The following is a 56,978-nucleotide window of genomic DNA, read 5'->3' as shown; positions in this document are numbered from 1 at the left end:
AATAAGGCTAATTGCAATTATTATCCAGCTTAAAAGCTGAAACCCTTTGTCAACTAATCCAACTATAGACCAAAGTTCAGACAAGGCTATTCCTGGTATAACCGCGGATATCGCTTCCTCTGGATATTCTCTGATATTCTTGCTAAAGTTAAATATAGTTAGCTTTGATTTAAGACCCACAAAAGCAGCCGTAACTGTTTTTGGGTTAAGAGCTTCAGGCGGAAGAGAAGACAAGTCAATATCTTCAAGACTAAATACTTTTTTTCCGCTTTTCCAGCCTAAGTGAAGAAGCTCATAGCCCTTTAAATCGAGGAAGACAGCCTGGTCGATTGGGGTGCCTGTTTTATTAAGAACGCCGGTTACCTTAAATGAAAAGTCATCATGCTTGCTCCCTATTGACTCAATTGAGCCATGAGTGATTTGGATCTCTGAACCAATGCTGTAGTTGAGTTTTTCAGCAACATCAGAGCCTAAGGTTGCCTCAGATAGCTCAGCAAAAGGCACGCCTTTTGAGAAGGTTAGGGGCTGATTGTTTCCATACCTGATGTGTTTAAAGTAGTTTGGCTCAGTAGCCACAACTCTAAACCCTCTATGACTATCTCCTAATGCAATTGGAACCAGCCAACTAATATCGCTTCTTTGTTTGACATCATTGATAGTTTCTGTCGTAATGTTATTTGTCGGCCTGCCCAGATGGAAAACTGTATATAAAACTAATTCGAGAGAGCTAGACCTTGGGCCGATAATCGCATCAACACCAGAAATGCTTTGATTAAAACCCTCTTCTGCGCCTTGTTGAATTCTCTCAATACTGAGCAACAGAACCATCGAGGCCATTAAAGATATTGTTACAAGCGAAGTTGGAATCATTCTTGAACGCATTGATTTAAGCAAAAGACTAAGCATAGTGTTTATTAAAGTCTATTACAGAGTCAAAGTAGGGTGCTATTGAGGCATCATGACTGACCATAATAATGGCCTGTTTTGAGGCATCAAAGGTTTCCATCATCTCATTTAGAAACTTTTTAGTTGTGTCAGAATCTAGGGCGGAGGTAGGCTCGTCCGCAAGAATTAAGTCTGGTTTGCCCAGAAGAGCTCTAGCTGCTGCAACCCTTTGCTGTTGTCCAACACTTAAGCGGTTGACTGGCGTGTTTAAAACCTCTTTGTCTAGACCTAAAGAGTCTACCAGCCTATTAATTTCTTGATTTAGATTGCTAACTCTGGATTTTCTAGAATGAGAGAATCGAATACCTAATCCTATGTTTTCAGAAACACTTAAAAAGGGGATGAGGTTTAATGTTTGAAAAATATAGCCGATATGATCAGCTCTATGCCTATCCAAAAGCAGCGAGGACATTGATGAGTAATCTTGGTCATCAAATTTAATGTCACCAACCTGAAGCTGCAAGGCGCCAGCAATTAGGCTCAGTAAGGTTGTTTTACCACAACCTGAAAAACCACTAATTAATAATCTCTGCCCTCTTTCAATCTCTATTTCTGGAAATACAATTTTTTTACCCTGCTGATAATGGTATTCCAGACCTAGCGCTTGTAACATCAGACCCTCATTTAAAATATTACTTTATTAGCACCTGATTTTAGGCTCTTTGTTAGAGCTTTATTGTTTATTACCGCCTCAAAGTTTAAAGTTTCAAGTTCGCTAAATCGATCAAACGCATTGATAGTAAGGCTCTTTAACTGACTTGGATTGCTGCAAGCAAACTCATAAGATAATTCAACGTCTTTGTGATCTCCTTCTGTTGAGACGCTGTGAAGACCAGATTCAAAAGAGGTTAGATTACATCCAGCGCCTTTGGGGAATTCAAATAATTGCGAGTAATTGTTAAATGTAGCTAAAGTTTCATCTGAAACAGTTAGCTCATCATGGTCATCATGTCCTTCGTGCTCATCGTGCTCATCGTGCTCATCGTGCTCGTCATGCTCATCGTGCTCGTCATGCTCATCGTGCTCGTCATGCTCATCGTGCTCGTCATGCTCATCGTGCTCGTCATGCTCATCGTGCTCATCGTGCTCGTCATGCTCATCATGGTCATCAAGTAGCTGTACTATTGGCATTTCGTATGAAACAGCAACTTGATTTTGACTGATTACCATTGACAAATTATTTAGTCCATGGACATGCGCATTGGCGCGCCTTGCTTCTTCAGCGCTTGCAAAAGATGAAACTAATAATAAAGATAGAAAGCTGAGTTTAAACATGGGAGCCTCTTTTAAGATAAAAACAGGATAATATAACGTAAACGCAATATTATTGCAATAGTACGTAATCTATTAATTAGCTTGTGATAGCAGTTATTGTTGCAAAGTTTGAGAAATATCGAGGCAATATAAAGTCCATAAAGTGCGATACAGTCTCAGACTTTTCATTAAAAAACTCAGAAGACAGCGATTTATTATTAAGCGCATTTGATGCTTTTTCAAGACTTAATAGCATTTGCCAAGATGCTATTATGGTGCCTGCCATCATTAGCGTATCAAAAGCCAGTTTCCCAACAAGCTCCTTGTTATCAGAGCGATTCAGAATGATCGAAACTGTTTTTTCAAAATCTTCAATTGCACTGATAAAGCGCTTTAATTGAGAGCCTGAAACCATTTCTGTCAGCGTTGGATTCATTGCAAATTCACGCATATCTTCAATCAGTTCATTGGCGCCAAGCCCACTATCAGTAATGATTTTTCTGCCCACAAGGTCCATTGCTTGAATGCCATTTGTTCCCTCATAGATCGGTAAGATTCTTGCATCTCTAAGGATTTGTGCAATGCCTGTCTCCTCGACATAGCCCATTCCACCATGGCACTGAAGACTAACTGAGGCAACCTCTTGCGCAGTTTCTGTACACCAGCCTTTGACAATTGGAGTTAAAAACCCAAGCCTTCTTTCGTGCATTTCAAGGTTTTCGAGCGGGAGGCTGCTTAAGGAGTAGTCAACCTCTGCACAAGCAGCATAAGTCAGTGCTCGAGAGGCCTGTGTGATTGACTTCATGTTAGCAAGCATTCTTTGAACATCTGGATGCCTAATAATGGGCCCGGGCTCCTTAAAGCCAGGAGCAACGCCCTGAACTCGTTCATTGCAAAAATTTAGTGCCTGCTGATAGGCGCGCTCAGATACCGATACGCCCTGGAGCCCAACAGTAAGTCTTGCATTATTCATCATCGTGAACATGCACTGGATGCCTTTGTTTTCCTCGCCAATTAAATAGCCAATTGCACCACTTTCTTCACCATAACTCATGACACATGTAGGGCAGGCATGAATACCAATTTTATGTTCGATGGACAACGCTTTTAAGTCATTAGTATTGCCAAGTGTGCCATCCTCATTCACTAAAAGCTTTGGCACTAAAAATAATGAAATACCTTTAATTCCTGCTGGGGCACCTGGCAAACGCGCTAATACCAAATGAATAATATTCTCGGACATATCATGCTCACCCCAGGTGATATAAATTTTTTGTCCACGAATTAAGTAATGGTCTCCATTAGGGACAGCCTTAGTTTTAAGTGAGCCCACATCAGTACCAGCATCACCTTCAGTGAGATTCATTGTTCCACTCCACTCTCCTGAAATTAGCTTTGGAAGGTAGCGCTGTTTAAGTTCTTCGCTTGCATTCAATGTGATTGCTTCGACTGCTCCTTGAGTAAGTAGCGGGCATAGCCCCCAAGACATATTTGCAGAATGCCACATCTCTTGAACACTTGCAGCGACCACAAATGGGACGCCCTGTCCCCCATAGGTTGGCGAGAATTGCAGTGAGCCCCAGCCCCCCTCAACAAAGTGCTGATAGGCCTCTCTAAAGCCAGCTGCAGTAGTAACTTTTCCTGAGCCATCAATTTGTAAGCCTTCAGAATCACCAGGTTTATTGATTGGCTCTATCTCTTCTTTTGCAAGCTTTCCCGCAGCCTCCAGGACTGTATCAAGAATTTCAACGGTGGAGCCATCTAAACCAGTTTCATTACAAAGTTTTTCAATCTCAACAACTTCTTTTAATACAAAACCCATGTCTTCGACAGGCGCAGTATAGTTTGACATTATTCTCCTCCCAGGCTCTTTACAGCGGCCCTAAGCTCGTGTTTTTGAATCTTCCCGGTTGCAGTTTTTGGAAGCGGGCCAAAAACAATTTTTTTAGGTCGTTTAAATTTAGCCATACTGTTTTTACAAAAAGCTATAAGTTCAGCCTCAGAGGCTTCTTGATTGGGCTTGAGTTCAACAAAAGCACAGGGTACTTCGCCCCAAGTTTCGTCTGCCATTGCAACAACTGCAGCTTCACCCACTGAGGGGTGTTGGTAAAGAATATTTTCGACTTCAACCGATGAGATATTCTCTCCACCTGAAATGATAATGTCCTTTGATCTGTCTTTAATCTGTATATAGCCATCATCATAAATGACTGCTAGGTCACCACTGTGAAACCAGTCATCAGCAAAAGCTTCTTCCGTGGCCTCGGGATTATTCCAATAGCCCATCATGCAGGTGTTGCAGCGTATCACAATTTCACCAATGGTTTCTCCATCATGAGGCACGCGCTCACCAGTATCTTGATCTATCACGCTAACATCCTCAGTCATGGGAAATCTAACCCCCTGTCTTGAGCTTAGCTTTGCAAGCTCTGCCGGACTTTCATTAAGCCACGATGCTTGAGGGGCTGCTTGCAGAATGTGACCATAGGTCTCTGTAAGACCATACACATGCATTACATTAAATCCAAGCGACATCATGCTTTCTAAGACTTTCGCAGGAGGAGGGGCGCCAGCGGTCATGACTTTGATTTCCCTGTCGAATGATTTTTTTATATCTGTAGGGGCATTGGCAAGCATATTAAGCATAATTGGAGCGCCACCAAAATGAGTCACACGGTATTCATCAAGTAAGGCAAATACTTTTTCTGGGTCGAAAGACCTGAGGCAAACCACAGTTCCAGCAAGTGCAGCCATTGTCCAGGCGTGCCCCCAGCCGTTGCAGTGAAATAGAGGGACTGAGTATAGGTAGATAGGGTGGTTGGGAAGGTTCCAGCCTACCACAGTGCCCATGCTCATTAAATAAGAGCCGCGATGATGATAGACCACACCTTTTGGCTTTCCCGTTGTTCCAGATGTATAGCTTAGTGACAATGGGCTCCATTCATCGCTTGGCATGGTCCAGTTATAAAGTGGGTCGCCGTTGTCAACAAGTGACTCGTAATCTAATATGTCAGCAGAAACATCCGGAGCTGAGCTTGCAAAGGAGTCATTAATTAAAACGATTTTTGGACTCACTGAAGCAATTGAAAGCGCCTCAGAAGCAACGGCATAAAGCTCTCTATCAACGAAGAGAATTTTTGCATTGCTGTCATCAAAAATGTAGGCGATTGTTGGCGCATCAAGTCTAATATTTATCGTATTTAAAATAGCGCCCGCCATTGGAATTGAAAAATGAGACTCAAACATTTCTGGAGTGTTGAATGCTAATACTGAAATAGTGTCTCCTATTTCAATTCCGAGGCCCTTAAGGCTCGAAGCAACTCTAACACACCTTTCTCTGGTCTGACTCCAGGTGTATGACCTGTTCTCATATATGACAGACTTATAGTCGCCATAAATATCAGCGGTTCTATGTAAAAAAGAGATGGGAGTTAGGGGGACAAAATTAGCAGGATTTTTGTTCATAGGCGTAACTGTTAATTTCTTAAAGTAATGCCATTATCTAACATGGCAACAATTCTTGCTTGAGTTTCTTGGGTTTGGGCAAGCCTGATAAATGAAGAGCGCTCAGCGTTGAGAATATCTTGCTCAGAAAAAACTGTTCCAGCTGGGCACTCACCACCCGACATTACTCTACCAATCTCGGTTCCAACAGTTACATCATGCGGGGTAAGCATGCCTTTTTTATGATTTACTTCAAGCCACTCTAACATTTCTTGATAATGTTCGGCTCCTGATAGGGCAAGCGGCTCTCGTTTGGCAGCTTTTTTTGTTGCACCTATTGTTGAAAGTGCAGCATCTAATATTCGATCACGATTCATCTGAAAGGTGTCACCAGGCCTTCTCATGGATAAGGCGTCAGCTTCTTGGGGCGAGTTAGCCTTTCTTCCAAGACCGATATTCATAAATGATTTCCATGCTCCTTTCTGAGTATCGTTTAGCTTTTCTGTCCATCGATAAAGCATTTCTTTGCAGCCACCACCTGCAGGCACAACGCCAACAAAAGACTCAACTAGGCCCATCACAGAGTTAGCGTGACTGACAACATGGTCTGCATGTAATACAACCTCAAAACCACCGCCGATAGACATTCCAACAGGCGCAGCAACAACAGGGAGACTAGAGTTTCTCATTTGAAGCATAGTATTTTGAAAATAAGCAAGAAAGTCATCAAGGCCATCAAAGTCATTTTTTTCAAAACAGTTTCTAACGCTCCATAAGCTAACACCACAAGAAAAATGCTGAAAGTCATTGTGAATAATGACGCCTTTCAGGCCTTTGTTTTCAGCGGCAGTGACCGCATCAGATATCATGTCCAGGCTTTGACTATCGAGAGCGTTTGCTTTTGAGTGGAACTCTACAACAGCCGCATCCTCATATTCAAACCAACTAGCTGACTCATTTGAGTTGATTGGAGCCAAAGTTTGTCGCGCCTCTGAGAATCGAAGAACGCCTTTTGGCCTGACAATAGGTTTTAGTTCGCCAGAACTAGTGAGCGTGCTCAAGATTGAATTCGAGTTAATATAAAACTTTTTATTTGTGCTATTTTCAAGGAAGTCAGGCACATCTCTGGCGCTAGTTTTAAGCCTATTAACAAAGTAATCGATGCCAATTTCATCAATTAACTCGAAAGGCCCTTTCACCCAGTTATAGCCCAGCTTCATTGCGTCATCAATTTGGGTTACATCTTCAGTAACTTCAGGGACTAATGAGGCCGCATAGGACAAAGTTTCAGAAAGTACATCCCAGATAAAGAGGCCGTATTTGCTTTGATCGCTAATGATTGCGGCCACTCCAGTTTTTTCAGCTTCTTCTAAGAGAGAAGTTTTTAGGCGTTTATGTTCAACATAGCTTCCATTGGACAGGTCTATTACCATTTTGTCATCACCAACCTGCTTATAAAAGCCCTGATCATTTTTGTTTCCAGTTTGACCATTGGCGATCATGTTGGACACAAATTCTATGGGCGCGGCATACTTATGAAAGGCATCATTTTCTGGCAAGATGTTTTCGAGGCTTTTTGCCACATCAGCCATTAAATCAATACCAATTAGGTCATAAAGACCAAAAACTCCAGTTTTGGGAAGGCCAAGTGGCCTACCAAAAAAAGCATCAGCCTCTGTTGGAGAGAGGTTGTATTCAAATGCCTTGTGAAGGGCGCACTGAATTGCAAAAACACCCACTCTATTTGCAAGAAAGCCAGGCGTATCTGAACAAGGCACAACACCCTTACCAAGCATACTCTCGCAGAAAACATCAAGCGTGTCCATCACATCTTGTCTGGTTTGCTCACCTCTGACTAGCTCTAGGAGTCTCATGAAGCGAACCGGATTAAAGAAATGAGTAATAGCAAAGCGCTCACAAAAGTCTTGAGGCATGCCCTCAGTCAATAGACTAATTGGAATAGTTGAAGTATTCGAAGTAATGATCGCAGATTCTTTACAGGTTTCATGAAGTTTTTTGTATAGCGCCTGTTTAATATCCAGTCTTTCCACGACAGCTTCAGCAATCCAGTCACATTCATTGAGCTCATTAAAGTTATCTCTTGTGTTTCCGAGATGTATAAGCTCTTCAGCCTCTTTGCTCATAATGCCAGGCATATCAGGATCTCTGAGTCTCTCTAATCCTTTTTGGGCCAAGCTGTTTACATTTTCACCTTCAGTAGGCAGGTCTAGTAGCCAAACCTCTATTCCTGCGTTAGCAACTTGGCCAGCAATACCAGCACCCATCGTACCGGCGCCAATGACGCCAACTTTTATAATTTTATTCATGGATTTATTTTTAAGATAAATGATTTAATGGCATCCAAGGTGCTCTTTGGAGCCTCAATTGGAAGCATATGTCCCGAGCCAGAAACAGTTGTAGTTTCTGCCCCTAAAGCCTCCGCAAGTTCTAACCCAAATTTGTATGGAGTGTTTTTGTCTTCTGTTGCCACAATAACGTTTGAGGGCGCTTTAATATTTTTCGCACAGTTTATTCCGTTCTTATATTTATTACAAGCTAAGAGATCCTCAGCCAAAGGATTTGATGACATAATTTGGCGCCCAATCCCTATTGGTTGCATCCCAGGTACTGCACTACCGCCTGCATGAGATCGAGATCCAAAGCCCCACCTCAAGAGCATGTCGGCAGCTTCTTTTGTATTTTTTTGAGCCGTATCAACGAGCGATTCATTCACAGGGATTGCTGAGGCGCTCGCAACAGCAGTTAAAGATTTTAATTTGTCTTCTAAAAGAATAGCCGCTTCAAGGGCTACAAGAAAGCCTTGTGAATGACCAACCAGGTGGACGTTTTCCGCGCCCGAGTGTTTGATGGCTTTCACTAGCCATTTGCCCATACTTTCAATCGACTTAAGAGGCTCTCCTTCTGACAAGCTGTGTCCAGGCAAATCAGGCGCTAAAACAGAGAAGCCATGAAATGCAAACCATCTTGCCTGGAGCGCCCAAGACCTATGATCGAGACCACTTCCATGGACAAAAACCACTGTCGGTTTTTTTGGGTCAAAAGCGCAGCCTCCCGTAGCCACAAAAATATCTACTCCGTCAACAACAATATTCATTACGCAGTTGCCTTTTCTACTGCCTTAAGGCCAACTTTAAAATCATTGATGATGTCATTAACAGACTCGATTCCAACTGACACTCTGATTAAATCTGGGCTTGTTCCAGAAGCTTTCATTGCATCATCATCCAGTCGAGAGTGAGTCGTGCTTGCAGGGTGAAGAACGAGAGTTCTTGAGTCACCTACATTTGCTAAATTTGATGATAGCTTAAGAGAGTTAATAAATGCTGCCCCTCCTTCTCTTCCTCCTTTTACACCAAAGCATAACATTGATCCAGCGCCATTTGGAAAGAGCTCTTTTGCTATTTCGCAGGTAGGGTTTTCAGGCAGATCAGGATGGTTAACCCACATTACTGCAGATTGTTCCAGCAGCCATTTTGCGAGTTTGATTGCATTTTTAACGTGTTGGCTCATTCGAAGACTAAGAGTTTCAATGCCCTGAAGAAGTAAAAAAGCGCTGTGAGGGCTCATGGCCGGGCCAAAGTCACGCATAGACTCTGCTCTAATTTTCATTGAAAGTGCGGAGGGCCCAAACTCTTCCCAGAAGTTTATTCCATGGAATGGCTCATAAGGCGTAGTAAGCTCTGGATGTTTGTTAGCAGCACCCCAGTCAAAAGCACCACCATCAACAATGACACCTCCTACAGCAACTCCATGTCCTCCCATCCATTTTGTAACAGAATGCACTACAACATCAGCTCCATGCTCAAATGGCTTACAAAGCGCTGGTGTTGCAAATGTTGCGTCAATAACAAGAGGGAGGTTGTTTTGATGAGCAATGTTTGAAATTTTGGGCAGGTTTGATACCTCCAGTCCTGGGTTGCCAATTGATTCACAAAAGACGAGTTTTGTGTTTTCCTGTATGGCCGCTTTAAGAGCTTTTTCATCATTAATGGAGACAAAAGTACAGTCAATATTAAATCTTTTGAGGGTGTGTCTAAGAAGTGTCGCAGTTGATCCATAGATTTGTGAGGCGCTGACAATATGATCACCAGCAGAACAAAGGCTGACAAAAGTAACAAAAAGTGCACTCATGCCCGAGGCTGTACAAATTGCCCCAACACCTCCTTCTAATGCAGCAATTCGCTGCTCTAAAACGGCAACCGTAGGATTCGTCATTCTGCTATAAATATGTCCGCCCTTTTCTATATTGAAAAGTGCAGCGGCATCATCAACAGTCTCGAAAACATATGAGGTGGTTTGATAAACAGGGACAGCCCTGCTTCCAAATGAAGAGTCTGGTTCGTATCCCGAATGAAGTGATATTGTTTCAGGCCCCAAGAAAGACGACTTTCCCATAACTATTTACTTAGAAAATAAAATCAATATTTTCTCATAACTAATTGCAGCGTTGTTTTGAAATTGCCTTGGCATATGGTTTAAAAATTTAGGCCTTTGACTGCTCTTTTGTCACGATGCTTGTGAAAGCTCAGAGCGCATTTTATCTATTGTTTTTTTATAGTCATCTGTATTGAAAATAGCAGACCCAGCTACAAATGTATCAGCCCCAGCTGAGGCTATCTCCTTAATATTCTCAATCTTCACTCCCCCGTCAATTTCAAGCCTGGTTTGAAGATTTCTTGAGTCAATTAAGTTTCTAACAATCCTTAATTTTTCAAGGGTTTTAGGAATAAATGACTGACCGCCAAAGCCTGGATTAACCGACATTAATAAAACCATATCAAGTTGGTCAATAACATGATCTAAGTGGTTAAGAGGGGTTGCAGGATTAAAAACTAAACCAGCCTTACAGCCACTTTCTTTAATAAGACTAATTGTTCGATCAATATGTTCTGAAGCCTCTGGATGAAAGGTTATGTAAGAAGCTCCAGCGCTTGCAAAATCAGGAATAATTCGGTCAACTGGTTTCACCATGAGGTGGACATCAATAGGCGCTGTAACCCCATGATTTCTTAAGGCCTCACAAACTAATGGCCCTATGGTTAGGTTTGGGACATAGTGATTATCCATTACGTCAAAATGAACTATGTCTGCTCCTGCATTCAAGACATTGTCAACTTCCTCACCAAGCTTAGCAAAGTTTGCAGAGAGTATTGAGGGGGCGATAAAGTTGTCTTTTTTCATGTCACTATCCACTAATTAGTTAGAAGGCTTTTTCCTGACATCTCGCTTGGCTGCTCAATGTTCATGAGCGACAAAAGAGTTGGCGCTATGTCTGCCAGTGTACCAATATGTGGACCTAATAGCGAACTTTTCTTTTCACCAATATAAATTAATGGAACCGGATTAGTTGTATGAGCAGTATGGCTTTTCTGAGTTATAGAGTCTGTCATCTGTTCTGCATTTCCATGGTCAGCAGTAATTAAAACCTCTGTTTTTGTTTCTTTAGCTGCACGATGGATTTTTCCAAGACAGCTATCAACAGCTTCTACAGCCTTAATCGCCGCTTCGAGTTTCCCAGTATGTCCAACCATGTCGGTGTTTGCAAAGTTGCATATAATAAGGCTATATTTTTGAGCATTAATCTCAGAAATAAGATCTTCTGTGAGTTCGAATGCACTCATCTCCGGTTGCAGATCATAAGTTTTTACTTTGGGCGACTGAATAAGCTTTCTATCTTCACCAGGAAGACTTTCTTCAACACCACCATTGAAGAAAAAAGTAACATGCGCATATTTTTCAGTTTCAGCTATTCTAAGCTGCTTAAATCCAAGATCTGACACGCAATCCCCTAGAGTGTTTTTGACAGATATCGGCGGGAACGCACAATCAAGACCAAAGTCTTTTTTATATTCTGTAAGACAGACAAAAGTGCACTCAGCAAAATATTCTCGATTGAACGCATCAAATCTGGACATTGCAAGGGCTTGAGTTATTTCTCTTGCTCTATCAGCTCGATAATTCATAAAAATCATTAGGTCGCCATCCTCTAACCTAACAGGGCTGCCTATTGATGTTGGCGATAGAAATTCATCATTTTCGCCTAGGTCATAAGCCTTTTGAATAGCTTCTTGGGCATTGCTTGCTTGTCGCTCGCCAACTCCTTGTGATATAAGTTTATAGGCTTTTGAAACCCTTTCCCAGCGATTATCCCTGTCCATTGCATAAAAGCGTCCAGCAATTGATACAATTTTACCGACTCCTATTTCGGAAATTTGTTTCTCTAGGTCGTTGACATAAGTTGAGGCACTATTAGGCGGCGTATCGCGCCCATCAGTAAAAATATGGATATAGACCTTGTCACATTTTTTCTCTTTGGCAAGCTTAAGAGCCGCAAAGATATGATCTTGGTGTGAGTGAACACCTCCATCGGATAGCAGTCCGAGAACATGCACAGCCTTTCCTTTTTCACTTGCTGAGGCAAGGGCTTTACATAGCACTTCATTGGAAAAAAAATCACCAGACTTTATTGAATTTTCAATTCTTGTAAAATCCTGCTCAATAATTCTTCCCGAGCCAATAGTCAGGTGGCCAACCTCAGAGTTACCCATTTGTCCATCTGGAAGACCTACGCTGTTTCCAGAGGTGCCAATAAGGGTGTTTGGATAATTCTCTATAAAATGATCCCAATTAGGCGTATCTGCTAGGGCAATAGCATTATTAGAGGTATCACTCGAATAACCCCACCCATCTAAGATTAAAAGTAGTTTTGTTTTTTCCATCAGACTCGGTACTTAAACATTAAATAAAAAATGAACTACATCTCCATCTTTGACAACATAATCTTTTCCTTCGGAGCGTAACTTTCCAGCATCTTTTGCCCCCTTTTCTCCAGAGTGCTCAATATAGTCGGTGTATGAAATTGTTTCAGCGCGAATAAAGCCTTTCTCAAAGTCACCATGTATTTTACCCGCGGCTACAGGGGCTGAATCTCCAATGTTAATTGTCCAGGCTTTGACTTCTTTTGGGCCAGCAGTAAAATAAGTGTGCAGTCCAAGAAGCCTGTAGCCTGCTTTTATTAATCGATCAAGTCCAGACTCGGTTTGACCCATTTCATCTAAAAAGCCTTGTTTGTCTTCCTCGTCAAGTTCGGCAATCTCAGCCTCAATATCTGCACAGACAGATACAACCTGGCTATTTTCTGAGCTTGCGTATTCTAATAATTTAGCCAGATGTGGATTGTTATCAAACCCATCTTCGTTAACATTTGCAACATAAAGTACAGGCTTAGAAGTTAAGAGTTGAAGGCTTTTAAGAAGCTTTGCTTCCTCTTCATTAAAGTCTAAAGATCTGATGGCTAAGCCCTCTTCTAGAACTGGAAGGATTTTTTCGAGTAAGTTTTTTAAAGGTAGGCCTTCTTTCTGTCCCGCCTTTGAGTTTTTCAATGCTTTTTGATAGACTTTTTCAGCACTAAATAGATCCGCAAGTGCAAGCTCAGTATTAATTGTTTCAATGTCATCTAAAGGGCTGACTTTTCCTGAAACATGAATAATGTCATCATTTTCAAAACAACGAACCAAATGAAGAATAGCATCTGTTTCTCTGATATTTGAGAGGAATTGATTTCCAAGACCTTCACCCTTGGACGCGCCTTCTACCAGCCCTGCAATATCAACAAACTCCATTGTGGTTGGGAGTATTTTTTCAGGTTTTGCAATTTCAGCGAGGCTTTGAAGTCGAGTGTCGTTTACTGGAACAATACCAATATTTGGCTCTATAGTACAAAAAGGATAGTTTTCTGAGTCGATTCCAGCCTTTGTGAGCGCATTAAAGAGTGTTGACTTGCCAACATTTGGAAGTCCAACAATTCCACACTTAAAGCCCATTATATTTCTCCAATGTTATGTATGAAGAGCCTTCATGGCCTCTTCAAAACTACCTTTAACTAATAATTCAACAATTTTACTAGCCCTTGATATGCTCTCTTTAATGGCGCATAGCTCTGATTTGCTAGGAGCATTTAAAACATAGTCAACAACTTCATTTTTAGATCCAGGGTGCTCAATTCCGATTCGAAGGCGATAGAAATTTTTTGATCCAAGGGCTTTCATGACGTCCCTTAGGCCATTATGGCCACCATGGCCACCACCCAGTTTTAATTTGACAATTCCAACAGGCAAGTCGAGCTCGTCATGAACAACCAAAGTCTCTTCTGGTGAAATGTCATAGTAGTTTAAAAAGCTTTTTATTGAGCCACCAGAATTATTCATAAAGGTTTGGGGCTTCAACAGAAAAACTTTATTTGAGTTTAGGTTAAGATCTGATGATTCACCTAGAAACTTTGACTGACTCGTAAACTTGGAGTCATTTAAAGAAGCTAGTGACTCAACAAACCAAAAGCCTGCATTGTGACGATGTTCCTGATAATTTTTTCCGGGATTACCCAGTCCAACAATTAGTTTAATCATTACAGCGCTTCATTTTACGCTTGTTGAGCCAATAAGACTGACGATACTTTATTCGTTGTCGTCACCATCTTTTGAGTCTGAATCTGCAGAGTCTGCAGAGTCTTCTGCTGAGTCTTCACCACCCTCTTCAGATTCACCATCCTCAATAATTTCTTCTTCTTCCTCAACTACTTTCGGCTCCGACACTGAACATACAGTCTGGTCGTGTGCCTCAACATCCTCATGTTGCAAGGCATTAATAACAACACCCTCTGGCAAGACAAGATCGGTTAATGAAAGATGATCGCCAACCTCAAGACTACTTACATCTACGTCAATACCGTGAGGTAAGTCTTTAGGTAGACATGAAATCTCAATCGAAACAACAAACTGGTTTAGCATATTGCCCAGCCTTAAGGCTTCGTTTTCTTCCACTCCTACAAAGTGAAGTGGCGTAGTAGTGACAAGAGTTTGTTTAGCATCAACACGTAAAAAGTCTACATGAGTGATGGTATTTTTGGCTGGATGGCGTTGAATATCTTTTAAAACAACCGAATCAGTTGATTCGCCTACTACTAAGTCTAAAACTGAAGTGAATGTATTTTCATCTTCTAATAGGTGGGTAATTTCGTGAATGCTTAGTGTTACCATTTGTGGCTCTTTCTTTCCACCATAAATAATACTAGGCACTTTTTCTTCTTTTCTCAGGCGGCGGCTCGCACCTTTCCCCTGGTCTTCACGCTCTGTTGCGTTTACAGTAATACTCATTTTGAGTTCTCCAATATATGAAAAAACACCACTTCAAGCGGTGTATCTATAGTTGCCTATTTTGCGACCAAACAGGCAAGAGGTGATATTTTACCCGAAATTCTTTTTATATAGCTAATTTTATCTATCTAGACTTAAGCCAAAAAATAACGCATAGCGTTGCGCTGGGAATAGCAAAGGACCAGGCTAATTGAGAGGCAAAATACACAGAAATTATAAGAAATGAAATCGCAAACAAGCCCAATCTTTGTTTAGAGGCGTTTTCTCTCAATTGTTTTACTATCGCCTCTGTTTGTTTCTTTGAATTTTCAGTCTTTAAGGCCCCACTTTCGATCTGCTTGAGGGCATTAATTACTAGCATTGGTATTTCAGGTAATTCTGATACGATCTGAGGCAGCTGGTCAGATATTTTATTGAGAGTGCCTTTAAAACTGAATTTTTCTTTAGCTAGTTTTTCAAGGTAAGGTTTTGCAGTAGCCCAGAGATCAAGATCAGGATAAAGAGAGCGTCCTAAGCCTTCTATGTTAAGCAGCGTTTTATATAGCAAAAGCAGTTGAGGCTGAACTTCCATATCAAAGCGTTTGGCTTCTTTTAAAAGGCTTAGTAAAACTTGTCCAAAGGAAATTTCACTTAATGGCTTTTCAAAGATTGGTTCGCAGACGCTTCTGATAGCATTTTCAAATTCCATTACATTAGTTCCCTCGGGTATCCAACCAGACTCAAGGTGAACTTGTGCAACCCGCTTGTAGTCTTGATTAAAAAATGCCATAAAGTTTTGGGCTAAATAATATTGATCAGCCTCAGTTAGGGTGCCCATAATTCCAAAGTCCACCCCAGTATATTGGTTGTTTTCACCAACAAAAATATTTCCTGGGTGCATATCGGCATGAAAAAAATTGTGGTCAAAGACCTGGGTAAAAAATATAATTACTCCATCCTCGGCAAGAGACTTAAAGTCAACATTTTTCTTCTTTAGCGCTTCTATGTCATTGACGGGTGTTCCATAGATTCGCTCCGTCACCAAAATATTTGATCGACAAAGATCCCAATGAACTTTGGGGACATATAGAAGATCGGAATTATTAAAGTTTTTACCAAGAAGCGAGGCATTGGCCGCCTCCACCATCATGTTCAGTTCGTTGTAAATAATTCCTTCAAACTCCTTTACAGCCTCCTTGGGTCTAAGCCTTTTTCCATCGCTGTGTTTTTCAGCAAGAGTAGCTAAAGCATAAAGAAGTCGGACATCTCTTTTGATTTGTTTTTCAATGCCTGGGCGCACAACTTTAATAATTATTTCTTCCCCATTTTGAGTCACCGCAGTATGGACTTGGGCAATAGAGGCTGAGGCAAGAGGGGATTCATCAAATGATGAAAAAAGATTCGAGGTTTTATCACCGAGTGCTTTTTCAATAATTAGTTTGGACTCTGCAGCAGGGAATGGAGGGCATTTGTCTTGGAGTTTGGCTAGCTCAACACCAATATCATCTGGAAGAAGGTCTCTTCGGGTAGACAATGTCTGTCCAAATTTAATAAAAATTGGTCCGAGCTCCTCAAGTGCAAGTCGAATCCTTTCGCCCTGGCCAGTTTTTTGCTAGGAAAATAGTGCCAAGGTGTTAGGTATATTAAAGGCCTAAGGCTTTTAAGAAAAGATGTAGACAGTATTAAATGATCTAACCTATATCTGATAAGTGTTCTCAATATTCCTGCAAAACGAAACAAGCTTTTCATTGTTAGGCCCTACCTTTGAAAATTTTAGAGCGACTAGGAGCAATTAACACCGTATTTATTTCGTCCTTTATAGTATTAATTATTGAATCGTCATTACCAACAGAGGCCTTTTTTATTTGCCTAAAGGCTCGGCCTATTTGGTGAGCTAGTATGTCCCCAGCATATTGTGAAATAAGCTCCTCAATATCAATTGAAGAAGACGATAATAAGTTTGCTAGTTGTTGAGCGGTATTAACACTACCATTGATTTCAATTTCATCATTTTCAACAAGCTCTTCTAGTGAGGCTCCATTGAATATAGCCACAAATGAGGATTTAGTCAGAGTCACCGAAATATCAACCTTTTTGTTTTGTTGATTGTCAATTACAAAAATACGTGAGTTTAGACAAAGAAAAAATAAGGTTAAGTCTATCTCATCTACTCTAAAACTGACTATTTTGTTATCGATATGATTTAAATCAATATTGTTAGCATTAATTAAATGATTCAGAGATTTTTCAATAGTCAGGCGAAACATTTTGGTTAGGCTTTAATTGCTTTATGAAGTGCAACTATGCCTCCAGTGAGGTTATGGTATTCACAAAATTCAAAACCTGCATCAAGGACCATATTTTTCAATGTCTCTTGGTTAGGGTGTTTTCGAATTGATTCAGCAAGATATTGATAACTATCCTCATCATTGGCAAAAAATTCACCAAATTTTGGAATTAGATTGAACGAGTAGAGGTCATAAATTTTTTCTAGAGTCTTGTTTTCAACCTTAGAGAACTCTAGGATTAACAGAGTACCACCTTTCTTGAGAACTCTATGCATTTGTTTTAATGCCGCATCTTTATGTGTGACGTTTCTCAAGCCAAATGCTATGCTAACACAATCAAAGGAATTGTCCTCAAAGGGAAGTGATTCAGCATTTGCCTGAACAAAGTCAACATCAATGACGCCATGATTTAAAAGGTTTTTTCTTCCCTCCAATAGCATTGAGTCATTGATATCTGAGAGAATAACTTTGCCTTCAGGTCCAACTTTTTTTCTAAACTTGATTGCAAGGTCTCCTGTGCCACCAGCAATATCAAGAACATGGTCGCCCTCTTTTACATTGCTACTTGCAATCGTATAGTTTTTCCAAAGCCTATGAGTCCCCATCGACATGACATCATTCATGAGATCATATTTCCCTGCTACTGAGTCAAATACTCCTTTTACCAGACCTTGTTTTTTTTCAACATCGACCTCTTTATAGCCAAAGTGAGTTGTCTTTGCCATTATTACTTAGAGGGGTAGTCCCTGAAATCAGCGCCAGTGTATATTTGAGTGGGTCTAAATATTCTGTTGTCACTTACTTGTTCATGCCAGTGAGCAACCCAGCCTGCTGATCGCGCCATGGCAAAGATAGACGTGAAGTGTTCTTTGGTAAAGTTGAAGATTTCTGAGTAAAGTATGCCTGAATAAAAGTCTACATTAGGATAAACCCCCTTTTGAGATAAAAGCTCATTACAGATACTTTCAACCTCAAGGGCTGTTTCGAAACGGTTAGATAAAGCAAGCCCATTTTTCTTGATGTAAGTTTTAATCATTTTCTCAAGGATAGTCGCCCTAGGGTCCTTAGTTTTATACTCACGATGACCCATGCCCCAAATAACTTGCTTGTTTTTGAGCCTGCCTTCGATCCATTTACGCGCGTTTTTTGGAGAGCCAATTTCATCAAGCATTATGAGCACATTTTCGTTTGCATTTCCATGTAAGGGCCCTGCAAGAGTTCCAACACCAGCAGCAATTGAAGCAAAAGGATTTGCAAGCGAAGATGCTGTTACCATTGTTGAGAAGGTGGACGCATTGATTGTGTGCTCAGCATGTAAGATTAATGAAGCATCTAGAAGCGCAACAATCTCAGGGTCAGACTCCTCTCCAAAGCACATATACATAAAGTTTTCTGCATAAGACATTGTTTTGCTTGGAGGTATTGGATCATACCCTCTACTTATACGAGTCCACATTGCAACCAAGGTGCTCATATTAGAGATAATTTTTATAAGTGCGTTTTGTGTATAAGAAGAATCTGGTTCCGCAGCTCCAGCATCTGGATAGAAAGTAGCCATAGACGCTATTGCAGTTTGAAGGACATCCATGGAGTGTCCAGTTGAAGGAAGTGACCAGAGTAAATGGCGAATTTTACGCTTGACTTCGTTACGTTTTTTTAAGATGTTTTTAAAGTTTGTGAGCTCTTTTGGAGTAGGGAGTTCCCCATTCATTAGCAAAAGGGCTGTTTCTTCAAAAGAAGAATGCTCAACGAGATCTTGAATGGAATAGCCTCTATAAGCTAGTATTCCTTTTTCACCGTCAATTGAAGAGATTGCAGATTTGGTTGCGGGGACGCCTGCTAGTCCTGGTATGTATTCTGTCATAATGTTTGCTCGCTAAATTGAAAAAGAAGAGCCGCAACCACATGTGGTTTTGGCGTTCGGATTGCTTACAACAAATCTAGCCCCCTGTAGGTCTTCAAGATAGTCAACTGTAGAGCCCATCAGATACTGATAGCTCATAGGATCAATTACTAATTGAACTCCTTTTTTGTTAACACCACTGTCACCCTCTTTAAGATTTTCATCAAAAGTGAAACCATAGGAAAAACCAGAGCATCCACCCCCAGTAATATATACTCGCAGCCTTAATTCTGGATTTTTTTCCTCTTTAATGAGTTGAGCGACTCTACTGGCCGCACTATCACTAAAAACTATGTCAGCTTCGTCTAATATTTCTGTTGCTTCCATTGGTTACCTCTAATTGATCTTTACTACTTGAATTAATGTTATGGCAAAAGTCCAATTTCTAACAGACCCTCTTTTTCGTCAAGTCCAAACATTAAGTTCATATTTTGTATTGCCTGTCCTGCTGCACCCTTGCCCAGGTTATCAATCACAGACATAATTACAAGCTTGTTGCTGTGCTCAACGTACTGAATTGAAATCTGACAATAGTTCGAAGATTTGACTGAGCGGGTTTCAGGATAGACACCTTCAGGTAATATTTTAACAAATTCTTCGTTTTCGTAGGCATTTTCGTAGCAAGTTAAGATATCAGTATCAGAGCCAATCAGGTCAGCATAAATTGTAGCTTCAATGCCGCGACTCATTGGAACTAAATGCGGGGTAAATGTGAGTCCAATAGTGCCCCCAGAAATAGATTCAAGCTCTTGTTTAATTTCAGGAAAATGCCTGTGTCCGCTAATACCATAAGGTTTAAAGCTTTCAGTAATTTCACAAAGAAGAGTGGCTTGATTTGCATTTCGACCAGCACCACTTGCACCTGATTTACAATCTGCAATGATATTGGAAGGATCAATGAGGTTGTTCTCAAGAAGAGGTTTTAAAGCAAGAATTACAGCTGTAGGGTAGCAGCCAGGATTTGCAATTAGTCGAGCGTCTTTAATTGCACTTCTTTTTATTTCAGGTTGTCCGTAGACTGCTTCATTCAATAGAGACTCTTGAGTATGCTCCATGTTGTACCATTCGGACCAAATAGCTGAATCAGTAATTCTGAAGTCAGCACCCAGGTCTATAACTTTAATATTTCTCTCCAAAAATAAACCAGCACTATTCATTGCAACACCGTGAGGTGTAGCAAAAAAAACGACATCGCATTCAAATAATTTTTCATCATCAGGCAAAAGATAAGATAAGTCCGACATTCCATGCATATTTGGAAAAACTTCATAGAGCTTCTTGCCTTGAAGAGCTCTGGAGGTAATTGCGTGGACCTCGGCGCCTGGGTGTTGGTGCAGCAGACGTAAAAGTTCTATGCCGGTATAACCAGAACCACCAATTATTCCAACCTTAAGTTTCATTCTTCTTCTCCAAGCATCTTTTCAAGATAATGTATGTTCATTCCTCCTTTTTTAAAGACTTTATCATCCATAATTAATCTTTGCAGCGGGATATTTGTTTTGATTCCATCAATAACCATTTCATCAAGAGCGTTTTGCATTTTAACAATAGCGTTCTCTCGAGTTTCTCCATAAGTTATGACCTTTCCAATCATTGAGTCATAATGGGGAGGAACATTATAGCCATTATAGATATGAGAGTCTATCCTAACTCCCAGACCTCCAGCCGCATGGTACTGAGTAATCTTTCCTGGAGAAGGCATAAATGTTTCAGGATCCTCGGCATTAATTCTGCACTCAATGGCATGGCCCTTAATTTCGATGTCATCCTGAGTAAGAGACAATTTGTCGCCGCCTGCAATTAATATTTGTTCGCGAACAATATCAACTCCAGTAATCATTTCAGTTACTGGATGTTCAACTTGAACTCTTGTATTCATTTCAATAAAGTAGAACTGATCATTGTCAAAAAGAAACTCGAACGTACCGGCGCCTCGATAATTAATTTTTTTACAAGCTTCGGCGCAGATGTTTCCAATTTTATTCCTAAGCTCTGGGGATATGCCTGGAGCAGGAGCTTCTTCAACGACTTTTTGATGGCGTCTTTGCATAGAGCAGTCTCTTTCACCGAGATGAATAGCGTTTCCATGCTGATCTGCGAGGACTTGAATTTCAACATGACGAGGAGTTGTAAGAAATTTTTCCATATAAACTTCGCCATTTCCAAAAAAACTTAGAGCTTCTGACTGTGTGAGCTTGATTGAATCAATAAGGTCTTTTTCAGACTCAACCACGCGCATGCCTCGACCCCCACCGCCGCCAGAGGCTTTGATGATTATTGGAAGTCCGATTTCTTTTGCAAGTTTAATACTTCTTTTTTCATTTTCATCTAGTGCGCCATCAGAGCCTGGAACGCAAGGCACGCCAGAACTCTTCATTGCCTCAATGGCAGCTACTTTATCACCCATGACCCTTATATTTTCTGCTTTTGGGCCAATAAAAATAAAACCACTTTGCTCTACTTGTTCTGCAAAGTCTGCATTCTCGGATAAAAACCCGTAGCCTGGATGAATTGCGTCAGAATGAGTTACTTCAGCAGCACTAATGATTGCTGGAATATTAAGATAGCTTTTTATTGAAGGGTGGGGTCCAATACATACGGCCTCATCGGCTAATCTGACATGCTTTAAGTCTTTATCTGCAGTTGAATATACTGCAACCGTTTGAATTCCAAGCTCCTTACAGGCTCTGAGGATTCTCAGCGCAATTTCCCCCCGATTCGCTATTAAGACTTTTTTTATGGAGCTCATTCGATGACTATTAATGGTTGCCCAAATTCAACAGCTTCACCATCTTTGATAAGTATTTCAGTTACCGTGCCTGATTGATCAGCCTCTATTTGGTTCATTATTTTCATAGCCTCTATTATTCCTACTGTATCACCCTGATTTATTTTTTGACCAATAGTGACAAATGGTTTTGCTGTAGGTGACGGGGCTGAATAAAATGTGCCAACCATAGGCGAGACAATAGACTGGTCGCTTGTTTGATTTTCAGCAGTCACTACAGGACTAGTTGCAACAGGCGCAGGAGTTGAAACAGGCTGTTGAGGAACGAAAGACTGTACTGGCGTTAGTGAGGGCGCAGGTGAAGCGCCATACCTTGAGATTTTGACTGATTCTTCACCTTCTTTAATCTCAATTTCAGCCATTCCAGACTCTTCCAGAAGCTCCATTAGTTTTTTAACTTTTCGAATATCCATCGATGCTCCTATTTTAAATTTAAATGTTTATATTTAGCACAAGCTAAAATATTTGTAAGTTCATGTTTTGGCTTAAAAATGTTTAGCCTAAGCCTAAGAAAATATTATTATTTGTAACGTCAAAGTTATGAATTTTACCATCAAATAGCTTAATATAGCCTCAAAATAGAAACATTTAGAGGAATTTGTTATTTGTTTAGAGCAGATTATTTAATCGATTTTTCAGATCTTTCGCGCTCACTTCTCCAATAATTCTTTGAGATCTTATTTCTTTTCCATCCTTAAAAAACAAAATTGCAGGAGGGCCTACAAGTGAGAATCTTGACAATATAGATTGATTAGTTTCTGTATTTTTTGTTACGTCAAGAGTATAAGTCATTGCGTCTTCGAGGGACTCACTGACCACTGCATCTTTAAAGACAACTCGTTCCATTTTTTTGCAGGATATGCACCACTCAGCATAAAACTTAAGCACTAGTAGGCTCTCATTTGATCTGTTTTTTGAAATAATAGAATTTAGTTGGGCTTCATTATCGACTAATTGGAATTCAACACTACTGTCCTCATCAATCTTGTCTCCATAGATTATTGTGTCTAGAGGTTGCTGTATTTCGCCTCCTCCTTTAAATACTAATAGCCATAACATCAGGCCATAAATTAGAATTAAAATGGAAAAGAGTTTAAAGACCAAACTTAGCAAACTCACTGGTTTGCTTAAGCTTTTAAATGCTCCAAGCATTATAGGAGCAATAGTAAATAAGAGGGCCCATAAAATTAATGACAGTATTGGGTACAGGATTCTATCTAAAAGATAAAGTGCTACAGCAATCATTGCAAAGCCAAAAATTCTCTTAACATTTTCCATCCATGGGCCAGCTTTTGGCAGCGCATTGACCCCCCAGCCGCAAATTATTATTAGTGGAACCCCCATACCTAGGCCCATTGCAAACAAACCTGCTCCGCCTTTTGCTGCACTTCCGCCAGCAACCACATAGCTTAATGCAGTTGCTAGAAAAGGAGTAACACAGGGTCCAACAATTAATGCAGACAAGAATCCCATTATGCTGACGCCTACAAAGCTTCCCCCCGATTGAGAATTACTAATGCTTGTCAGTTTAGTTTGAACCCCTGATGGCAGTTGAATATCGTACAGGCCAAACATTGATAAGGCGAGCAAAATAAAAAGACAACTTGAGGCAAAAAGCACCCATGGAGTTTGCATAATTGCTTGTAGATTTATGCCTGCTCCAAAGTAGCCTGCAGATGCACCAATTAAACCATATGCCAATGACATCGAGAGGACAAAAGTGATCGACATTAAGAGAGCATTAAAATTAGTAGGCTTTTCTTTTTGCCCGATAATAATTCCAGATAATATTGGTACCATTGGATAGACACAGGGCGTCCAGGATAGTGCAAGTCCAGCTAAAAATGCGGCAATAAGTAGAGCTATGCCACCCTGTTGAAATGTTTCAGATACTTTGCTTTCAAGATCTGTGACCATCTCAGTAGCTGGTACAGGAGCTTTTTTTGATCCTTCGTAACTTACTTCCAGCCTGTCAAACTGAGGGGGATAACAAACTCCCCCTTCCCAGCATCCTTGGTGCTCAATGGCAACAAACACAGGGGTTCTAGTAACATTATTTAACTCAATTTGGATTTCTAGTGGTGTGTTATATACCCTTACCTCGCCGAAAAACTCATCATTCTTAATTGTTGCATTTGGGAATGTAATTTGTTCAACAGAAGCCTCATCAAAAGAAAAAGAAATTTTATCTTTGTAGATATAATAGTCAGGTTGAACAAGCCACCGAACAATCAATATATTGTTGTCCAAAAGAACAGCACTCAAATCAAAAGCTTGATCTACTGGCAAAGGGTGGTTGATTTTTTGTCCTTCTTTGCTTAGGGCTAGGGACGAAATATCTTGGGAGCTTTGTGAGCTTAGCTGGTTGTTAATTGAATCTGTTTCTGCTGAAGATTGCGAAAAAACATTCAGTATTATCAAAAAGCTAATTAGCCAAACACGCATCATTAATTTCACAAATTAATAAAAGATTTAATTATAGTCTAATCAAACCATCTGCTATATTGGGTTTCTTTATAGTGGGCGAGTTTTATCTATAAAATCAACTTGAAAACTGCTATCTAAAATTGCATATTTAATGAATGAAAAGCTGCCACAAAGCCTTTTAGGGCAAACATAAATGAACTCAAAATTAATTCCCTGGATTTTTGTATGGATTTGGAGTACAGGGTTTATTGCTGCCAAGTACGGCCTGGCCTATGCGGAGCCTTTCACCTTGCTAACGTATCGCACAATATTTACGCTTTTAATTTTGTTTTTCATCATTCGTTTCAAAAAAAGCCCTTGGCCAACTTCTAAGCCGGGGTATTTCCACCTTATGATAGTAGGTGCTCTAATCCATGGAGTCTATCTGGGTGGTGTTTTTCAGGCAATCCAGTGGGGAATGCCAGCAGGACTTAGTTCTATGATTATTGGGTTGCAGCCATTGGGTATGGCCCTTATGGCTGGCGTTATATTAAAAGAGCAAGTATCAAAGATGCAATGGACAGGGCTCATAATTGGACTCATAGGTTTATACCTGGTTTTATTTGATAGGATAGATTTGACCAATGAGCTTGCTTTTGATGGTTTTTCGATTTGGGCAGTCATTGCTGTAGTTGCATCTTTGTTTGGGATCTCAGCTGGAGCTGTTTATCAGAAAAGATTTTGTAATGATATGGATTTAATTAGCGGGACATGGGTTCAGTATTTTAGCGCCTTGCTTTTGTGTGCCTTCATTGCTGTTTTTTTTGAAACTGGGGAGGTTTACTGGACAAGTTCTTTTATATTTACTTTAGCTTGGCAAGTGCTCGCGCTTTCAGTCGGAGCAATTTTCTTGCTCATGACAATGATTAAACAAGGCGCCGCTGCTAAAGTTGGAAGTTATTTTTATTTAGTTGCCCCACTAGTTACGATTCAGGCTTGGTTTTTATTTGATGAAACTATTGGATTTAGTGCTTTGGTTGGGGTTATCCTTATTTCCCTGGGTGTCGCAATAACATCCTCAAAAAAATCTTTGAGGAGTATCCAAAGCTAAAGTTCGCCTTCCTCTTCCAACACCATTCTGGCAATTTTAAAACACTCAACTCCTTGAGGAACTCCACAATAAATTGCAATCACATGAAGTATTGACTTTATTTCATTAATGCTCACACCATTTGTTAGAGCGCCTTTTAAATGAACTTCAAACTCATCCATTTTACCAAGTGCTGCAAGCATGGTAAGATTCATCATTGATCTGGTTTTGGCTTCAATTGTCTCATCTCCCCAGCCAAAACCCCAGCACCACTCAGTCATTTGTTTTTGAAAATCTTCATTGAATTCATCGGCGGCATCAAGATTTTTTTCGACATACTCTTTTCCAAGTGTGGCTTTTCTTTTTGATAGCCCCAGTTCAAATAGTTTTTTATCCATAATCTACTCCATTCTTGCCTTTGTTAAGAAATTACTACCTCATTATAAATGGATTGCTCATAGGCTCAGAAGAGGTATTAATCCATGTGGTCTTAGTCCGGGTATATTCATGGATTGCATCAATTCCTGCCTCACGACTTCCGCCACTTTGTTTTACTCCACCAAAAGGAGAAATCGGAGATATAGCCCTGTAAGTATTGATCCAAACAATTCCTGAGTGAATTTTTGCACTAACCCGATGAGCCCTTGCCAAGTTTTCAGTAAATACACCAGATCCAAGACCATAGTCGGAATCATTAGCCATAGCTATTGCCTCCTCTTCTGTGTCGAATGCAATCACGCTGATAACAGGTGCAAAGAGTTCAGTTTTTACACAGTCAAACTCTTGATTAGCGCAGTCCAACAGGGTGGGCTCAAAATACCAGCCTTCTTTTAGCTGGCTTGGTTGCTTGCCTCCAAAAACTAAATTGGCACCTTGCTTCACAGAGTCATTGATTACTTTAGAGGCTCTTTCAACTTGATGAATTGTTGCTAAAGGCCCTACCTGAGTTTTACTATCAAGTGGATTACCAACAACAATCTTCTCTGCACGCTGCTTAATAAGTTCAACTACTTTAGAGTGAATCGAACGCTGTATAAAGACTCTTGAGCCAGCAACACAGCTTTGTCCAGAGGCTCCAAAGTTGCCAGCAATGATTCCGTTAACCGCGCCATCAATGTTGCAATCTTCAAAAATAATCATAGGTGATTTTCCACCTAACTCTAAGCTGACATGAGCAAAGTTTTCCGCACTATTTCTTACAATATGTCTTGCAACTTCTGTGCCACCGGTAAAAGCAATTCTCGCAACTTTAGGATGCGTAGTTAGAGTCTTGCCACATGGATCTGCAAACCCTGTAATGATGTTGATAACACCTGGCGGAAAGCCACATTCATGAACCAATTCAGCGAATTTGAATAATGCAGCAGGAGCCTGCTCAGAAGCCTTAACAACTATAGTGTTACCCGCAGCTAAGGCTGGGGCAATTTTAGTAGCTGATAGAAATAATTGAGCATTCCAAGGCACAATGGCAACTACTACACCAATAGGTTCACGGGTAGTAAAAACCTGCATATTTGGCTTGTCAATTGGGAGAACCTCGCCTTGAATTTTGTCAGCTAATCCAGCATAGTAATAGTAGTAGTCAGCTACATAGCTTGATTGAGCTTTTGTCTCAACTGCAAGCTTTCCGCTATCCCGTGTTTCAAGTTCTCCTAGTTCTGAGGCATTTTTAGCGATTAAATCACCGAGCCTATGAATCAACTTACCTCTTTGAGTTGCGTTTAGTTTTGACCACTGCCCCTCATAAAGAGCATTATGAGCTGACTCTATAGCAAAGATTGATTCTTCTTCTGAAGCTGCAGGAAAGGTTGCCCATGGCTTACCATTGGCAGGATTTAGGGTCTCAAACTTTTCTGAGCCTTCTGAAAATTTCCCATTAATGAAGTGTTTAAAGTGTTTCATCATTGACCTATTTAATTAAATGCGGGCATAACTTTGTCTATAAAAAGCTCCAGTGATTTCTTTTTTGTTTCAAAATCCATGCTACTATCAATCCAATAACTATATTCATCATAGCCGAGATCTTCACAAAACTTGATTCTTTTAATAACTTCATCAGGTGAACCAATAATGCTATTTTTACGCATATTTTCAGGAGAATACATTTCTAGTTTTGCCATTTCTGCTTCTGAAAGCTTTTTCATTAGGCCTTGCTCAACAGGGCGTTCATTTTTGAACCAGGCTCCAAAATAACAATAGAAACGAGAAATATCCTTAGCGCCTTGTTGAACCTCCTCTTCGGTTTCTGCTACAAAAGTATGGCGTAAGACCATGATTTTAGGTCGCTTTATATCTTTATGTTTTTCACACGCAATATTAAATTTTTCCATTAGAGATGAAACCTCTTCATCACCTAGCCATAGAGGCGTAACCTGAACATTACAACCTTCTTTCACTGCAAAGTCATGAGAATTTTGGTCTCTGGCTGCGATCCATATTGGAGGGTTTGGAGATTGCTGAGGCTTAGGCGAGCTGGTTGTTTTTGGAAAGGACCAATGCTCTCCTTCGCCAGTATAGTCACCCCTCCATAGGGCTTTAATTGCCGGCACAATTTCTCTTAATGCGTTGCCGGCTGAAAAAGGATCCATCCCATCCGCTAGTCGATCATATTCAAAAGAGTAGGCGCCTCTTGCAATTCCAAGCTCAAGTCTTCCACCTGAAATAATATCTGTCATCGCTGCTTCCTCTGCAAGTTTTATTGGATGCCAAAAGGGAGCAATAATTGTTCCAGTTCCAAGCCTAACATTATCAGTTTTATTGGCTAAATCAGTGAGATTAACAAATGGATTTGGTGCAATAGTAAAGTTCATGCCATGGTGTTCACCGTTCCATATAGTTTTAAAGCCTGACCTGTCAGCTATTTGACAAAGTTCAACAAATTCATCATACAACCTTTTTTGTGACTGCTCTTCGTCTATTCTTTCCATGTGAGCAAATAAAGAAAATTCCATTTCAACAGTTCCTATTTATTTTGATTATTTTTTGCTTATAGCCTCTACTTTACCTTCGCTTTCTTTACCAACAAAAATTCCAAATGCATTCAACTCTCTTTCTTTAATGTACCTTTTAAGCATTATTCTACTCGCTTCATCACTAAGTTTATCAAATGGAATGGCATCAAATGGATAAAAAGAATCACCCAAGGTGTCTGCACCTGCTTTGACCTGAGCTCGGTAGTAAATCAGACTAGTTTTATCCTCTGCTTTCTCAAACACTGAAAAAAGATAATGTTCATTAATAGATATATTAAGATTGTTTAGAAGGCCCAGAAGGCTCTCATCATCATTAGTGTTTCCAAGCCTTGACGCTGAAGGAAAGTAAAGAAAGCCATTTTGTTTATCTTCCAGTAATAGAATTTTTTTGTTCGATTCTATTATTGCTCCAACTATTATTTCAGTGTTTTCATTTTCCATTGCAAGCAGCATTTTTTGCTCTAGCCCAAGATTGACATAGTTTCCCCTGAGGTACATCAGAGGGGTTTTTGGAGTACTATCGAAGGCAATAATATTACCTATAAGAATAAGGTGATCCCCTGCATCAACTACTTTTTGAGTATTGCAGTCAAACCATGCAACTGCATTGGCAATAATTGGGCTGCCAGTTTCCTCAGTACTCCAATCTATATTTTTGAAACGATCCTCGTTAGGGGTTGCAAAAATGGTTGAAATCGATTGCTGATTTTCTGAGAGAACACTTATAGCAAAATGCTTAGTGATTGAGAAAGAATCAATATTAAAAGACTCTTTGTCAATACAAATTGAAACGAGCTTTGGGTCTAGCGAAACAGATGTAAATGAATTTGCTGTGAAGCCTAGGGGGTTTTTGTTTTTATCAAGACAAGAAACTACTGTAACTCCAGTTGGAAAAGAGCCTAGAGCCTGCCTTAAATTCCTTGTTCTATCTTTATTCATTATCTTGTAAAAAGTCCTTAATTATTGTGTTTACCTTTGTAGGTGCAATGTATGCCATCATGTGCGCTTCGTTATCTATAATTTTCGAAAGGCCTTTAGGAGATTCACTCGCCATTTCATGAGACATTCTGGAATTAGAGTTTGGGTCGTCACCTCCCGTCAAGTATAGTACAGGCACGCTTAAATTACCAAGCAAATTTTCAAAGATAGAGTCTGATATTGCAAACAGTTTATAAGCATGACCATAGCCCTTGGGAGAGGCGTTTAGTAAAAGTTGACGAACCTTATTTATTTTCACGATTTGATCAGGATTCTTTTTGTTTTCAAACCACCTACTCATCGTTTGTTCGATACTGCCTATTTCTCCTGTCTGTATAATTTTGTTAGCACGATCTAAGACCTGATTTCTGGCACCATTCGACCTTTTATAGACAATATTTAGAGGAATTAAGGAGTTAATTTTATCTCCATACTTAAGACTATAAGCGACACTAATAATTGCCCCCATAGAGTGCCCAATCAGAGAGAAGGATGAAATACCTAGCGAAATTACTAATTCATTTAGCTGCTCAACATAGTCCTCTATTGTTGGGCTTTTGCTAGCAATTGGAGTTAATCCATGACCCAGAAAGTCGTATGTGACAACTACATAACTCTTAGAAAAGTATTCAACTTGAGGCTCCCATATTTCTCTACACAAACCAACGCCATGAATAAAAATAAGGCAAGGACCTTCCGATCCTGAAATAGAATAATGAGTATTTTTCTTAGTAAAAGAAAGACCGGGTGATTGATTTGAATTATTGATTCTCAAGTCGCTCATAGGATAGCCAAGTATTAATGTTAGTAGATTAACCTAATTGGCACACACCTTTTTTTCTCACTGCCTGCCGACTTGAGCAATGTGGAATATAGAGTATTAATTCTATGCTGTCAAGCAAGGCAAATAACTAATTTACTGCTAAAAACTAGAAAAAAGTGTAAATTTCAATATTTATTCGTTAAAAGTATGGTTTTTTGATTAAATTAAACATTTTTATTCAATTAATTCGATGAAAATACCAGAAATAACTATATTTTTTGAAAAAAAGCTTCTTTTTATAGAATATTAATATAAAAAGCATTCTTTTATGTCAAAAACAACAACAATTAATCTAGAAACTGACCACTATCAGCAAATTCTATAACTTGTATTACTAGTTCGGCTTTGCAATTTTTATCAAACGATCAACAACTGAATTGGCAACGTAAGATAATTCAACTTTATTTACATCTTCTAAGTTGTGAAAATCATTGTCAACGACAATTAAACCCAACATGCCCATATATAAATGAGGCGAGCAACCATACAAATAAACCCCTGGAGTATTAAAAAGAATTGAGTGAAATTCGTTTATCTTAGAATTATTTGGAAGAGAATCCATATCAGGACCCGCTAGAAACTCTACATTATGCCCTTTGTTTTTTGGGAGCCACTCAATAGTGTCACCAACATCAATGTAAGCTACTTCGATACTATAAGAGTCATTTTCGGTAAACTCGATTTGGACGGTTTTAGCTAGAGTGCCTTTTGAAATTATTAGCAAAGCCAATAAAATATATAGCCTCATTAATTTATTGTTTTTACTGAACAACGATTACTAGCGCTGGCCTTACAAGCCTTCCATTCAGAGTAAAGCCAGTCTGAATAACCTCTAGTACAGTATTTGATTTTTTATCGGGCATTGGCACCATAGTGACAGCCTCATGAAGCTCAGGATCAAATTTCTCATCAATTGGGTTAATGGACTCAACACCAAATTTTTCTAAAGTGCTATTGAAAACCTTCATAGTAAGCTCTAGGCCCTCTGTTGTGGTTTCTATTGTAGCCTTTTCATCTTTAGCAGATTTAATACCCATTGTTAGAGAGTCACTAACCTCAAGAAGCGCTTTTACAAAGCCGTCGAGTGCGAACTTGTGCGCATTTTCTAAATCTTTTGTCGTCCTTCTTTTTAAATTCTCCATTTCGGCTTGCGAGCGCAATAATTTATCCCAATTGTCCTTGGCAGATTGTTGTGCCTCTTGAAGTTGAGATTCTAAATCTTCAATTTTTGAGTTATCTTCTAACTCTTCTTTAGCTTTATTGGAGGCGCTTTTTTGAGTTTTTTGTTCCTTCTTTTTTGTCATTGTGTTACCAAACTAATGTATATTTAATGTGATATTTAGTTACTCTTTAGTATATTTCAAGGCCTATGTTTAATTCAGTTGGCATTATCTGTAAACCAGATGATTTTACCAGTCAAAAAACTGCTTTGGAGCTTGGTGTGCTTCTCAAGGATCTTGGTGTTGGCGTTCTTGAGGGTGCTAAAGAAATAAATCAAGAAGCAGACCTCATAATTGTTGTTGGAGGTGATGGAACCATTCTCAATACTGCCAGAACTTATGTTGATTCTAATATTCCCATTTTAGGAATTAACCTTGGCAGGCTTGGTTTTTTGGCCGATGTTTCAGTTGATTCAATGGCTTCCGCGGTAACTGAGATTCTTGATGGCGAGTTTATTAAAGAACAGAGATCCTTGTTAAATTGTCAAATCGAGAAAAATGGTAAAGTAGTCTCTGAACACTTGGCTTTTAATGAAGTAGTGATTCATCGAAATGAAACTCCCAGAATGATAGAGTTTGAACTTCATGTCGATGATGACTTTGTTAATAATCAAAGGGCTGATGGAATTATTGTTACAACGCCAACAGGATCGACCGCTTATGCGTTGTCTAGTGGTGGACCAATAATGCATCCAAGCACGAATGCAATTTGCCTGGTCTCAATTAGCCCTCATACAATGAGCCATAGGCCATTTATCCTTCATGGCGAAAGTGAAGTGTTTATTTCTCTTTTAGATTGTGATGAAAGAGCTACTATAAGTTTTGATGCTCAATCCTCAGTTTCCGCATCTGAGGGCGTTTCGCTCAGAGTCAAAAAACATGATAATTTTGTTCACCTAATCCATCCAAAAGGTTATGACTATTTTGAAATTATTAGGTCAAAACTTCACTGGGGACAAAAGGTTTAAAGGGTTATAGTATGCTCGATAGCCTGAATATTAAAAATCTAGTTGTTGTTGAGGATCTAGATATTGACTTTAAGTTAGGGATGACAGTTATTACGGGTGAAACTGGGGCAGGAAAATCAATTATTGTTCAGGCGTTGGCGATGATTGCTGGTAGACGTTCAGATGCCTCGCTTGTTAGAAAAGGGGCTCAGAAAGCAGAAATTACCGCCTCCTTCAGTATCGAATCAAATCCAAGTGTACTTGCTTACCTTGAAGGCCAAGATTTAGAAAATGACTTCGAGTGTATTATAAGAAGAGTAATTCTTTCGGATGGAAAGTCTCACTCATATATAAATGGTAGCAAAGTTCCACTATCAGTCCTGAGTGAAGTCGGAGGTTTTTTGATTGACATGCATGGACAAAATGAACATCAGCTCTTATTAAGACCTAGCCACCATAGAATTCTTTTGGATGACTATGCTGGGTCTCAAAAACTGTGCAATGAAGTTAATGATATTGTTAATAGTTATCAAAAAATCAAAGGCAAGATTGATCACTTGCGAAACAACAACTCACTTCTTTCTGCTCAAAAAGATTTGGTAATACACCAGTTGAATGAACTTCATGAGGCTGAACTATCCGTAGATGAGCTGAGCAGCATTGAAGACGATTATAAAGCCTCGAAAAATTCTAGCCAGCTAACTGAGAAAATATCAAAGATATTAAGCGCATTGAATGATGATCATGGAGTAAACAATATTCTTATTGATGGAGAGACTGTTCTTGAGCAGTCAAAAGAGATTGATTCACGATTAGATTCCATTAGAGCTTTGATTGCTGGAGCTCAGTTACAGGTTCAAGAGGGCATATATGATCTTACCGACTACCTTACTAAAATAAGCAGTCAGGAAGATAATTCTATGCAGCTAGAGCAAAGAATTACATTCCTTCATGATTTAGGTAGAAAGCATAATTGTCAGATTAAAGAGCTCATCAACATACAACAATCTTTAGAGAAGAGCCTGAGGGAACTAGATAGTTCGAATGAAACACTAGATAAATTAAATGAAGAGCTAAATCAATTAGAAACTGAATACTATATTCAATCTACTGAGCTATCTGCTAAGAGAAAGAAAGCCAGCAATGCTCTCTCAGAAGAAGTTACAAGCCTTATGCAAAAGCTTGGAATGCCCGGTAGTGAAATTATATTTAGGATGGTCGATTTGGATAAAGAGGTTAGATTAAATGGCGCTGAAGATATCAACATCCATGTTAAAACAAATGCTGGACAAGACTTTAAACCACTGAATAAAATTGCTTCTGGTGGGGAGCTTTCAAGGGTTTCTCTGGCACTTTCAGTTTCAGGAAGCAATACTGAGCTCACACCTTCCGTAGTTTTTGATGAAGTTGATGTTGGAATCAGCGGCTCAGTTGCAGAAATTGTTGGTCAAATGCTTAAACAGCTGGCAAAACATTATCAAGTTATTTGTGTAACCCATCTGGCTCAAGTTGCGGCTCAAGGCAATCATCACCTAAAAGTTGAGAAAATACAAAAAAATGATATGACATTCACTGAAGTAGTCTCATTGAATAGGGAGCAGAGGGCAGATGAGATTGCAAGGATACTCGGTGGAATCAAGATTAGTGAAAAGACCCGAATTGCTGCAGAAGAAATGATTAGTTCTGGCTCCTAGTGCCTAGACAAATTGCCATTGAATTAAACTCCTTCATTAGTTGAATTTTTTTTAACTTTAGACAATATATATTCAGCTTTCAACGCTTGACTATTAAACATTAAATTGTATAATGTTGCGTTTGTGCACAATCAGGGTGGTTAAGTAGCAAGTGAAATCAGTTGGCTCACTTATTCAATACTTCTTCCTTGCTTTAATTGTTATTTACTATGCCACTAATGGTTTTGTTCTTGCCGCGTTATACGGGGCCTTAGTTAGTCTGAGCAATACCTTGATTTTTAATTGGTATACAAATAGGCAAAAAACATTAGTTGATATTGATGCGCAGAAAAGCTTTAGGATGGCGATAAATAGTAGTGTTACTAGAACATTTTCTCTTATCCTTTTAGCTTTAATTGGGCTTGGTTTGTTAGAGCTTGATCCTGCAGCTCTGTGTTTGAGTTTGGTAGTTGGTCAAGTAGGTTTTATATTAGATAGGTTAAGGCAAAAATAATGGCAAGTGGTGAACTAACATCTAGTGCTTATATTAAGCACCATCTACAAAATTTAACGTTTGGGAAGTTTCCTGATGGTCATTGGGGTTTTGCACATACTTCTCAAGAGGCTGCTGACATGGGCTTTATGGCTGTGCACGTCGATACTCTTGGTTTTTCCTTTGTATTGGGAGCTTTATTTTTATTTTTCTTTGCTAGGGCGGCAAAGAAAGCCTCAATAGAAGCGCCGAGTGGATTCCAAAATTTTGTTGAAAGTATCGTTGATTTTATTGATGAAAATGTCCGGGGTTCGTTTAATGGTAAAAACCCCCTTGTTGCTCCTCTAGCACTTACCACATTTATTTGGATTGTGTTAATGAATACTATGGACCTTGTTCCAGTAGATTGGCTCCCAACTCTTTTTGCAGCAATGGGTGTTGAATATTTGAAAGTGGTTCCAACAACAGATCCAAATGCAACATTTGGAATGTCAATTGGTATATTTATTTTAATCCTTTATTACAGTATCAAAGAAAAGGGGTTAGGTGGATTTGCAGGTGAATTAACACTACATCCTTTTGGGAAGTGGATGTTGCCTGCTAACTTATTTTTAGAAGGGGTGAACTTGCTGGCTAAGCCAGTTTCGCTAGCACTGCGTTTATTTGGAAACATGTATGCAGGCGAAATGATCTTTATTCTAATTGCACTGTTGCCATTCTGGATTCAGTGGAGCCTGTCTTTGCCGTGGGCTATTTTTCATATCTTAATCGTATTGCTTCAGGCGTTTATCTTTATGACCCTAGTAATTGTATATATGGATATGGCACACCAAAAAGAGCATTAATTTTTTTTAAATAGTTTTAATAAGTAGGAGCAAAAAATGGAACAAAGTATATTATTTTTAGCAGGATCTATTTTAATGGGTCTTGGTGCACTTGGCGCCGCTGTTGGTATTGGTATTCTTGGTGCTAGATTTATCGAAGGTGCCGCTCGTCAGCCGGAACTAATTCCAATGCTAAGAACACAAATGTTTATCGTTATGGGACTAGTTGATGCGGTACCTATGATTGCAGTTGGTATCTCAATGTATATCTTGTTTGCGGTTGCAGGGTAAATCGTAATCTTTTTCAATAAACAAGGGTATTAGTTATGAACATTAACCTTACGCTAATTGGACAAACAATTATGTTTGCCATGTTTGTCTGGTTTTGCATGAAGTTTGTCTGGCCTCCCCTAGTTGAGGCGATGGCGGCTCGTAAAAAAGCTATTGAAGACGGACTAAAGGCTGCAGAGCTTGGAAAAGAAGAGCATGCGTTAGCCCAAAAAAATGCAGAAGATTTAATTGAATCTTCAAAAACTCAGGCGGCTGAAATTATTGCAAATGCTGATAAACAGGCAAGCGTAATGATAGACAACGCCAAGGGTGCTGCATCTGAAGAAGCAGATAAAATTAAAGCTCAAGCAAAATCTGAGCTTGATCAAGAAGTTGTTAAAGCGCGTAATGAGCTTAGAGATCAGGTTTCCACTTTGGTTATGCAGGGAGTAAATTCTGTATTGGATAAAGAAGTTGATTCTAAAACTCATAAAGATATGCTTTCTAAGCTTTCACAGTCACTATAGGGCGATAAAATGGAATTATCATCAATTGCAAAGCCTTACGCTCAAGCGATTTTTGAAGTTGCAGAGCAAAGCAATTCTATATCGGCATGGAGCTCTTTTCTTTCAACAGCAAGCGCTGTATTGAGTGATGAAAGCACTAAAGCTTTTATTGCCTCTCCAGGTAAAAGTAAAAATCAAAAATATGATTTGATTTCTGCGTTAATTGCAAAAGCCTCATCAAAGGAGCTAAGCAAGCAGGAATCAGCATTTATTGGGCTTATTTTAAAGAACGATCGTTCTTCTGCGATTGAGAGTATTGTAAGTTCATTTGAAATGGCAGTTTCTGATTCTAATCAAAGTAAGAACTTTAAAGTTATAAGTGCTTTTGAATTGAGTGAAAGTGAGAAAAAAGCAATTATTGATGATTTAACAAGTAAACATAAAACAACAGTATCAGTAGAAACTGAAGTTGATGAGGCTCTCAAGGGCGGCATCATCATAAAAGAGGGTGACAAGGTTATTGATACATCAATTAAGGCAAAAGTTGACGCTTTGAGCGTCTCATTGTCTGTAAATTAATTATATATAGAGAGGTTTGTTATGCAATTAAACGCTTCTGAAATCAGTGATTTAATTAAGAAAGAAATAGAGGGCTTTGACTTTTCTGCAGAAGCTCGAACTGAAGGCACAGTTATAAGTGTGAGTGATGGCATTGTTCGTATTCACGGTCTAGCAGATGCTCAATTTGGTGAAATGCTAGAGTTTCCTGGAAATACATTTGGCCTAGCGCTTAACTTAGAGCAAGACTCGGTGGGTGCGGTTGTTTTGGGAGACTATCTTCATATTTCAGAAGGCGACACAGTAAAGTGTACAAACCGAATCATGGAAGTGCCAGTAGGAAATGAGTTGCTTGGTAGGGTTGTCAATCCATTAGGAGAAGACCTAGAGGGTAAAGGCGATATTAAAGCTTCAGCATCAAGACCAATTGAAGTTGTTGCACCAGGCGTAATTGAGAGACAATCTGTTGACCAGCCAATTCAAACTGGAATTAAGGCGATTGATTCAATGGTGCCAATTGGCCGAGGCCAGCGTGAGCTTATTATTGGTGACCGTCAAACTGGAAAAACTGCTGTTGCTATTGATGCAATTATTAATCAAAAAGATACAGGAGTTAAATGTATTTATGTTGCTATTGGACAAAAAGCTTCATCTATTGCTGCTGTAGTTCGCAAATTAGAAGAGCATGGTGCTTTGGCGCATACAATCATTGTCTCTGCATCTGCTTCTGATTCTGCAGCGCTTCAATATATTGCACCATATGCTGGCTGCGCTATGGGCGAGTACTTTATGGAGAGGGGTGAAGATGCACTTATTGTTTATGATGACCTCACCAAGCAGGCTTGGGCTTACCGTCAAGTTTCGCTTCTTTTAAAGCGACCGCCAGGACGTGAGGCTTATCCAGGTGACGTTTTCTACCTTCACTCTCGTCTTTTGGAGAGAGCCTCTAGGGTAAACGCTGAATACGTCGAGCAGGTTACTAATGGAGAGGTGAAGGGCAAGACTGGGTCACTAACAGCATTACCAATTATTGAAACTCAAGCTGGAGATGTATCGGCTTTTGTTCCAACAAACGTAATCTCCATTACTGATGGTCAAATCTTCCTTGAGACAGATCTATTTAATTCAGGAATCAGACCTGCGATTAATGCCGGTTTGTCTGTATCTCGAGTTGGAGGTGCCGCACAAACTAAGGTTATTAAAAAACTTGGTGGAGGTATTCGTCTCGACTTAGCACAATATCGTGAGCTTGCAGCGTTCGCTCAGTTTGCTTCTGATCTTGATGCTGAAACAAAAGCACAGATTGACAGAGGTCAGCGTGTAACGGAGCTTATGAAACAAGGACAATATTCACCATTAAACGTGGCTGAAACTGCTACTTCATTGTTTGCTGCAAATAGTGGTGCTCTAGATGACATCGAAGCAAATAAAGTAGTTGCATTTGAGGCAGCACTTTTGGCGTATATGAATACAAGCCAAACAGCTTTGATGGATGAAATTAACGAGTCTGGTGACTATAACGATGATATAGCTGCCAAGCTTCAGGCTGCAATTGATGACTTTAAAGCTAATAATACTTGGTAAATAATTATGGCAGTTGGTAAGGAAATTAGAACACAGATTGCGAGTATTCAAAATACTCAGAAGATTACTTCGGCCATGGAAATGGTGGCAGCTTCTAAAATGAAAAAAGCACAAGATAGAATGCAGGCATCTCGACCATATTCAGAAAAGATTCTTAATGTGATTGGTCACCTTACGCATGCTAACTCTGAGTTTAAGCACCCTTACATGACTGCTTCAAAGGACGTTAAAAAAGTAGGCATTATCATCATTTCTAGTGACAGAGGCCTTTGTGGAGGTTTAAACACTAATTTATTTAGAAGTTTGTTGAAAGATATTGCAAATTGGCAATCTGATAAGGTAGATGTTGAGCTTTGCACAATCGGGAAAAAGGCAACATCCTTTTTCAAAAATACAGGCCTTCAAATTAATTCAGTTTTAACTGACCTTGGCGATAATCCTAATTTTGATGAGTTGTTGGGCACAATTAAAGTCATGTTAGATAAATATGATTCGGGTGAGATTGATCAGATTATGATTGCCTACAATCGTTTTGCAAATACAATGACTCAAGTGCCAACAGTAAAACAAATTGTTCCAATGGAGCTTACTGAAGAAGAGAGCATGGATCATCATTGGGACTATATTTATGAGCCAGATGCTGAAAAGGCACTTGGGGCATTATTGGTTAGATATATTGAGGCGTTAGTTTATCAAGGCATAGTTGAAAATAACGCATGCGAGCAATCTTCAAGAATGATTGCAATGCATAGTGCGACAGATAATGCTGGAGACATGATTAAAGAGTTAGGATTGATTTATAACAAGGCTAGACAGGCCGCAATTACTCAGGAAATATCTGAGATAGTTGCTGGTGCTGCAGCTGTTTAAAGTTTACAAAATAGGAAAAGCAAATGAGTACAGGTAAAATTACACAAATTATTGGCGCGGTAATCGATGTCGAATTTCCATCAGACGCAATACCAAAAGTTTATAACGCTCTAAATGTTACTAAAACAAACCTTACACTAGAGGTTCAGCAGCAGCTTGGAGACAATGTTGTTAGAGCCATCGCTATGGGGGGATCTGAAGGCCTTCAACGAGGACTTGAGGTGACAGATACGGGTAAGGCAATTGTTGTTCCAGTTGGAACCAAAACTCTTGGAAGAATCATGAATGTTCTTGGAGAGCCAATCGATAATGCTGGCGAAATTGGTCAAGAGGCAGATTGGGAAATCCACAGAGCTGCACCATCTTATGATGAGCTGGCACCAGCTGCTGAATTACTAGAAACTGGCATTAAGGTGATTGATTTAGTTTGCCCATTTGCTAAAGGTGGAAAAGTTGGTTTATTTGGAGGAGCTGGTGTTGGAAAGACAGTCAACATGATGGAGCTTATTCGAAACATCGCGATCGAGCACTCAGGTTACTCGGTATTTGCTGGAGTGGGTGAGAGAACACGTGAAGGAAATGATTTCTATCATGAAATGAAGGAGTCTAATGTACTGGATAAGGTGTCATTGGTTTATGGACAGATGAATGAGCCTCCAGGAAATAGGCTTCGTGTAGCATTAACTGGTCTTACAATGGCTGAATACTTCCGTGATGAAGGAAGAGATGTACTTTTATTTATTGATAATATCTATAGATATACACTTGCTGGTACAGAGGTTTCTGCGCTCTTAGGTCGTATGCCTTCTGCGGTTGGATATCAGCCAACCCTTGCTTCAGAGATGGGAGCTCTTCAGGAGAGAATCACCTCTACTAAGACAGGTTCTATTACATCAATTCAAGCTGTATATGTTCCTGCTGATGACTTAACAGACCCATCACCAGCAACAACTTTTGCTCACTTGGATGCAACAGTTGTGCTTTCACGACAGGTTGCAGAGCTTGGAATTTATCCTGCGGTTGATCCACTAGACTCAACATCTAGACAACTTGATCCATTAATTGTCGGACAAGAGCACTATGATGTAGCCCGCGGAGTACAGGGTGTTCTTCAGCGCTATAAAGAGCTGAAAGATATTATTGCGATTCTTGGTATGGACGAATTGTCTGAAGAAGATAAACAGACGGTATCGCGAGCTCGTAAAATTCAAAAATTCTTATCACAGCCTTTCTTTGTGGCAGAAGTTTTCACAGGATCTCCAGGAAAGTATGTTTCATTGAAAGAGACTATCTCTGGATTTAAAGCTATTTTGGATGGTGAGCATGATGCAATCCCAGAGCAAGCCTTCTATATGACTGGATCAATTGATGAAGTTAAAGAAAAGGCATCGGAGAACGCATAAATGTCAGTAATCCACGTTGATGTAGTTAGTGCAACTGAGGAAATATACTCAGGAGAGGCAAAATGTGTTTTTGCACCCGCTACTATGGGTGAGATTGGTGTTTATCCAATGCATGTTCCTTTGATTAGCACGCTTAAACCAGGTGAGGTTAGAGTTGAAACTGACAGTGGAATGGAGTCAATTTTTGTATCTGGCGGTATTATTGAGGTGCAACCTGATGTTGTGACAATTTTCTCTGATACTGCAATTCGAGCCAATGATCTTGATGAGTCAAAGGCTCTAGAAGCTAAACAAAGAGCTGAAGAGGCAATGTCAAATGCTCAAGGAGATCAAGACCTTTCAACTACTCAGGCTGCATTAGCTGAGTCATTAGCACAGCTACAAATGATTACAAAGATGAGGGGCAAAAAGCGTTAGTTAGGCTTCAAAAAGAGTCGATTGAAAATCGACTATCTTATTATCTGATACCACTACGCCTTCTTTTTGAAGGCGTTTTATTTTGACCTTTATATCTGTTGCAAAGCCTCCTAAGTCACCATTAGATTTTACTACTCGATGACACGGAACTTGAGGTGCATAAGGGTTTTTGTTCATTGCACTTCCAACTGCCCTGTGAGCTTTGGGCCTTCCTACCATTCTAGCTAGGCCAGCATAGGTAATAACTTTTCCTTTGGGAACTTTTTTGAGAGCCTCATAGCACTCAGATTGGAATTTAGTCATTTTAAAAATGACTGCATTAGGTCATCATACTTGTCTTGAGATTTTAATAAAAAGTCACAAACTTCTCGAACTGCACCAGAGCCGCCAGCATTATTTGTAACCATCAGAGCATTTTCTTTTACAAATGAATGCGCATTCGCTACAGCTATTGGTAGTGCAACTTTTGACATAGCAGGGAGATCAATGACGTCATCACCTACAAAAGCTGATTCACTTAAATCGATAGAAAGTTTTTCAGAGAGCTCTTTGAGTGCAACACCTTTGTCCTTTATCCCATGGTAGTAATTTTTGATACTGAGTGTTTCAAGCCTATGGGCAACTGAGCGAGTGCTTCTTGCAGTAATGATTGCAACTTCAACACCCGATAATTCTAGTAATTTAATCCCACAACCATCCTGGGAATCAAATTTTTTATGCTCTGTGCCGTTATCGTCAAAATAAATACCACCATCTGTTAGAACTCCATCCACATCCAAGATTAGAAGTTTGATATCTTTTGCTATTGATTCCGCTTTAGAGCTATTACCCATAATAAACTAGTTATCCATTAATTTTTTTATTGATGTACATTTGTTGGGCAATTGAAAGAATATTATTAGTAACCCAATATAATACAAGTCCTGATGGGAACCAAAGGAAGAATACTGTAAATACAATTGGAAGCATTTGCATAATCCTTGCTTGGATTGGATCTGCAGGCGGCGGATTAAGTCTTTGCTGAAACCACATCGACGCACCCATTATTAGGGGCAGGATGAAATAAGGATCTTTTGCAGCCAAATCTGGCAGATATAAGAAAGGAGTTTGGCGCAATTCTACCATCTCTATAAGAACCCAGTAAATTGAAATAAACACAGGAATTTGAACTAGAATCGGCAGACAACCAGCGGCAGGATTGATTTTTTCAGTTCTATAGAGCTCCATAGTTTTTTTACCAATTTTCTGTTTGTCGCCCTCATAAGTTTCTTTAATCTTTTGAAGTCTTGGCGCTAATTTTTTCATCCCAGCCATTGAGCGAAAGGATTTTTCAGAGAGTTTATAAAAGGCAAGCTTTATTGCTAAAGTTACCAAGATAATTGATATAGCCCAGTTCTGAACAAAACTATAAATCCAGTGAAGGAATACAGATAAAGGCTTGGCTACAATAAACAGGAAACCATAGTCAACTGTTTTATCCAGTCCAGGTGCTAAATTTTCGAGGCGAACATGTTCTTTTGGTCCAATGAAGAGCTGATTTTTTTCAATATTCACAGAGGAGCCCGCAGTAATTCTTGAGCTAGGATTCACCGTGGTTAAAAGGAAATTGTCCCTACTAGATTTGGTTGAGTATGTATGTTTATCTTTTTCATTTGGAATCCATGCTGAAAAGAAATAATGTTGAATCATTGCTGCCCATCCACCAATTGATGTTGTTTTTGGGCTAGAGTCAAAGTCTTCAAAATCAATCTTCTCAAAGATTTCCTCATCGTTGTAGATAGCGCCTCCATTAAAGTTTTGCATTCCCATCATAAAGCCGCCAGATTTTTGAGAGGCGCCATGAGCAAGCTGTGTGTAACTACTAACAACGCGGTCAGAGGAACTGTTATTGTCAATTTGATAGTCCACATCGATAACGTAACTATCGGGCTTAAAATGAAAGTTTTTAGTTACAGTGACGCCATTATTATCAGTCCATTTCAATGGAACAGTCAATTCACTCTCCCCTCCTAAGAAATATTCTTCTCTTTCTGAAGTGTATTGATCTTGATGGGTTGGCATTTGGTCTGCAGGAATTAATCCACTTTGTGCATGGAAAATTCTATCTGGTGAGTTGCTTAACAGCTCAAATCTTTCTTCAGAGTTCAAAGTTTCAGGGTATTTGTTGAGTAAAGCACTGATTATTGTTCCACCCTTATGTGAAATTTGAAGTGTTAGAAGATCTGTAACAACTGTAGTGTATCCACCAGAATTAATTGGCTCATTTATTGATGGGGTTGAATCTTCTGAGACTTGCAATTCTGCTGATGGAACATCACTTGGAAGAGGAACGTCATTTGTTTCTGTTGAAGAGTCATTACTTACTAGTTGTGTTTGGGTTATAACATTTCCATTTTCATCTACAGACTGAGTAAGCTCCCATTTATCCCAAAGAAGAAAAACAGTTAAAAAAATTGCAATAAAAAGAAAGAGTTTTTGAGTATTCATAAGTTTTTAAATTGTTTTAATTTTTTTTGGGACAGGGTCATAGCTTGCTTCTGACCAAGGATGACATTTGCTTATTCTTTTTACGCCAAGAGCAGCCCCTTTAATGGCGCCATGATATTTAATTGCATCGTATGTATATTCAGAGCAAGTAGGAATATGACGACAATTACTACCTAAAACAGGGCTAATGACCCATTGGTAAAATTTGATGAAAGGTAGAAGCAAAAATTTCATCAGGAGGCCGCCCTATTTGTTGCTTTTGTCATAAGTACAAGCAGATCATTTTTCATTTCAGTATTGTTTATGCTCTGGGTCTTTTTGGCCATGACAACATAGTCTAATTTCCCTAAGTAATCTTGATTTATTCTGAAAGTCTCACGAACTAGTCTTTTTAAATGGTTTCTATTGACAGCCTTTTTGTATTCTTTTTTGGATATCGCAAGCCCAAGTCTTGAGAATGAGTAGTCAGAATTACTGGCTACTATTTTCCAAAATTTACTTTGAGAATGGCGCCCCTTTTTGAAAACATGTGCGAATTCTTTGGCATTGGTGATACGCACACTTCGAGCAAGCGAGCTAGCCATTGTATTAGGCTGCTAAGCGCTTACGCCCTTTTTTTCTACGTGCACTTAGAATAGCACGTCCAGAACGAGTTTTCATTCTAGCTCTAAAGCCGTGGTTGCGCTTACGTTTTAGTACGCTTGGTTGGAAAGTTCTTTTCATAATCTGTATATGCCAACAAAAAATTTTGCAATTTTACCATACTTGGATTGAATCGGTATGCCTGATAAACAAGAGATTCTAAGCTATTAAGGCTTTATTAGAGCCCAATTTAGATAAAGATGTGGATAATGAAGGTAACAAATAATGAGTTGCTTTAATATAGAAATCACTTTATAACTTAAGTGGAGGTTGAAAAAGTGATTGTTGCCCACAAATAAAAGCAAACAAATAGGCTCTTTTTAATTCATTCTAAGAGTCTAGTTATTTATAAATTAGTAATATAGGTTAATTTTTAAGAGGCTCTATGACTAACAACATTCTTGATGTACTCACCTTTATGTTTGACTTTCTTTTTGAATCTGCTGAGCAGGATTCTACCCAAGAGTTGGACGATGATTTGCTTAAGACTCATCTATCTGAGGCTGGATTTGATTCAGAGAGAATTGAAAAAGCTTTGATTTGGCTTGAGAATATTGCAGCACTTCAAGATGGAAAAATTGCAAGTTTTAATACAGTTCATAATTCCATGCGAATTTATAGCGAACTTGAAAAAACTAAGTTAGATTCTAGAGCAAGAGGCTTCATAATGTTTATGGAAAATATGGGCCAACTAAACCCGAGTCAAAGAGAGATAGTTATTGATCAAGTAATGTCTCTAGAGGATTCAAAGCTCAGCATTGATGATTTGAAATGGGTTGTAATGATGGTTATTGGAAATAGTGCTGAATCGGCTGTTCCATCGCAATGGATTGAGTCTATTGTGTTTCACGACGATAACCCTACTCTTCAGTAGGACTTTTTATGTCAAAAAATCTTGTTATTGTCGAATCGCCGGCGAAAGCAAAAACCATTGAAAAGTTTTTGGGGCCAGACTACGTTGTTAAGTCTAGCATTGGCCATATCAGGGATATGCCTAAGAAAGATATGGGTGTCAATATTGAGAATGACTTTCTACCCACTTATGCAATAAGCTCGGACAAGAAAAAAGTTGTTGCCGACTTAAAAAAATCCGCCAAATCTGCTGAGAAAATCTTTTTAGCTACTGATGAGGACCGTGAAGGAGAGGCGATTGCATGGCATCTTCAGCAGGCGCTATCTTTAGATTCAAATACTCCTAGGATTGTATTTCATGAGATTACAAAGGGGGCGATAACAGAGGCAATAAAGAATCCAAGAACAATAAATACTGATCTTGTAGATGCGCAACAAGCTCGAAGAATCATTGATAGGTTGGTTGGTTTTGAGATTTCACCAGTTCTATGGAGAAAAATTTCTGGAGCGCGTTCAGCAGGTAGAGTGCAATCTCCAGTTGTACGACTGGTGGTTGAAAGAGAGCGGGAAATTTCAGCTCATAACCCAATAAGTACATTTAAGGTTAAGGCAAACCTAACTAACAAGAACAATCAAAATCTTGAGGTAAAACTCAGTAAAGAGTTTAGCTCTAAAGAAGACGCTCTCTTTTTTGCTAAGGCTTTGCTAGAAGCAAAATTAATAGTTGATCTAGTTGAGACAAAGCCATCTAAAAGATCACCAAAGGCGCCATTTATCACCTCTACTTTGCAGCAAGAGGCTTCACAAAAGCTTGGTTTTTCAGTTAAACAAACTATGTCAATTGCTCAGAACTTATATCGTGAGGGAGCAATTACGTATATGAGAACTGACTCATTAAACTTATCTGAAGTAGCAATTTCTGCAGCTCAAGAAGAAATTATTTCAAAATATGGAAAGGAATTTCATCAAGCCAGAAGATATAAAACAAGCTCAAGTGGTGCTCAAGAAGCACATGAGGCTATCAGGCCAACCGATTTGACTAAGCCAACCATTCTTGGTCTAGATGAACAATCTTCAAAGCTTTATTCTTTAATCTATAAAAGAACGCTGGCCTCACAGATGAGTGATGCACAGTTACAAAAAACAAAAGTCACTATTAGTATATCTGGACGAGACGAACACTTTATCGCGGATGGTGAGGTACTCTCTTTTGCCGGATTTCTAGAGGTATATGACTATATGTCTTCTGATGACAAGCTATTGCCAGAAATAAGTAAGAGTGATATATTGACATTGGTTGATATGAGTTCAAGAGAGTCTTTTTCAAGGGCAAAGCCAAGATATACAGAGGCATCTCTAGTCAAAGAGATTGAGCAAATGGGAATTGGAAGACCTTCAACTTTTGCAACAATGATCACAACAGTTCAAGACAGAAATTATGTTGTGAAAGATACTAGAGAGGGAGTTCAGCGCGAGTATCAATGCATTGAGATTTCAAATGGTAATATCTCAGAGTTAACTCAAACTGAAACAACTGGTGCTGAAAAGAATAAGCTTTTTCCAACTAATGTTGCCTACCTATTGGTAGATTTTTTACTTAAAAACTTTAGAAATATTATTGGTTATGAGTTTACAGCTAATCTAGAAAGTGATTTTGATCTTATTGCTGAAGAATCTAAATCATGGACTGGAGTTGTTCGTAATTTCTATGAGCCTTTTCATGAACAAATTGAATTAGCCAAAGATATTTCAAGAGATGAGACGCATGGCAAAAGAGAGCTAGGCGAAGATCCTGTTTCTGGTAAGCCAGTGAGCGTGCGTTTTGGCCGTTATGGTGCATTTGCTCAAATCGGAAGACAAGATGATGAGGAAAAACCAACTTTTGCGTCTTTAAGAACAGGACAGGATATCGAAAATATTACTCTTTTAGAGGCTTTAGAACTTTTCAAAATGCCAAGGACTATTGGTGAGACTGAATCGGGTGAAACTATAAAAGCTAACTATGGAAGATTTGGACCGTATATTCAATACGGGAAAAAATATGTTTCTCTTAAGGAAGAAACACCAGAGGAAGTGACTTTAGAAACTGCATTGGAGTTAATCGCTGCAAAAGAAAAATTTGATGCAGAGAGAATCATAAAGGTTTTTGATGATTCAGATATTCAAGTATTAAACGGCCGTTTTGGGCCCTATATTTGGAATGGAAAAAAGAGGGGAAAAGGCCAGAAAAATGTCACCGTGACAAAAGTTTTTGGAGACAAAGAGCCTGCTGATTTAACCTTAGAGGAATGTAAAAAGGCTATAGAAGGTAAAATCAAAGCAAAAGCTAAGCCAAAAAAAAGAAAAAAGAAGCCTACTCAAAAGAAAAAATAAATAAGCTTGATTAGAAGATGTTTATTTATTTCATCCAATACAATGGATGCCTATGAGAAAATCTTAATATCAAAAAAAATAAACAATAATGACAAAAGTTAAGATTTGTGGATTTACTGACCCTGTCAATGCGAGAGAGGCTTCAATTGCTGGCGTAGATGCAATTGGCCTTGTGTTCTATGACAAGTCACCAAGAAATGTTGATGTTAATAGAGCAAAAGCGATCATTGATGCTTTGCCACCCTTTGTGAATAGGGTTGGATTATTTGTGAATGCAAATCCTAGCTTTGTTGATGAGGTTCTTTGCGAAGTACCCCTAGACACGCTCCAATTCCATGGCGATGAAAGTCTTCTTGACTGCTCTCAGTATCAAATGCCATTTATTAAATCATTGCGAGTGAAACCTGAGACTGATGTTAACCAAGTTGCTGAACACTTTTCAAGCGCAAGTGCAATTCTTCTTGATTCATACAACCCTTCTGTTTATGGTGGGACGGGTGAGGCGTTTGATTGGTCATTAGCTTGCGTTGATATATCTCTACCCATCATACTTGCGGGAGGGTTAAATCAAGACAATGTGTCATCTGCAATTAGTCAAGTTAGTCCATATGCTGTAGATGCTTCCAGTGGTGTTGAAAGTGCTCCAGGTGTTAAGGATATTGATAAAATAGTATCTTTTATCAGAAATACTAATTCATGAGTTATAACCTTCCAGATGAGCACGGTCATTTTGATCAATATGGTGGCATTTTTGTTGCAGAAACTCTTATGTCGGCAGTAACTGAGTTAAATGAAGCCTATGAAAAATACAAAGATGATCCAGATTTTCTAAAGGAGTTTGAGTATGATCTTAAGCATTATGTAGGCAGAGAGACGCCACTTTACTATGCTGAAAACCTAACAAAGAAGATTGGTGGAGCAAAAATATATTTAAAACGTGAAGACCTGAATCATACTGGCGCGCACAAAGTCAATAACACAATTGGCCAAGCTTTGCTCGCTAAGAGAATGGGTAAAACTCGTATCATCGCAGAAACAGGCGCTGGCCAACATGGTGTTGCGTCGGCCACTATTGCTGCCAGATTAGGGCTTGAGTGCGTGGTCTATATGGGAGAGGTTGACGTAGTCAGACAGGTACAGAATGTTTATCGAATGAAGCTTCTCGGCGCAACTGTAGTCCCAGTATCATCTGGCTCAAAAACACTTAAAGATGCTTTAAATGAGGCAATGCGAGACTGGGTGACTAACATCGATGACACCTATTATATTATTGGCACTGTAGCAGGCCCTCATCCCTATCCAATGCTCGTAAGGGACTTCCAAAGCGTCATCGGTAAAGAGGCCAAAGAGCAATTTGATAAACAAGTCGGAGGTCTTCCTGATGCCATAATTGCTTGTGTTGGAGGAGGCTCAAATGCAATTGGGCTTTTCCACCCTTTCATTGAGGATACTTCGGTCAGAATTATTGGTGTTGAAGCTGGAGGACGAGGTATCGATCTCGGGCCTGATGCACATGCTGCGCCGCTAACAGCTGGAAGTGTTGGTGTTCTGCATGGAAATAGAACTTACCTCATGGAAAATGAAAGTGGCCAAATAATTGAGGGCCATTCTATTTCAGCAGGTCTTGACTACCCTGGAGTTGGACCTGAGCATGCTTATCTAAAAGATATTGGCAGAGCGGAGTATGTTGCTATTACTGATAAGGAGGCTCTTGAGGCATTTCATCTTTTAACTGAGGTAGAGGGAATTATTCCAGCACTAGAGCCATCGCATGCTATTGCTTATGCAGTGAAATTAGCAAAAGAATGGTCTAGTGATAAATCAATTATCATTAATCTCTCTGGCAGAGGCGACAAGGATATGCAAACGATTGCTGAGGTTGAAGGGATTGAATTTTAGCCAACTTTATTTTTATACCTGACTCCTAATAATTCTCTTATACTGTCTAGTTAGAGACATTAGCCTGGAGAGTTATGGAAGAAAGTCAACCAATTAGCAGAGAGCGTTCCTTAGTATTTTCAATCTACTTAGTTGCTGTATTTCTTAATGCATTTGTGGATTTAGGTCACAAAATCATTATTCAAAATACTATCTTTATGATTTATGGTGAGCAGCAGCAAATAATTTTGACAGCTGTTGTAAATGCCATGATTCTGGTGCCCTTTATCCTACTTTTCACGATGTCTGGATACCTTTCTGACAGATTTGCAAAGACTAGCGTGATGCGTTTTAGTGCCTTTTCGGCAGTGCTAATTACCTTGGCAATTACCTTCTGTTACTATAACGGTTTATATAAAACTGCGTTTGGATTCACGCTTCTGCTTGCAACCCAAAGTGCAATTTACTCACCTGCCAAAATGGGGTACATTAAAGAGTGCCTTAGCAAGGCTGGCTTAAGTAAAGGGAATGCGTATCACTCATCAGTAGTATTAATCGCAATTCTATTGGGTACAGTTTTCTTCTCTTTTTTATTTGAAGCCTATCTTGGAACAATGCAAGTTGTCACCCCCGAGGCGATTTTAATGAAAATAGCTCCTGTAGGCTGGGTTTTAGTTGGATTATCAACGATTGAATTCTTGGCAACTCTTGGAACTCGCTTCTATCCTGCCAAGTTGAGTGAAGTAAAACTTTCAATTGGAAAGTTAATCTCCTTTCATTATTTATCCACAAACTTTAGGGCCATGAGGGCGAATGCAATTGTCTGGTACTCTATTTTGGGCACAGCAATTTTTTGGGGTATGTCGCAAAACTTAGTGGCCGTGATACCTGCTCATGCGAAAGTTAATTTTGGAGTAGAGAGTCCACTCGTTGTCAATGCAATGCTTGCATCATCAGTTATCGGAATTATGATTGGAGCATTTTTGTCTGGCAGAAAAAGTTTCAATAATATTCGCATTAATAATATTTATAGTGGGTCAATTATGATTACAGTATGCGCGATACTGGTGCCAGTAATCTCTAGCCTAAGTTTTATTCCAGACTCTACAGCACTCATTTTGGTTACCACTGTTATTTTGTTATTTGGGGTTGGCGCAGGCATGATGATTGTCCCACTTAATGCCTTAATGCAAGCCAACTCACCAGAAGATGGGCTGGGAAGTATGCTTGCAGGAAAGAACTGGCTTCAAAATATTGCAATGATAAGTCTTTTAATCTTTACAGTTTTTCTAGCAAACCTAAGTTTTGGAAGTGAGTTTATACTTTACTTCAATGCATTCATTGCGGTTGTTGGATTCAGTATTGTATTGAGAAAACTTAAAGCCATTCTTTAATATATGCGCCAACTTGCAGGTCTCCTTTTATTCGGATGGCGTTATCGACTAAAAGTTCATGGAATTGAAAATATTCCAAAGAGCGGCCCTGTTTTACTTCTAGGAAATCATATTAGCTATATAGACTTTGCCTTTATTCAGTGGGCAACTCCAAGAACAATAAGATTTGTTGTCCACGATGATTATTACAGAAAGCCTATTTTCAATACGATTTTAAGAGCTGTTGGTGCAGTCTCTATAAGGCCTGAGAATAGTAGAAATGCGATGCAAAATATTGTTAACCTATTAGAAGATGATTGTGTTGTTGGCTTGTTTCCAGAAGGCCATGTCTCAACTTCAGGAGAGTTGAGTGATTTAAAAAGAGGCTTTGAAAAAGTTTTATCCCAGTCCAAGGAGGGAGTCAAAGTTGTTCCTTTCGCGATTAACAATATGTGGGGTAGTTTTTTCTCCAAAGCACCAAGATTAGTCAAAAGAAGCATGAAGTTTAGTTTCCGTCGAGATGTCAATGTCAGGATTGGAAAGGCGTTAGATTCTAGTGCAACAAAAGAAGAAGTAAAAAGAGGTATTGGTAGCCTGCTTCTAAAGTGATATCATTAAAATAAGAAAGTTAATTAAGGAGTTTTATGAAAAAAATTATTGTCGTTGGTGCAACAGGAAGACTTGGAAGTGTTGTAGTTGGTGGACTTAAAGACTATGAGGTTATTCGAGCTGGCCGCTCTGGACCTGATTTAAAAATTGATGCCTTAGACTTTGAGAGCGTATCAGCTGCATTTGCAACAATTGGTCCTTTTGATGCTTTAATTTCATGTGCTGGTGTTCGAGCTCCTTTCAAACCATTTGAGGAGTTGACAATGGAGGACTTTGCTGTAGGAATATCTAATAAGTGCTTAAGCCAACTAAATTTAGCAAAAGCAGCAATTCCCTATCTCACTGAAAATGGTTCGATCACTTTGACAAGTGGAATCATTGGAGACGAGCCAATTTTGTCAGGTTCAGCCGCAGCCGCAGCAAACGGCGCATTAAACATGTGCGTTTCAACATTGGCTGCAGAGTACGCTGGTAGGCTCAGAATAAATATAGTTTCACCCTCTATTATTGAGAACTCTGTTGAGCATTATGGAATGGTCTTCGATGGATTCGAGCCCACTTCAGAAAAACGAATTGTTGAGGCCTACAGAAGAACGATTTCTGCACCAATAAGCGGAAGAGTGCTTTGTCAAACCAGGTCTCTCTAAGCTTCGTCTTGACCTCTTTGGCCTACAAAATAACCCAGACCAAAATCATCAGTTCGGAAGGTGATAACGCTCCCTTTAGGAAAATAAATTAAATCCCCTTTGCTTGCTGTAATCTTTTCACCTGAGCCATCACTGATATGAAACTCTCCGTCAATGATTAACTTCATTTCTTCATAGGTATAGTCGTAAGTAATTGACTCACCCTTCTCTAGCCGAAACAGGCCAGCAGTAATCGGCGCAGCTTCATCATTTGAGGTGGCAAAATCTTTTAAGTAAGCATTGTCACCCTCAAAAAGAGGGAGTGTCTCAGATGTAATATTGCCTTTCAGCTCCATTTTTTTCATTTATTGACCCCTTATTTTTTATATTGACATTTGATTATATTGTTTATTTTTTAAACTTATATAAAAAAAATCAATAAAAACTATTAAATTTATTAACTTGAGATAATTTTTTATTTGAATTAACATTGACTTAGATCAAATCTAACATTTTTCGAATTAGTTTTTTTTGGAGTGCTTATGTCAAATCGTCGAAGAGGAGAAGGAGGTCGTTCGGCAAAAATTGCAGAACGAAAAAAATCAGAGCAGATTGACCCACCAAGATATTTGACTCGAAATATCAAGTGCTATGATATGCTTAGTGAAGAAGAGCTTTCAAAAATCGATGATCACGTTGATTGGATCCTGAAAGAGGTTGGTCTCGAATTTTGGGATGACGAAGAGTCTTTAAACTTATTTAAGGATGCTGGAGCAACTGTTAAAGGAACTCTTGTAAAGTTTGATAAGGGCCTTGTTCAAAATCTCTGTAAGACTGCTCCAAGTGAGTTCGAAATGCTTGGAAGGAATCCTAAAAGATCAACCATATTTGGAGGCAATAAGTTAGTGCTAGGTCCAGCATATGGATCTCCTTTTGTATATGATCTTAAGGGCGGAAGGCGGCAAGGCAACATGCAAGATTTTAATAATTTGATAAAGCTCTCCCATATGACTCCATGGCTTCATCATACAAGTGGCACCAACTGTGAGCCGGTTGATATTCCTGTCAATAAACGCCATTTAGATATGGTTTATTCCCATATTAAGTATTCTGATAAGCCTTTTATGGGCTCAGTAACGGCACTTGATAGAGTTGAAGATTCAATCAATATGGCGCGCATTGTATTTGGCGAAGATGTATTGGATAAGAACTGTGTTATTCAGGGTAATATCAATGTTAATTCCCCGTTGGTCTATGACAAAACTATGACTGATGCCCTCAAAGGTTATGCAAGAGCGAATCAGGGCGTCGTTATAACGCCATTTATTTTGGGCGGCGCAATGTCCCCGGTCACGATGCCAGCAGCTATTGCGCAAGCTCATGCAGAAACATTAGTCGGGGTCGCACTCACACAACTTATAAGGCCTGGCTCAAGTGCGGTATATGGAAACTTCTTGACAACAATGGATTTGAAGTCAGGAGCACCTACTTTTGGAACTGCCGAGTCAAGCCTAGCAACTTATGCCGTTGGACAGATGGCCAGAAGAGTTAAGTTGCCTTTTAGGGCGGGCGGCCACTATACTGCTTCAAAGGTTGCCGATGCTCAGGCCATGCAAGAGTCTGTAGACTCCATGTATCCAGCAATTCTAGCTGGTGCCAACTTTATGCATCAGGCTGCGGGTTGGCTTGAAGGAGGGTTGGTTGTTGGTTACGAAAAGTTTATACTTGACTGTGATCGACTTGGAATGCTGCATCGCATGTTTGAGGGATTGACTATTGATGAGAATTCCCTAGCCAGCAGTGCATTTATGGAAAATTCTCCAGGCGAGAATTTCTTGGGAACTCAGCACACAGCTGAAAACTTTGAGACTGCGAACTATCGAGCAGAGCTTCCTGATAACAATTCTTATGAGCAGTGGGTGGAAGATGGCTCCAAAGATTCTGAGCAAAGAGCTTATGAGCGTTGGAATCAGATGTTAGAAGAGTATATGGAGCCACCTCTAGATGAGTCTATAGACGAAGCCTTAATAGACTATATGGCGAAGAAAAAAGAAAGTATGGCAGATGAGTGGTATTAGACTTTATCCCCGACTGCCCGGCTTATTCCTTCTGGTTTAGGTAAATTTTTATGCGCGTTATAAATGCGCTCCATTCTATCCATTACTAGATCGCTAGGCATACTAGCACCGCGCGTTTTTAGGTCAACATGAATCAACATATGTTCCGCTGTTGCAAGGAGCCTTCCATCATTATGATGGAGCCAATGAAAGAGGTGAAGTTTTTTGTTCTGACCATAAATCACTTGCGTTTTGGAGTAGATTCGTTCGCCTATTAATACTTCATCTAAGTGCCTGATGTGTGTTTCAACTGTAAAGTAGGAGCCAACTTTAGCAATATATTCTTCATCAGCGCCAATAATCGACATTAACTCCGTTGTTGCCTCTGAAAAGCAATCAAGGTATCTCGCTTCAGTCATGTGGCCATTATAATCGGCCCACTCTTTGGGTATGTGAGTCGAATAAGTATCAATAGGTTGAGATAGATCAAGCTCTGAAAACTCTAGTTTATTCGCTGCGTTTGATAGAGCCTCATCGTATTCTTTTAATAGATTTCCAGCACCCCATCGATTCTCTTTTAGAGCTTTCAAAAAATCAACCAAGTTGTCATCACGCTTCTGCATTAGTTCATCAATGCTGTATTGCCCAGATTGAGCATCAGATTGGCTGGAGACCTTGTCAACGAGTTCATCAGTGAACTCTGGGACATCCATTAGATGGGTCCAGGGCCATTCAAGACAAGGACCAAATTGAGAAATGAAGTGTCGCATTCCAGCCTCACCACCAGCCAGTCTGTAAGTTTCAAAAAGACCCATTTGAGCCCATCTTAAGCCAAAACCATAGCGAATTGCATCATCAATTTCTTCTGTTGTAGCAACATTATCATTAACCAGCCATAAAGCTTCTCTCCAAACTGATTCAAGAAGTCTGTCAGCAATAAAGGCAGGTATCTCTTTTTTAATTTGAAGAGGAAACATGCCAATATGAGTAAAAATAGTTGAAGCTTTGTCAATCACTTCGTGAGCTGTTTGCTTTCCACCCACTAGCTCTACTAGTGGCAATAGATAGACTGGATTAAATGGATGTGCAACTATCAGCCTCTCTGGATGTTTCATTTCTGACTGCAGATCTGAGGGCAGTATTCCTGAAGTGGATGAAGTTATAATTAAATCTTTAGAGCCATTAGACTCAATTTCATCATAAACAGATTGTTTTGCAGAAAGTCTTTCCGGAACTGCTTCAATTATTAATTCTGAAGACTTAGAAACATCAGTAATAGTTTTTGCAAATGTAAGATTTCCTTTCTCAGGGAGCTTTGACTTGAGTAAGTTTTTGTATGCTCTTTCAGCATTTTGAATAACTTTGTCAACGTTTTTAGGGGCTTCTTTTGAAGGGTCAAAGACACAAACATTAACACCATTTAGAAGAAGACGAGCTATCCATCCGCTTCCAATAACGCCCGCTCCAATAACACCTGCAGACTTTATCTGAGCCATACTTAACCCCAGCGCTTTTCTAATTTTAAGTTTTTACGAACTTGCTCAGGACCGAGTATAGTGCACCCCATTCCTTCAGCAGTTTGAACTGCCTTTTTAACAAGATCACCGTTCGTAGCGAGAACTCCTTTCTTTAGATATATATTATCTTCCAAGCCAACACGTATATTGCCACCTGCAAGAACTGCCATTGCGACAAAAGGTAACTGGTTTCTACTAATTGAAAAGGCTGAAAAAGTCCAATCTTTGGGGATACTTGAAGTCATCGCTAAGAAGGTATGCATATCATCTGGAGCGCCCCAGGGGATTCCCATGCAGAGCTGAATCATGACTGGATCATCAATTAGTCCTTGGTTCTTAAGCCATATTGCCAGTTGTAAGTGACCCGTATCAAAACACTCAATCTCTGGTCTGACACCAAGTGCTTGAACCTGACGAGCCATTTCTTGAAGAACAGACGAAGTGTTGGTCATTACATAATCACCATGACCAAAATTCATAGTGCCACAATCAATGGTGCATATTTCTGGAAGAAGATTCCGAACATGTTCCAGTCTTTCTGTAGCTCCAACCATGTCTGTGCCAGCTTCATTGAGCGGAAAAGGCTTTTCAGCTGATCCAAACACAATATCACCACCCATTCCAGCAGTAAAGTTGATGACCATGTCAACGTTTGATTTCTTGATTATTTCGATCACCTGACTATAGAGATCAGGATCACGAGCTGGGACACCTGTTTTAGGGTCTCGAACATGAATGTGAACAATTGCTGCACCAGCTTCAGATGCTTCGATGCAAGAATCTGCTATTTGCTGCGGCGTAATAGGAACCTTATCAGATCTTCCAGTTGTGTCACCTGAGCCGGTAACAGCACAAGTAATAAAGACTTCTCTCGATGGTTGCAGGTTTGTCATATTCTTCTCCCCTTAAATAGAAATTTGAATTTTATTTCAAAATTCAAATCAAAAATCAGTTAAATTAGTAAATTTTTTTGCATAGGATTGCAACATTACCTTTAAAAGAAAAAACCTTGTGCTATAATATTTTGCAATCGTATGCATTTTGCTTACATTCCTTAATTTATAAGAATTAGTTTACACAAGAATATTATGGCAGAAATTGAATTAAAAAATCTTACAAAACGATGGGGTAATTTTGTCGGTGTAGATAACTTTAACCTTACTATACCTGACGAAGAGTTTTTAGTTTTGTTAGGGCCTTCAGGTTGTGGCAAGACAACGACAATGAGAATGATTGCTGGCCTTGAGAATGTTACAAGTGGTGAGGTTTTAATTGATGGAAAAGTGGTTAACTCTCTTGAACCAAAAGACCGAGATGTTGCCATGGTATTTCAATCTTATGCGTTATACCCCAACATGACAGTTTATGAAAATATTCGTTTTCCTTTAAAGGTTAGAAAAATTGATAAATCTCTCCATGATGAGAAAGTGATGAGGGCCTCTGAAATGGTTGAACTGAATGATTTTCTTCACAGAAAACCAGCAGAACTCTCTGGAGGGCAAAGGCAAAGAGTTGCACTAGCAAGAGCAATTGTAAGAGAGCCAACAGTTTTTTTGATGGATGAGCCATTATCAAATCTCGATGCTAAATTACGTGTTTCTACTCGTGCACAAATAAAAAATTTACAGCACAGTTTAAAAGTTACCACTATTTATGTGACACATGATCAGGTAGAGGCAATGACTTTGGCAGACAGAGTTGTTGTAATGAATGCTGGAATCGTTCAGCAAGTTGGAACACCTCAAGAAATATACAA

59 protein-coding genes (2 of these 59 cut by a window edge) are annotated in these 56,978 nt (G+C 39.4%); 21 read left to right on the top strand and 38 right to left on the bottom strand.

Annotation, left to right across the window (positions count from 1 at the left end; all coding sequences use genetic code 11):
* The 22 genes from ACMAZA_RS09055 to dsbD all read right to left on the bottom strand — a co-directional run.
* On the bottom strand, positions 1 to 906 hold the 5' portion of the coding sequence (locus tag ACMAZA_RS09055; protein ID WP_435188890.1) for an ABC transporter permease. Its footprint begins 342 nt before the window's first position; the window shows 906 of its 1,248 coding nt (coding positions 1–906); the start codon lies at positions 904 to 906; its stop codon lies off the left edge, out of view.
* Complete coding sequence (locus ACMAZA_RS09050; RefSeq protein WP_435188888.1) at positions 899 to 1,558, bottom strand: ABC transporter ATP-binding protein; 660 nt, start codon at positions 1,556 to 1,558, stop codon at positions 899 to 901. Before ACMAZA_RS09050 ends, ACMAZA_RS09055 begins: the two co-directional genes overlap by 8 nt.
* An 11-nt stretch (positions 1,559 to 1,569) precedes the next feature.
* A complete protein-coding gene (locus tag ACMAZA_RS09045) occupies positions 1,570 to 2,220 on the bottom strand; it encodes a ZrgA family zinc uptake protein (protein WP_435188886.1) in 651 nt (216 codons plus the stop codon).
* A 76-nt stretch (positions 2,221 to 2,296) separates the two neighbouring features.
* Entirely contained in the window at positions 2,297 to 4,051 is a 1,755-nt protein-coding gene (locus tag ACMAZA_RS09040; RefSeq protein ID WP_435188884.1) for an acyl-CoA dehydrogenase family protein, read from the bottom strand.
* Complete coding sequence (locus ACMAZA_RS09035) at positions 4,051 to 5,664, bottom strand: AMP-binding protein (RefSeq protein ID WP_435188882.1); 1,614 nt, start codon at positions 5,662 to 5,664, stop codon at positions 4,051 to 4,053. Before ACMAZA_RS09035 ends, ACMAZA_RS09040 begins: the two co-directional genes overlap by 1 nt.
* Before the next feature lie 11 nt (positions 5,665 to 5,675).
* On the bottom strand, positions 5,676 to 7,970 hold the full coding sequence (locus ACMAZA_RS09030) for a 3-hydroxyacyl-CoA dehydrogenase NAD-binding domain-containing protein (RefSeq protein ID WP_435188881.1): 2,295 nt from the start codon (positions 7,968 to 7,970) through the stop codon (positions 5,676 to 5,678).
* On the bottom strand, positions 7,967 to 8,758 hold the full coding sequence (locus ACMAZA_RS09025; protein ID WP_435188879.1) for an alpha/beta fold hydrolase: 792 nt from the start codon (positions 8,756 to 8,758) through the stop codon (positions 7,967 to 7,969). Before ACMAZA_RS09025 ends, ACMAZA_RS09030 begins: the two co-directional genes overlap by 4 nt.
* Positions 8,758 to 10,059 (bottom strand): O-acetylhomoserine aminocarboxypropyltransferase/cysteine synthase family protein, encoded by a 1,302-nt coding sequence (locus ACMAZA_RS09020; RefSeq protein WP_435188878.1) that lies wholly within the window; start codon positions 10,057 to 10,059, stop codon positions 8,758 to 8,760. Before ACMAZA_RS09020 ends, ACMAZA_RS09025 begins: the two co-directional genes overlap by 1 nt.
* Before the next feature lie 111 nt (positions 10,060 to 10,170).
* Positions 10,171 to 10,845, bottom strand: coding sequence for a ribulose-phosphate 3-epimerase (gene rpe / locus ACMAZA_RS09015; RefSeq protein ID WP_435188876.1), 675 nt, complete (start codon positions 10,843 to 10,845; stop codon positions 10,171 to 10,173).
* 11 nt (positions 10,846 to 10,856) lie between these two features.
* Complete coding sequence (gene gpmI / locus ACMAZA_RS09010; protein WP_435188874.1) at positions 10,857 to 12,383, bottom strand: 2,3-bisphosphoglycerate-independent phosphoglycerate mutase; 1,527 nt, start codon at positions 12,381 to 12,383, stop codon at positions 10,857 to 10,859.
* Between the two features lie 12 nt (positions 12,384 to 12,395).
* Positions 12,396 to 13,487: a redox-regulated ATPase YchF gene (gene ychF / locus ACMAZA_RS09005; protein ID WP_435188872.1), complete on the bottom strand. Its 1,092-nt coding sequence runs from the start codon at positions 13,485 to 13,487 to the stop codon at positions 12,396 to 12,398.
* A 15-nt stretch (positions 13,488 to 13,502) separates the two neighbouring features.
* On the bottom strand, positions 13,503 to 14,069 hold the full coding sequence (pth, locus tag ACMAZA_RS09000; RefSeq protein ID WP_435188870.1) for an aminoacyl-tRNA hydrolase: 567 nt from the start codon (positions 14,067 to 14,069) through the stop codon (positions 13,503 to 13,505).
* A 48-nt stretch (positions 14,070 to 14,117) separates the two neighbouring features.
* Positions 14,118 to 14,816 (bottom strand): 50S ribosomal protein L25/general stress protein Ctc, encoded by a 699-nt coding sequence (locus ACMAZA_RS08995; RefSeq protein WP_435188868.1) that lies wholly within the window; start codon positions 14,814 to 14,816, stop codon positions 14,118 to 14,120.
* A gap of 124 nt (positions 14,817 to 14,940) precedes the next feature.
* Complete coding sequence (gene ubiB, locus ACMAZA_RS08990) at positions 14,941 to 16,383, bottom strand: 2-polyprenylphenol 6-hydroxylase (protein ID WP_435190504.1); 1,443 nt, start codon at positions 16,381 to 16,383, stop codon at positions 14,941 to 14,943.
* Positions 16,384 to 16,546: 163 nt separating this feature from the next.
* On the bottom strand, positions 16,547 to 17,062 hold the full coding sequence (locus ACMAZA_RS08985) for an SCP2 sterol-binding domain-containing protein (RefSeq protein WP_435188867.1): 516 nt from the start codon (positions 17,060 to 17,062) through the stop codon (positions 16,547 to 16,549).
* A gap of 5 nt (positions 17,063 to 17,067) precedes the next feature.
* Positions 17,068 to 17,808 carry a bifunctional demethylmenaquinone methyltransferase/2-methoxy-6-polyprenyl-1,4-benzoquinol methylase UbiE gene (ubiE, locus tag ACMAZA_RS08980; protein WP_435188865.1) on the bottom strand — a complete coding sequence of 247 codons (741 nt, stop codon included), beginning with the start codon at positions 17,806 to 17,808 and terminating at the stop codon, positions 17,068 to 17,070.
* Between the two features lie 2 nt (positions 17,809 to 17,810).
* Entirely contained in the window at positions 17,811 to 18,947 is a 1,137-nt protein-coding gene (locus ACMAZA_RS08975) for a citrate synthase (protein ID WP_435188863.1), read from the bottom strand.
* A gap of 12 nt (positions 18,948 to 18,959) precedes the next feature.
* The gene (gene erpA / locus ACMAZA_RS08970) at positions 18,960 to 19,313 is read right to left on the bottom strand and encodes an iron-sulfur cluster insertion protein ErpA (protein WP_435188861.1); all 354 of its coding nucleotides are present in this window, start codon (positions 19,311 to 19,313) and stop codon (positions 18,960 to 18,962) included.
* Between the two features lie 38 nt (positions 19,314 to 19,351).
* Positions 19,352 to 20,386, bottom strand: a complete 1,035-nt coding sequence (argC, locus tag ACMAZA_RS08965) for an N-acetyl-gamma-glutamyl-phosphate reductase (protein WP_435188860.1) — start codon at positions 20,384 to 20,386, stop codon at positions 19,352 to 19,354.
* Positions 20,383 to 21,735 (bottom strand): acetyl-CoA carboxylase biotin carboxylase subunit, encoded by a 1,353-nt coding sequence (accC, locus tag ACMAZA_RS08960; RefSeq protein WP_435188858.1) that lies wholly within the window; start codon positions 21,733 to 21,735, stop codon positions 20,383 to 20,385. The genes argC and accC overlap by 4 nt, the downstream gene beginning before the upstream one ends.
* Positions 21,732 to 22,187, bottom strand: a complete 456-nt coding sequence (gene accB, locus ACMAZA_RS08955) for an acetyl-CoA carboxylase biotin carboxyl carrier protein (RefSeq protein ID WP_435188857.1) — start codon at positions 22,185 to 22,187, stop codon at positions 21,732 to 21,734. The genes accC and accB overlap by 4 nt, the downstream gene beginning before the upstream one ends.
* Before the next feature lie 196 nt (positions 22,188 to 22,383).
* The gene (gene dsbD / locus ACMAZA_RS08950) at positions 22,384 to 24,222 is read right to left on the bottom strand and encodes a protein-disulfide reductase DsbD (RefSeq protein WP_435188856.1); all 1,839 of its coding nucleotides are present in this window, start codon (positions 24,220 to 24,222) and stop codon (positions 22,384 to 22,386) included.
* Positions 24,223 to 24,394: 172 nt separating this feature from the next.
* Between dsbD and ACMAZA_RS08945 the strand changes: the two genes are divergently transcribed.
* Complete coding sequence (locus ACMAZA_RS08945; protein WP_435188854.1) at positions 24,395 to 25,291, top strand: DMT family transporter; 897 nt, start codon at positions 24,395 to 24,397, stop codon at positions 25,289 to 25,291.
* Here ACMAZA_RS08945 and ACMAZA_RS08940 read toward each other — a convergent pair.
* The 7 genes from ACMAZA_RS08940 to grpE all read right to left on the bottom strand — a co-directional run bounded on the left by ACMAZA_RS08940 (position 25,288) and on the right by grpE (position 31,347).
* Positions 25,288 to 25,668, bottom strand: a complete 381-nt coding sequence (locus ACMAZA_RS08940; RefSeq protein WP_435188850.1) for a carboxymuconolactone decarboxylase family protein — start codon at positions 25,666 to 25,668, stop codon at positions 25,288 to 25,290. The genes ACMAZA_RS08945 and ACMAZA_RS08940 overlap by 4 nt on opposite strands.
* A 34-nt stretch (positions 25,669 to 25,702) precedes the next feature.
* A complete protein-coding gene (locus tag ACMAZA_RS08935; protein WP_435190502.1) occupies positions 25,703 to 27,172 on the bottom strand; it encodes an aldehyde dehydrogenase in 1,470 nt (489 codons plus the stop codon).
* A gap of 11 nt (positions 27,173 to 27,183) precedes the next feature.
* Positions 27,184 to 28,221 carry an LLM class flavin-dependent oxidoreductase gene (locus tag ACMAZA_RS08930; RefSeq protein ID WP_435188848.1) on the bottom strand — a complete coding sequence of 346 codons (1,038 nt, stop codon included), beginning with the start codon at positions 28,219 to 28,221 and terminating at the stop codon, positions 27,184 to 27,186.
* A 24-nt stretch (positions 28,222 to 28,245) separates the two neighbouring features.
* Positions 28,246 to 29,181, bottom strand: a complete 936-nt coding sequence (locus ACMAZA_RS08925) for a flavin reductase family protein (protein WP_435188846.1) — start codon at positions 29,179 to 29,181, stop codon at positions 28,246 to 28,248.
* The gene (locus tag ACMAZA_RS08920) at positions 29,174 to 30,004 is read right to left on the bottom strand and encodes an alpha/beta fold hydrolase (protein WP_435188844.1); all 831 of its coding nucleotides are present in this window, start codon (positions 30,002 to 30,004) and stop codon (positions 29,174 to 29,176) included. The genes ACMAZA_RS08925 and ACMAZA_RS08920 overlap by 8 nt, the downstream gene beginning before the upstream one ends.
* A 373-nt stretch (positions 30,005 to 30,377) precedes the next feature.
* Positions 30,378 to 30,791 (bottom strand): plastocyanin/azurin family copper-binding protein, encoded by a 414-nt coding sequence (locus tag ACMAZA_RS08915; RefSeq protein ID WP_435188842.1) that lies wholly within the window; start codon positions 30,789 to 30,791, stop codon positions 30,378 to 30,380.
* A gap of 13 nt (positions 30,792 to 30,804) precedes the next feature.
* On the bottom strand, positions 30,805 to 31,347 hold the full coding sequence (gene grpE, locus ACMAZA_RS08910) for a nucleotide exchange factor GrpE (protein WP_435188840.1): 543 nt from the start codon (positions 31,345 to 31,347) through the stop codon (positions 30,805 to 30,807).
* 65 nt (positions 31,348 to 31,412) lie between these two features.
* On the opposite strand from grpE, the gene ACMAZA_RS08905 reads away from it, so the two are divergent.
* The 11 genes from ACMAZA_RS08905 (at position 31,413) to ACMAZA_RS08855 (ending at position 40,808) form a co-directional block, all read left to right on the top strand.
* Complete coding sequence (locus tag ACMAZA_RS08905; RefSeq protein WP_435188839.1) at positions 31,413 to 32,231, top strand: NAD(+)/NADH kinase; 819 nt, start codon at positions 31,413 to 31,415, stop codon at positions 32,229 to 32,231.
* A gap of 11 nt (positions 32,232 to 32,242) precedes the next feature.
* Positions 32,243 to 33,904 carry a DNA repair protein RecN gene (gene recN / locus ACMAZA_RS08900; protein ID WP_435188837.1) on the top strand — a complete coding sequence of 554 codons (1,662 nt, stop codon included), beginning with the start codon at positions 32,243 to 32,245 and terminating at the stop codon, positions 33,902 to 33,904.
* Positions 33,905 to 34,055: 151 nt separating this feature from the next.
* The gene (locus tag ACMAZA_RS08895) at positions 34,056 to 34,397 is read left to right on the top strand and encodes an ATP synthase subunit I (RefSeq protein WP_435188835.1); all 342 of its coding nucleotides are present in this window, start codon (positions 34,056 to 34,058) and stop codon (positions 34,395 to 34,397) included.
* Positions 34,397 to 35,221, top strand: a complete 825-nt coding sequence (gene atpB, locus ACMAZA_RS08890; protein WP_435188833.1) for a F0F1 ATP synthase subunit A — start codon at positions 34,397 to 34,399, stop codon at positions 35,219 to 35,221. The genes ACMAZA_RS08895 and atpB overlap by 1 nt, the downstream gene beginning before the upstream one ends.
* Before the next feature lie 36 nt (positions 35,222 to 35,257).
* Positions 35,258 to 35,491: a F0F1 ATP synthase subunit C gene (gene atpE / locus ACMAZA_RS08885; protein ID WP_020023684.1), complete on the top strand. Its 234-nt coding sequence runs from the start codon at positions 35,258 to 35,260 to the stop codon at positions 35,489 to 35,491.
* Positions 35,492 to 35,526: 35 nt separating this feature from the next.
* Positions 35,527 to 35,997 (top strand): F0F1 ATP synthase subunit B, encoded by a 471-nt coding sequence (locus ACMAZA_RS08880; protein ID WP_435188831.1) that lies wholly within the window; start codon positions 35,527 to 35,529, stop codon positions 35,995 to 35,997.
* Positions 35,998 to 36,006: 9 nt separating this feature from the next.
* Positions 36,007 to 36,555, top strand: coding sequence for a F0F1 ATP synthase subunit delta (locus ACMAZA_RS08875; RefSeq protein WP_435188830.1), 549 nt, complete (start codon positions 36,007 to 36,009; stop codon positions 36,553 to 36,555).
* 21 nt (positions 36,556 to 36,576) lie between these two features.
* Complete coding sequence (gene atpA, locus ACMAZA_RS08870) at positions 36,577 to 38,118, top strand: F0F1 ATP synthase subunit alpha (protein ID WP_435188829.1); 1,542 nt, start codon at positions 36,577 to 36,579, stop codon at positions 38,116 to 38,118.
* 6 nt (positions 38,119 to 38,124) lie between these two features.
* Positions 38,125 to 38,988: a F0F1 ATP synthase subunit gamma gene (gene atpG, locus ACMAZA_RS08865; protein WP_435188827.1), complete on the top strand. Its 864-nt coding sequence runs from the start codon at positions 38,125 to 38,127 to the stop codon at positions 38,986 to 38,988.
* A gap of 23 nt (positions 38,989 to 39,011) precedes the next feature.
* A complete protein-coding gene (gene atpD, locus ACMAZA_RS08860) occupies positions 39,012 to 40,391 on the top strand; it encodes a F0F1 ATP synthase subunit beta (protein ID WP_435188826.1) in 1,380 nt (459 codons plus the stop codon).
* Entirely contained in the window at positions 40,392 to 40,808 is a 417-nt protein-coding gene (locus ACMAZA_RS08855; RefSeq protein WP_435188825.1) for a F0F1 ATP synthase subunit epsilon, read from the top strand. It abuts the gene before it with no gap.
* Here ACMAZA_RS08855 and ACMAZA_RS08850 read toward each other — a convergent pair whose 3' ends face one another.
* Genes ACMAZA_RS08850 through rpmH form a run of 6 tightly spaced genes read right to left on the bottom strand, consistent with a single transcriptional unit; the run spans position 40,809 to position 44,018 of the window.
* On the bottom strand, positions 40,809 to 41,111 hold the full coding sequence (locus ACMAZA_RS08850) for an MGMT family protein (protein ID WP_435188823.1): 303 nt from the start codon (positions 41,109 to 41,111) through the stop codon (positions 40,809 to 40,811).
* Positions 41,108 to 41,641, bottom strand: coding sequence for a KdsC family phosphatase (locus tag ACMAZA_RS08845; protein WP_435188821.1), 534 nt, complete (start codon positions 41,639 to 41,641; stop codon positions 41,108 to 41,110). The genes ACMAZA_RS08850 and ACMAZA_RS08845 overlap by 4 nt, the downstream gene beginning before the upstream one ends.
* A 10-nt stretch (positions 41,642 to 41,651) precedes the next feature.
* The gene (gene yidC, locus ACMAZA_RS08840; RefSeq protein WP_435188819.1) at positions 41,652 to 43,295 is read right to left on the bottom strand and encodes a membrane protein insertase YidC; all 1,644 of its coding nucleotides are present in this window, start codon (positions 43,293 to 43,295) and stop codon (positions 41,652 to 41,654) included.
* Positions 43,296 to 43,301: 6 nt separating this feature from the next.
* A complete protein-coding gene (gene yidD, locus ACMAZA_RS08835; RefSeq protein WP_435188817.1) occupies positions 43,302 to 43,529 on the bottom strand; it encodes a membrane protein insertion efficiency factor YidD in 228 nt (75 codons plus the stop codon).
* On the bottom strand, positions 43,529 to 43,879 hold the full coding sequence (gene rnpA, locus ACMAZA_RS08830) for a ribonuclease P protein component (RefSeq protein ID WP_435188815.1): 351 nt from the start codon (positions 43,877 to 43,879) through the stop codon (positions 43,529 to 43,531). Before rnpA ends, yidD begins: the two co-directional genes overlap by 1 nt.
* Before the next feature lie 4 nt (positions 43,880 to 43,883).
* A complete protein-coding gene (rpmH, locus tag ACMAZA_RS08825) occupies positions 43,884 to 44,018 on the bottom strand; it encodes a 50S ribosomal protein L34 (protein WP_082344989.1) in 135 nt (44 codons plus the stop codon).
* Positions 44,019 to 44,322: 304 nt separating this feature from the next.
* On the opposite strand from rpmH, the gene ACMAZA_RS08820 reads away from it, so the two are divergent.
* The 7 genes from ACMAZA_RS08820 to ACMAZA_RS08790 all read left to right on the top strand — a co-directional run bounded on the left by ACMAZA_RS08820 (position 44,323) and on the right by ACMAZA_RS08790 (position 51,669).
* Complete coding sequence (locus tag ACMAZA_RS08820; RefSeq protein ID WP_435188813.1) at positions 44,323 to 44,811, top strand: DUF494 family protein; 489 nt, start codon at positions 44,323 to 44,325, stop codon at positions 44,809 to 44,811.
* Between the two features lie 8 nt (positions 44,812 to 44,819).
* Entirely contained in the window at positions 44,820 to 47,162 is a 2,343-nt protein-coding gene (gene topA / locus ACMAZA_RS08815) for a type I DNA topoisomerase (RefSeq protein WP_435188811.1), read from the top strand.
* Between the two features lie 88 nt (positions 47,163 to 47,250).
* The gene (locus tag ACMAZA_RS08810) at positions 47,251 to 47,862 is read left to right on the top strand and encodes a phosphoribosylanthranilate isomerase (protein WP_435188810.1); all 612 of its coding nucleotides are present in this window, start codon (positions 47,251 to 47,253) and stop codon (positions 47,860 to 47,862) included.
* Positions 47,859 to 49,061, top strand: a complete 1,203-nt coding sequence (gene trpB, locus ACMAZA_RS08805) for a tryptophan synthase subunit beta (RefSeq protein ID WP_435188808.1) — start codon at positions 47,859 to 47,861, stop codon at positions 49,059 to 49,061. Before ACMAZA_RS08810 ends, trpB begins: the two co-directional genes overlap by 4 nt.
* 74 nt (positions 49,062 to 49,135) lie before the next feature.
* The gene (locus tag ACMAZA_RS08800) at positions 49,136 to 50,434 is read left to right on the top strand and encodes an MFS transporter (RefSeq protein WP_435188806.1); all 1,299 of its coding nucleotides are present in this window, start codon (positions 49,136 to 49,138) and stop codon (positions 50,432 to 50,434) included.
* Between the two features lie 3 nt (positions 50,435 to 50,437).
* Positions 50,438 to 51,022 (top strand): 1-acyl-sn-glycerol-3-phosphate acyltransferase, encoded by a 585-nt coding sequence (locus ACMAZA_RS08795; RefSeq protein ID WP_435188805.1) that lies wholly within the window; start codon positions 50,438 to 50,440, stop codon positions 51,020 to 51,022.
* 35 nt (positions 51,023 to 51,057) lie between these two features.
* Positions 51,058 to 51,669, top strand: coding sequence for a short chain dehydrogenase (locus tag ACMAZA_RS08790; RefSeq protein WP_435188803.1), 612 nt, complete (start codon positions 51,058 to 51,060; stop codon positions 51,667 to 51,669).
* On the opposite strand, the gene ACMAZA_RS08785 is transcribed toward ACMAZA_RS08790, so the two are convergent.
* Positions 51,666 to 52,013, bottom strand: a complete 348-nt coding sequence (locus tag ACMAZA_RS08785) for a cupin domain-containing protein (RefSeq protein ID WP_435188801.1) — start codon at positions 52,011 to 52,013, stop codon at positions 51,666 to 51,668. The genes ACMAZA_RS08790 and ACMAZA_RS08785 overlap by 4 nt on opposite strands.
* Positions 52,014 to 52,190: 177 nt before the next feature.
* On the opposite strand from ACMAZA_RS08785, the gene ACMAZA_RS08780 reads away from it, so the two are divergent.
* A complete protein-coding gene (locus tag ACMAZA_RS08780) occupies positions 52,191 to 53,726 on the top strand; it encodes a trimethylamine methyltransferase family protein (protein ID WP_435188800.1) in 1,536 nt (511 codons plus the stop codon).
* Here ACMAZA_RS08780 and ACMAZA_RS08775 read toward each other — a convergent pair.
* Positions 53,723 to 55,201: a carnitine 3-dehydrogenase gene (locus ACMAZA_RS08775; protein WP_435188798.1), complete on the bottom strand. Its 1,479-nt coding sequence runs from the start codon at positions 55,199 to 55,201 to the stop codon at positions 53,723 to 53,725. The two genes, ACMAZA_RS08780 and ACMAZA_RS08775, sit on opposite strands and share 4 nt — an antisense overlap.
* Before the next feature lie 2 nt (positions 55,202 to 55,203).
* The gene (locus tag ACMAZA_RS08770; protein ID WP_435188796.1) at positions 55,204 to 56,115 is read right to left on the bottom strand and encodes a 3-keto-5-aminohexanoate cleavage protein; all 912 of its coding nucleotides are present in this window, start codon (positions 56,113 to 56,115) and stop codon (positions 55,204 to 55,206) included.
* A gap of 195 nt (positions 56,116 to 56,310) precedes the next feature.
* Here ACMAZA_RS08770 and ACMAZA_RS08765 point away from each other — a divergent pair, with 195 nt between their 5' ends.
* Positions 56,311 to 56,978 carry the 5' portion of an ABC transporter ATP-binding protein gene (locus tag ACMAZA_RS08765; RefSeq protein WP_435188794.1) on the top strand. It continues 385 nt past the right edge of the window, so only the first 668 of its 1,053 coding nucleotides appear in the window; its start codon is at positions 56,311 to 56,313; its stop codon lies beyond the right edge, outside the window.

Source organism: Pseudothioglobus sp. nBUS_23, assembly GCF_051201565.1.
In the GTDB taxonomy this organism is placed as follows: domain Bacteria; phylum Pseudomonadota; class Gammaproteobacteria; order PS1; family Pseudothioglobaceae; genus Pseudothioglobus.
Note: the sequence above shows the minus strand (reverse complement) of the source record. Positions and strands in the feature narration are given on the sequence as shown.

Bases quoted from the DNA above. Each gene is read 5' to 3' on its own strand.
- ACMAZA_RS08930 (WP_435188848.1), bottom strand. From the start codon at position 28,221: ATGGAATTTTCTTTATTTGCTCACATGGAAAGAATAGACGAAGAGCAG.
- ACMAZA_RS09045 (WP_435188886.1), bottom strand. From the start codon at position 2,220: ATGTTTAAACTCAGCTTTCTATCTTTATTATTAGTTTCATCTTTTGCA.
- rpe (WP_435188876.1), bottom strand. From the start codon at position 10,845: ATGAAAAAAGACAACTTTATCGCCCCCTCAATACTCTCTGCAAACTTT.
- ACMAZA_RS09050 (WP_435188888.1), bottom strand. From the start codon at position 1,558: ATGTTACAAGCGCTAGGTCTGGAATACCATTATCAGCAGGGTAAAAAA.
- argC (WP_435188860.1), bottom strand. From the start codon at position 20,386: ATGAAACTTAAGGTTGGAATAATTGGTGGTTCTGGTTATACCGGCATA.
- accC (WP_435188858.1), bottom strand. From the start codon at position 21,735: ATGAGCTCCATAAAAAAAGTCTTAATAGCGAATCGGGGGGAAATTGCG.
- topA (WP_435188811.1), top strand. From the start codon at position 44,820: ATGTCAAAAAATCTTGTTATTGTCGAATCGCCGGCGAAAGCAAAAACC.
- trpB (WP_435188808.1), top strand. From the start codon at position 47,859: ATGAGTTATAACCTTCCAGATGAGCACGGTCATTTTGATCAATATGGT.
- ACMAZA_RS08940 (WP_435188850.1), bottom strand. From the start codon at position 25,668: ATGGATAAAAAACTATTTGAACTGGGGCTATCAAAAAGAAAAGCCACA.
- ACMAZA_RS08935 (WP_435190502.1), bottom strand. From the start codon at position 27,172: ATGAAACACTTTAAACACTTCATTAATGGGAAATTTTCAGAAGGCTCA.
- atpB (WP_435188833.1), top strand. From the start codon at position 34,397: ATGGCAAGTGGTGAACTAACATCTAGTGCTTATATTAAGCACCATCTA.
- gpmI (WP_435188874.1), bottom strand. From the start codon at position 12,383: ATGGAAAAAACAAAACTACTTTTAATCTTAGATGGGTGGGGTTATTCG.
- rpmH (WP_082344989.1), bottom strand. From the start codon at position 44,018: ATGAAAAGAACTTTCCAACCAAGCGTACTAAAACGTAAGCGCAACCAC.
- ychF (WP_435188872.1), bottom strand. From the start codon at position 13,487: ATGGGCTTTAAGTGTGGAATTGTTGGACTTCCAAATGTTGGCAAGTCA.
- ACMAZA_RS08875 (WP_435188830.1), top strand. From the start codon at position 36,007: ATGGAATTATCATCAATTGCAAAGCCTTACGCTCAAGCGATTTTTGAA.
- ACMAZA_RS08820 (WP_435188813.1), top strand. From the start codon at position 44,323: ATGACTAACAACATTCTTGATGTACTCACCTTTATGTTTGACTTTCTT.
- ACMAZA_RS08795 (WP_435188805.1), top strand. From the start codon at position 50,438: ATGCGCCAACTTGCAGGTCTCCTTTTATTCGGATGGCGTTATCGACTA.
- atpE (WP_020023684.1), top strand. From the start codon at position 35,258: ATGGAACAAAGTATATTATTTTTAGCAGGATCTATTTTAATGGGTCTT.
- recN (WP_435188837.1), top strand. From the start codon at position 32,243: ATGCTCGATAGCCTGAATATTAAAAATCTAGTTGTTGTTGAGGATCTA.
- ACMAZA_RS08800 (WP_435188806.1), top strand. From the start codon at position 49,136: ATGGAAGAAAGTCAACCAATTAGCAGAGAGCGTTCCTTAGTATTTTCA.
- yidD (WP_435188817.1), bottom strand. From the start codon at position 43,529: ATGAAATTTTTGCTTCTACCTTTCATCAAATTTTACCAATGGGTCATT.
- ACMAZA_RS08920 (WP_435188844.1), bottom strand. From the start codon at position 30,004: ATGAGCGACTTGAGAATCAATAATTCAAATCAATCACCCGGTCTTTCT.
- ACMAZA_RS08845 (WP_435188821.1), bottom strand. From the start codon at position 41,641: ATGGGTAATAGCTCTAAAGCGGAATCAATAGCAAAAGATATCAAACTT.
- ACMAZA_RS09025 (WP_435188879.1), bottom strand. From the start codon at position 8,758: ATGAATATTGTTGTTGACGGAGTAGATATTTTTGTGGCTACGGGAGGC.
- ACMAZA_RS08785 (WP_435188801.1), bottom strand. From the start codon at position 52,013: ATGAAAAAAATGGAGCTGAAAGGCAATATTACATCTGAGACACTCCCT.
- ACMAZA_RS08770 (WP_435188796.1), bottom strand. From the start codon at position 56,115: ATGACAAACCTGCAACCATCGAGAGAAGTCTTTATTACTTGTGCTGTT.
- ACMAZA_RS09030 (WP_435188881.1), bottom strand. From the start codon at position 7,970: ATGAATAAAATTATAAAAGTTGGCGTCATTGGCGCCGGTACGATGGGT.
- ACMAZA_RS08855 (WP_435188825.1), top strand. From the start codon at position 40,392: ATGTCAGTAATCCACGTTGATGTAGTTAGTGCAACTGAGGAAATATAC.
- atpD (WP_435188826.1), top strand. From the start codon at position 39,012: ATGAGTACAGGTAAAATTACACAAATTATTGGCGCGGTAATCGATGTC.
- ubiE (WP_435188865.1), bottom strand. From the start codon at position 17,808: ATGGCAAAGACAACTCACTTTGGCTATAAAGAGGTCGATGTTGAAAAA.
- ACMAZA_RS08975 (WP_435188863.1), bottom strand. From the start codon at position 18,947: ATGACAGAATACATACCAGGACTAGCAGGCGTCCCCGCAACCAAATCT.
- erpA (WP_435188861.1), bottom strand. From the start codon at position 19,313: ATGGAAGCAACAGAAATATTAGACGAAGCTGACATAGTTTTTAGTGAT.
- ACMAZA_RS08925 (WP_435188846.1), bottom strand. From the start codon at position 29,181: ATGAATAAAGATAGAACAAGGAATTTAAGGCAGGCTCTAGGCTCTTTT.
- atpG (WP_435188827.1), top strand. From the start codon at position 38,125: ATGGCAGTTGGTAAGGAAATTAGAACACAGATTGCGAGTATTCAAAAT.
- ACMAZA_RS08995 (WP_435188868.1), bottom strand. From the start codon at position 14,816: ATGAGTATTACTGTAAACGCAACAGAGCGTGAAGACCAGGGGAAAGGT.
- ACMAZA_RS08985 (WP_435188867.1), bottom strand. From the start codon at position 17,062: ATGTTTCGCCTGACTATTGAAAAATCTCTGAATCATTTAATTAATGCT.
- grpE (WP_435188840.1), bottom strand. From the start codon at position 31,347: ATGACAAAAAAGAAGGAACAAAAAACTCAAAAAAGCGCCTCCAATAAA.
- ACMAZA_RS08775 (WP_435188798.1), bottom strand. From the start codon at position 55,201: ATGGCTCAGATAAAGTCTGCAGGTGTTATTGGAGCGGGCGTTATTGGA.
- ACMAZA_RS08850 (WP_435188823.1), bottom strand. From the start codon at position 41,111: ATGACTAAATTCCAATCTGAGTGCTATGAGGCTCTCAAAAAAGTTCCC.
- ACMAZA_RS08780 (WP_435188800.1), top strand. From the start codon at position 52,191: ATGTCAAATCGTCGAAGAGGAGAAGGAGGTCGTTCGGCAAAAATTGCA.
- pth (WP_435188870.1), bottom strand. From the start codon at position 14,069: ATGATTAAACTAATTGTTGGACTGGGTAATCCCGGAAAAAATTATCAG.
- dsbD (WP_435188856.1), bottom strand. From the start codon at position 24,222: ATGATGCGTGTTTGGCTAATTAGCTTTTTGATAATACTGAATGTTTTT.
- ACMAZA_RS08905 (WP_435188839.1), top strand. From the start codon at position 31,413: ATGTTTAATTCAGTTGGCATTATCTGTAAACCAGATGATTTTACCAGT.
- ACMAZA_RS09040 (WP_435188884.1), bottom strand. From the start codon at position 4,051: ATGTCAAACTATACTGCGCCTGTCGAAGACATGGGTTTTGTATTAAAA.
- ACMAZA_RS08880 (WP_435188831.1), top strand. From the start codon at position 35,527: ATGAACATTAACCTTACGCTAATTGGACAAACAATTATGTTTGCCATG.
- ACMAZA_RS08915 (WP_435188842.1), bottom strand. From the start codon at position 30,791: ATGAGGCTATATATTTTATTGGCTTTGCTAATAATTTCAAAAGGCACT.
- ACMAZA_RS09020 (WP_435188878.1), bottom strand. From the start codon at position 10,059: ATGGGAAAGTCGTCTTTCTTGGGGCCTGAAACAATATCACTTCATTCG.
- ACMAZA_RS08790 (WP_435188803.1), top strand. From the start codon at position 51,058: ATGAAAAAAATTATTGTCGTTGGTGCAACAGGAAGACTTGGAAGTGTT.
- yidC (WP_435188819.1), bottom strand. From the start codon at position 43,295: ATGAATACTCAAAAACTCTTTCTTTTTATTGCAATTTTTTTAACTGTT.
- ACMAZA_RS09035 (WP_435188882.1), bottom strand. From the start codon at position 5,664: ATGAACAAAAATCCTGCTAATTTTGTCCCCCTAACTCCCATCTCTTTT.
- accB (WP_435188857.1), bottom strand. From the start codon at position 22,187: ATGGATATTCGAAAAGTTAAAAAACTAATGGAGCTTCTGGAAGAGTCT.
- ACMAZA_RS08945 (WP_435188854.1), top strand. From the start codon at position 24,395: ATGAACTCAAAATTAATTCCCTGGATTTTTGTATGGATTTGGAGTACA.
- ACMAZA_RS08810 (WP_435188810.1), top strand. From the start codon at position 47,251: ATGACAAAAGTTAAGATTTGTGGATTTACTGACCCTGTCAATGCGAGA.
- rnpA (WP_435188815.1), bottom strand. From the start codon at position 43,879: ATGGCTAGCTCGCTTGCTCGAAGTGTGCGTATCACCAATGCCAAAGAA.
- atpA (WP_435188829.1), top strand. From the start codon at position 36,577: ATGCAATTAAACGCTTCTGAAATCAGTGATTTAATTAAGAAAGAAATA.